Source organism: Akkermansia sp. N21116, from assembly GCF_029854705.2.
Classification (GTDB): Bacteria; Verrucomicrobiota; Verrucomicrobiia; order Verrucomicrobiales; family Akkermansiaceae; genus Akkermansia.
Genome location: NZ_CP139035.1, coordinates 807,400 through 865,070, shown reverse-complemented (window position 1 = coordinate 865,070; position 57,671 = coordinate 807,400). Strand labels below are relative to the sequence as shown.

Below are 57,671 nucleotides of genomic sequence, written 5' to 3'. Positions count from 1 at the left end.
GCATTGACTTCATCCCCTACTCCCACCCCCGGGTCAACAACCACCTCGCCGTCCAGATTGATGCCGCCATCAACCCAGGCAACAGCGGCGGCCCCGTCCTGATGGGCAACAAAGTCATCGGCGTCGCCTTCCAGGGCATCACCAACGCCAACAGTACAGGCTACGTCATACCCATCCCCGTCATCAAACGCTTCCTCCAGGATATCAAGGACGGACAATACGACGAATACACCGACCTGGGCATCACTCTGTTCCCCATTTCCAACCCGGCCATGCGCAAGGCCCTCGGTCTGCCTGACGATGAAAAAGGCGTCCTTGTCGGCAATGTCGCCAAGGGAGCATCCAGCGACGGCATCCTCCAGACGGGAGATGTCATCATGAACGTAGACGGCTACGAGGTGGACAGCTCCGGCATGATCCGCCTGGACGGTGAAAACATCAGCATGAACGAGTTGATTGAACGCTGCTTCAAGGACGACATCATCGACATCGACATCATCCGCAAGGGTAAAAAGGAATCCGTCTCCGTCAAACTCGAACCTTCCGTCGCCAATAGCATCCTCTCTGCGGAATACGACAAAAAGCCACGCTACGTCGTCTGTGCCGGACTCGTCTTCCAACCCCTGCAAAGAGACGTCATCAATGCCCAGAGCGTTTCCTACTCCGATATTGCACTTGATCTCCGCGACTTCATCGAACGAGGAGGCGTTCTCAAAAACGATGAGCTCGTCCTGCTTACCAAGGTTCTCGACGACGAGATCAATTCCCAGCTTCCGCCAATCGGCTCCCATCCGATTGTCGAAAAAGTCAATGGAGTTCCCGTCAAGAGCCTTGCCCATCTGTACTCCCTGCTCTATCCGGAACACCCTCCGGTTGACTCGCCCTATATTACCATCGAACTGAAAGGCAACACCGAAGGCAGGCCTATCATTCTTCGTCGCAAGGATATCCCCCAGGCCAATGAACGTATTGCCCGGGAATACAACATCAGCAAAACCGCCTGCCTGGACAGCAACCGGGAACCCCTCACCGACAGCAAAGGAAAGGACAAATAAGTCATGTTGATCCGCCACATCTTCATTCTGGTCATCGGCGTATCCCTCGCCATCAGCTGCAAACCCAGAGATTACGACAAAACGGGAGGGCACTCCGACAGCCAACCCCAGGAAACGGAAAAAACCGCCATCACAGCAGAAGAGCCGCCCGCTCCGGCTCCCGTTCCCGAACCGACGGCATCCATGGCCATCGTCCAGGTAACCCACCAGGCCTACAACCAGCTCCAGCCCTGGCAAAAAGAGGAGCCCTCCTACTCCCGCGGCTTTGCCATCTACTTGGGAGAAGGCCGATTCCTGACAGTCGAGCGCGTCATCCGCGACGCCACCTTCCTAGAGTTGATCTCCTCCGACGGCAGCAAGACGGTACCGGCCAGCGTGGCCTACTCCGATCCTGAATCCGGCCTGTCTCTCATCACGGTCAAAAACCCCGATGACGCATCATTCTTCTCCGACATGGTACCCGTACCCATCGGCAAGGATCTCCCCCTGAACAGTACTGTCCAGCTCTGGCAATTCTCCGATGAAGGACTTCCCCTCGTTGCCGACGGCACCATCCTGTCCGCCGAACCCTTCTCGGCTGACAACGATAGCCCGGCCTTTCTTTACAACAGGATACGGGCTGCCCTCAATCCCGTCACGGGCGGAGCTACCATCCCAGTTATTTCCGACGGCAAACTCGCCGGAATCAGTTTGAACTACAAGGAATCCAACCAGAGGGCAGTCACCGCCACCGTGCGCGTTATCAACGGGTTCCTCAACAATGCAGCAGGCAACAAGCCCGGATTCCCCGTCATGGGAATCCAGGTCGCCCCCCTGACCGACCCTGTCTTTCGGGAATACCTGAAGCTCGCACCTTCCGGCAACGGCATCTATATTACCAACGTCGTTCCCCATTCCAGCGCCGCACGCGCCGGAGTCAAAAAAGGAGACGTTCTGGAATCCATCAACGGGCATGCCGTCGACAATCGAGGACTCACGCGAGATCCCCTTCTCGGTCCCGTCCCTGCCGGTACTCTCATGCACGATTCCCAGAGCATCGGGGACACCATCCATATCACCATCCGCCGCGACGGCAAGCCCATGGAGCTCTCCCTCAAAATGGATCGGGACGCCCTCGACAAAGACATCATTTCCCTTGACCGGGCAGCCAACGCCGTCCCTCCCTACATCATCTACGGGGGATTCGTCTTCCAGAAGTTTACCGATCCCTACATCAAATCCCTCAAGGACAGAAACGACGGCAACATGCCCATGGAATTTCTGGAACTCCTGAACAACAAGGCAGACTATGCCAAAGAAGGAGCTGAGGAAATCGTTATCATCGGCCCGGTTCTCCCGACTCCCGCCACTTTGGGCTACAACAACAGCGGATTCTGCGCCGTCAAAAAAATCAATGGAGTCCCGGTCAAAAGCCTTGCCCATCTAGCCGAACTTCTCGACAAGCCGGGGGAAAGCGACATCATTGAAATCGAAACGAATAAAGTTCCTTTCAAGCTTTACGTATCCCGTTCCATGTGCGATGCTTCCAACGATGCCTTACAGCGCCGTGCCATCCCGGTTTTACGGCGCCTGCCGTCATCGCAACAATCATAACATCATTTAGAAAGGAGACTTATTTATGTCATGCAATCTCTTGACCCTCAATGTCTCATTCCCCTACCGCGTTTGTTCGACCAACAAATTGTTCTCCCCGGAGAACAGGGAACTGGCCGGCTTGCTGGAAGGCGGCAAAGGCATTCGTTGCCTCACCTTCATCGAAGAAGCCGCCAGCATAGCCATGCCCGATCTGGGGACAGCCGTCGCAGCATGGTTTTCCAAAACCATGAAGGAAGTCGACTTCCGGCAACTGATCACCCTACCCGGAGGTGAACAAACCAAGCTTTCCATGGCTGTCTGGGAAAGGGCCCTGACCGCTATCCAGGCAGAGAACATGGATCGCCATTCCTACATCCTGGCCATTGGCGGAGGGGCCTTTCTAGACGTCGTCAGCTTTGCCGCCGCTACTGCACACCGGGGTATCAGGCTCATCCGCATCCCGACCACGACACTTTCCCAGGCCGATTCCGGCGTCGGCGTAAAAAACGGCATCAACTTCCGTGGTGAAAAGAATTACCTCGGCACCTTCACCGTGCCCTGGGCTACAATCAACGACAGAGACCTCCTGATCCGCCAACCGGAGCATCTCAAAAGAGTCGGCCTCTCGGAAATCGTCAAAGTTGCCGTCATCCGCGATGCTCCGTTCTTCCAGTGGCTGGAAGAACACGCCGACGAACTGGCACGCCTCGAACCGGACACTCTGACACACGCCGTCGAACAATCCGCCCTGTTGCACGCACGGCACATCGCCGAATCCGGCGATCCGTTCGAGCAGGGAACCAGCCGCCCCCTGGACTTCGGTCATTGGTCCGCCCACGAACTCGAAGCCCTCTCGGAATACTCTATCGGCCATGCCACTGCCGTCGCCATCGGCATGCACCTGGACATTGCCTACTCCGTCGCCATGGGCTGGATGCCTGCTACCGACGGTCAAAGAGTCATCGACCTCCTCGTACGGCTGGGTCTGCCCGTCAGCAGCCCGATTCTTGGTCTCAGACGCGGTCCCCGGTATGCCGTACTCAGTGGCCTGGAACATTTCCGCCAGCACCTGGGAGGGGAATTAACCGTCCTGATGCTCAAAGAAATCGGCCAGGGGTTCGATGTCCACGAAATATCGTCCGATATCATGGCTTCCTGCATTTCCTCCATTTTGGAAGGGAAACGGCTTGCCTGACAAAACAGCCCCCCTGTCTTTCCCACCAGGACCGGAGCACATCGCCTCCGGTCCTTTTTATTTTCCGCCGGGGCGGAGTGTATCCAGTTCCATGAGCCTCGCAACCAAAGGGTTCTCCATTTCAATGCAAAATGAATGAGGTTGACGCTGGACGAATTGCTCAAGGACTGGTAGTGTACCCCGAAGTGATTTTGAGAAGATGAGCGAACCTGTCGAACCGCAAGTTATTGGATTGATCCCGTCAAGATGGGGCTCGTCCCGTTTCCCCGGCAAACCGCTCCACATGCTGGCGGGCAAGCCTCTTGTCCAGCATGTTTGGGAACGGGTTACCCGCTGTTCATCCCTGGCGGCCGTCGCCATAGCCACGGATGACGAACGCATCCGCAAAGCCGCCGAAAACTTCGGAGCACAAGTCATCATGACTTCTCCCGATCATCCGAGCGGCAGCGACCGCTTGGCGGAAGCCGTCCAGGCCTTTCCCCATGCCACCCACGTCGTCAATGTCCAGGGGGATGAACCGTTGATTGATCCTGTCCTTGTCGACTCGCTTGCCCAGTCCCTCCTGGCCGATCCCGGCCTTTCCATGGCAACCGCCGCATGCCCGATTGCCGATAAAAACGACTTCGATAACCCGAACGTCGTCAAAGTCGTCCTGGCTCGCAATGGCGATGCCCTTTACTTTTCCCGTTCTCCGTTGCCCTATCCGCGCAACGCCCCCGCCAATCCACCCCTGCGCCACCTTGGCATCTATGCCTATCGCAGGGATTTCCTGGAAAACTACGTCCGCTGGGAACCCACTCCTCTGGAAAAAACAGAGTCTCTGGAACAACTGCGCGCCTTGGAAAACGGAGCCCGCATCCGCGTTATCCTCACCGAACACGACGGAGTCGGTGTGGACACCCCCGAACAGGCCGTCCTCGTGGAACAAATCATTCTCAACAACCTTGCATAACCATCTTATGAAATACATCTTCGTTACCGGCGGCGTCGTTTCTTCGCTTGGCAAAGGCCTTGCCGCCGCATCCATCGGCACTCTTTTGGAACGTTGCGGCCTGAAGGTCACCCTGCAAAAGTTCGACCCCTATCTCAATGTCGATCCCGGCACCATGAGCCCCTACCAGCACGGGGAAGTCTATGTCCTCAACGACGGAGCCGAAACCGACCTCGACCTGGGCCACTACGAACGCTTCGTCCAATGCAACCTCTCACGCCTCAACAATCTGACCTCCGGACAGGTCTTTGAAAATGTCCTCCGCAAGGAACGCCACGGAGACTACCTCGGCAAAACCGTGCAGTACATCCCGCATGTCACCGACGAAATCAAGGCTCGCCTGTACGAGCTGACGGAAAAATCCGCCAACGTGGACGTCATCATTACGGAAATCGGCGGTACGGTCGGGGACATGGAAGGCCACATCTTCCTGGAAGCCCTTCGACAATTCGCCCTCGAAGTCGGCAAGGAAAACGTCTGCTTCATTCACGTCACCCTGCTGCCTTACATCAAGGCTGCCGGAGAAATGAAAACCAAGCCTACCCAGCAATCCGTCGCAAAACTGCGTGAAATCGGCATTCAGCCCGATGTCATCATCTGCCGTACGGAATATGACATGAGCGAGGAAGAACGCCGCAAGATTGCCATGTTCTGCAACGTGGAAGCCAAAAACGTCATCGCTTTCCGCGACGTAAAGAACACGATTTATGAATGCCCGCTGGATCTCAGCCAAGATAAGATCGACCGCATCGTCACCAAAAAGCTCGGTCTTGACGTTCCTGTTCCGGATCTCAAGAAATGGCAGGAATTCGTCGGTCGCGTAATCACGCCGAGCCACTCCGTCCGAATCGCCGTCGTGGGCAAATACATCTCCCTGCAGGATGCCTACAAGTCCATCTACGAATCTTTCACCCATGCCGGCGCCGCCAATGACGCCCGAGTGGAAATCGTCCGTCTCGATGCCGAAGACCTTGAAGAAAAAGGAGCTGAAGCCCTCATCGGCCATGTCGACGGCATCCTCGTTCCCGGCGGATTCGGGGACCGCGGCATCGAAGGCAAAATCGAAGCTGTGGAATATGCCCGCAAAAACAACATTCCCTTCCTCGGCATCTGCCTCGGCATGCAGGTCGCCGTCATCGAATACGCCCGCAACGTCTGCGGGCTGGCCAATGCCAACTCCACGGAGTTCGACAAGGAAACTCCCTACCCGGTCATCAGTCTCCAGGAAGAACAAAAGGGCATCGACGATATGGGAGCAACCATGCGCCTCGGAGCCTACAAAGCCGTTATCGCCAAAAACACGCTCGCCGAAAAGCTTTACTCCTCCAAAACGGCTTCGGAACGTCACCGCCATCGCTACGAATTCAATCCTGCCTACCGCGAAACCCTCGAAAATGCCGGGTTGAAAATCAGCGCGACCTCCGAAGGACAAGGACTCGTGGAAATCGTCGAAATCCCCGCCCATCCTTTCTTCATCGCCTGTCAGTTCCATCCGGAGTTCCAATCCAGGCCCAACCATCCGCATCCCCTGTTCGCAGGGCTTGTCGAAGCTGCCCTGGAAGCCAAGGAAGCCAAAATCAAGGCCTAAACATTTCTCATCGGCACTCAGGCCGCAGGCGTCCCCTGCGGCCTGTTTCTTCCCCTGCCTCATCCGTTTATGCTCACTGACGCACTGGTCCTCTTCTTCTACTTCATTGCAATCTTCGGAATCGGCATCTTCGCCGGACGAAAACAGAAAAGCATTGAAGACTATGCCTTGGGCGGGCGTTCCCTCCCCTGGTGGGCCATCCTTGCCTCTATCATCGCGGCGGAAGTCAGTGCAGCAACGTTTCTCGGCTCCCCGGGAGAAGGCTACACCAGCAGGAATTTCACCTACGTCCAGCTTTGTATCGGTACCATCCTGGGCCGCATTGTCGTCGGGAAATTATTCCTGAAGCCCTATTACGACTACAATGTGGTCTCTATCTACGAGTATCTGGAAAAACGCTTCGGCCTCCTTACGCGCCGCATGGGGTCGCTCGTGTTCCTCATCAGTCGCGTACTCGCCAGCGGCACGAGACTCTATTTTGCAGGTATCCTGCTTGTCATCGCCTACCAATACATCTATGGAACGGTCGCCAATAAGGACGAAATCGTTAAATACTACACGATAGCCCTTGTCGTCATTACCATTGCCACCACCATCTACACGACCATCGGCGGCCTGAAAGCCGTCGTCTGGACGGATGTCCTTCAGGCCTGTGTCCTAGCCGTCTCCATCATTTCCGCTCTGGCCGTCCTCTTCTTCAACATCCCCGGGGGCTGGGATACCATCACTTCCACGCTCAACCAACCCGGCGACTGGTCGGTATGGTCCTGGGGATTCGCCAAGGAAGGAGGCTGTGTAGATCAAATCTTCCACATTCTGGGAGAAGAATATACGATCTGGGCAGCTTTTCTCGGTTCCACCTTCGTCACGATGGCAACGCATGGTACCGACCAGGATATGGTCCAGCGCATGCTGGCCGGCAAAAACTCCTCTACCGGATCTAAAGCCGTCATCCTGTCCGGTCTGATCGATGTTCCCGTCGTCCTTGTTTTCCTGTTTACCGGTATCCTTCTTTACGTCTTCTATCAGTCCAATCCGGGACTCGACGTACCGATAAACAAGTTGGAGATCTTTCCCCACTTCATCATTTACAGCCTGCCTCCCGGAGTACGGGGTCTTCTCGTCGCCGGCCTGCTGGCCACAGCCATGGGATCGCTCTCCACGGCGTTGAACTCCCTGTCCACAACTGCCGCCAAAGACTGGTACCAAGGAGTTTTTCGCCCCCGTGCCACAGAAAAGGAACTTCTACTGGCGGCCAGGTGGGGCACCGTTTTCTTTGCAATCCTGTTGATCGTAGTCGGAGCCATTACGGCCAATTACGTCGTCCACCATGAAGAAGCCCGAATCATACCAATCGCACTGGGTATTTTCGGCTATACCTACGGTTCCCTGCTGGGGGTTTTCCTGCTGGGCATGCTGACCAAACGCCGTGGCAGCGACATGGGCAACTGTATCGCCATGATCACCGGATTCCTGGCCGTAGGAATCCTGAGCAAGCTCATCCCCATGCCGGAATCCCTGAACTCCTATATTCCGGAAATAGCCTTCCCCTGGCGCGTCACGATCGGTACGCTAGCCACCTTCTTCACTGGGATTCTGTTCAGAAAAAGCAAGTCCTAACCGGCAACATCCTTGTAGAGGGAAATTTCCTGAATCATTTGCAGTCCACCCCGTTCATCGGGAAGGAACAAAATGAGGAGACCGGAATAGCTTTCGCGGCGCAGCATCATCTTCCTCTCCATATACCATTGGGTCTTTCCCTTCTTGTCCCGGATCTCCTTCCGTATTTCCAGCGGATATCTTTCGGACGGAGCACTCTTGCCCGAGGATCCGAAAGTCCAATGACCTCCGGGCGTCAACAGCGCCAGATCCTTTTCCGTTTTCGGGACGGCCGGAGCATGCAACAGATAGGTGTTTTTCGTCAGATTCTGGAATAACGTGATGCCGGGCATGCAATCCGCTTCATCGACAAACAGAATATTGAACCCGTCCTTGCCGGGCAACAGCACACCCAGCATTCTGCTCCCATGCTTCTCGGGTAGGGGACAACTCAGCATAGGCATTCCGGAACACTCGGCCGCTTCCGTCGTATCATACAGGCGGATCACTTTGTCGTCGGGAAAAGGAACCCTCTTGGCCGGTAAACCAGTTCCGAGAGGCACAACGGAAACGATACCCGGGGACAGAGGCATCATGGCTGTCCGAACGCTATTCCCAACCATCTGGCGGGATTGAATGAATCGAATCCCCGTTTCAAGCTTGTCGGGAGGTGATACGAGCGACAACTGGGGAGAGGCGTCGTCCGGAGATGGAGTATCCGCCGCGGCTACGGCTTCTTCACCCCAAACCGGGCACATGGCAAAGGCGGCTAGAGCCGCACAGGAAATAGTTCGAGAAAACATATGAAGTAGAGAAAGTAGAAAGATTAAAAAACAATCGGGAAGAATAACCTCTGTATTCTTCCCGATTGCTTTTGCTTTCTCAATAAGAATTATGGATCTGCTATAAAAAAGTAGACGATGGCTTACACTTCCTCAGGTGAGAGCCAACGGAAGGAAACCACGTCGAACTTTCTCCCGAACGCACGGTTGATATTGCTCAACTGGGTTCTGTCCAGTGAACCCGTACTCGTATTGACTTCATACGCAGCGGTTTCGGGGGCATTCGTCGGATCGACATAGTCCACTCCGCGCTTCACGACGGCTTCACACCAGGCGCGGGAGAGGATGCTCTTGCCGGACTTGGTCGTCAGTTCCCCGTACGCCCGGATGGTGAACGTATCGTCCCGCGTCGTCAGGATGTTGCCCAGCACGGCCAGGATGTCGGACTGGATCAGGTAGCCGGGCGCTCCCGTAAACACGTTGCCGCGCGCGGCCTCCGGATTCGGATAGGGGGCGGAGGGATTCAGGACGGAGCTTTGCACCTGGTCGAAGACGGAGTTGATGCCCGTGTTGTCGATGGCCGCCTGGATGGCGCCCTTCAACCCGAGGTCTCCGGATGTGAGACGCCGGTTGACGAACTCGGCCATGTTGAGGAACGGGCCGCGCTTCTTGACTTCGGCAACGAGGTTTTCCGTCAAGCTGTCGAGCGTTCTCTCATCAAGCTTGCGAAGGTCGGACCATGCCTGGGCGACACCGTCGGTCAACCCGTTGGTAATACCAATGCTGCCGTAATCGTCCACATGGGACTGGTCGCTGCTGGCTACGCCGAAACGGGAGAAGTAGGCCGTGTTTTTATCCTGATTCATCAGCGTAATCCCGTTGGTCGAGGAGTTGAAAAGCAACTGGCGGTCCCTGAGCCCCTTGATGACAGACTTCCACGCTTTCATGGATGTAGAGTTCACATTGAAAGCGCCTTCGACGCTGACATACTTGGCCACTTTCTTGTAGCCGTCGGAATCGCTCAGTTCACTGATAACATCTTCAACTTTGTCCGCACCGGGATTCAAGGAGAAGCGGGAATTGGGCAGCACTTCCATGGAATTCGTGCTGGCGGTAGAATCCTTTCTCGCTCCAAGTACATCCTGCAATATCTTGGTGTATTCTTCCTTGCCACCATTGCCTCCGATTTGCGTGGGACGGTTGGAGATGGAAGAAGTGAACCAGGAGTCCCAGACGCCGTCGTTGGCCATCAGGGCGTGATCCCAGAAATCTCCGAGTTCCTTGTCTCCCGAGATTTCGCTGTGAATGAACACCCGGTCGCCCGGAATCATGGGGTCGGCAAACGAGTTGCCAATACCGATTCCGGGAACGCCGGACTGGTAGGCAAAACGCTTTGCAATAGTCGCCGGGGAGTCATTGCCCTGGGTGTACCAGCCGGGGGTCAGGCGGGCGCCGGCAAATCCGGCAATGGAGTAGGGCGGATGAATGGGGATTTCCGTGGCGGAGATCTTGTTGATCTGTTCGGCGCCGGGGCCTCCGAAGGTCGTGAGGCGCGTTCCGTCGTTGTTCAGGACGTTGGCAATCGTAATCGGAGCAAATCCTTCCGGATCGTTGTGGTGCTTAACTTCGAACTGGTACGGGCTGTAGGTACGGGACAAATCGCTGGCGGCCACCATTTGGCTACCCCAGAAGAGCGGTGAGGAGTGTTGCCAGATCTTGGTGCGGTAGTCCTTGTCTTCCGGATAATTACCAATCAGGGGAGTCTGGCTCCATTTGACGGACAAACCGAAATAAGCTACGAAATCATATTTTTGAGCGCCAATGCCATCTGCTCCGGTCGGTTTTTTATACCCGGACCGAACCGTCGCCGGATCCTTGCTATCGTAGGGATTTTCCGGATTGGCACGGTCACGGTACAATTCATGGGGCAATTTGATCTCCTGAATCAAAGGTTCTTCCCAGACACCCCAGTTCAGGTTGTAGAAAGCCGGGGATTTTTTGGCAAACGAATCGGGCATGTCCCCCATGGCTCCACCGCCGGCCTGGGTCAGCTTGTATTGTTTGCCGACTTTATCCTGATCGAACAAACCGGCAATGCTGACATACGAGCTCATTTCACCGGACGACTTTCCTTCATCCGTGTACACTTGAGAGAGCACGGAGTTGCGGGGTTGAACGGTTAAATCCTTGGCTTTGCTAATAAAATCGACCTTGGTTTTCCGGTACGTATGGGTAGCCGGAGAATCCGGCTGCGGGAAGGTCGGGAAAGAAGAACTGCCGTAAAGAGAGTCGAAGCGGATACCGCACCACACGAAACTCCAGCCATAAGCCGTTACCTGATACATATTCTCGGACCAGCCTTCCTTGAGAGGATAGTTGTCCACGCGAATATCGTACTCATTGTACTTGGCCATAGCCGGATGGGGCGCGACATCCTTGAAAAACTGGGCGAGGTTGTTCGTCGGAGGAACCAAGTCTCGGTCCGAGTCCGGCTGAGAATACATGATGATTTCACCGGGAGCCAGGAACGATACTTCTCCTTTATCCGGTTCGCCTTCAACGGACATTTCCACTGTTTGGCGCAGGGAGCTGCCATAGTCGGCCAGCGGACGCTGAATCCCGCCCTGATTCTCAAAGTGCCCATAGCCAAACCCGCCTAGAGCATTGGCGTAGGAGGTATACGAGTCATCGGTATAATTCGACAACAAGGAGTCATCCACGTAATTCGACTGGGATTTGTCATAGTTATTAATTTTATCCCGGTAGAAATTATAAGCGGATTTCAGTGGAAGGAAGTGTTCCGCATTAACGTAAGTACCGAACGCTTCTCCATTGGCTCCCTCGAACTTCATACTCACATTGTACGGATTCCACCACACGCTCACGGGGGTAATAAACGTACAGGGCACGATGAAACCGGCATTGCCGGCTGCCGGATAGCCCAAGGTATCGCCCCAAGTCGAATAGACGTACCCGATGAAGTTGTACTGTCGCAGCATGATGGGATTGCGCATGTACGTGTAGCGGTTGTTCATCATCGTCGATGCGGCTTCGGCATCAGCCGCAACTAGCGTATAGGGCCTTTTGCCGTCCCACTTCAGTGTCGCCGAGGCGTCCTGGCCGTTGCGCACCGTCGCCCCGTCCCAGATGTTGGACCAGTAATAGAATTGCGGCCACGACGCGATCGGACGCACGGTGACGGCCGCATTGCCGTCTTCATTGTTGTACGGGCGCAGGCCGACGTCATGGCTGGCCGTCCGGGATTCGTCGGGAACTTCCTTCTGGGACATCATGATGTTCATGTCCTTCTTCAACCCGCCGAACTTGGAGTCCGTCTGCAGGCCGGAAGCATACAGGGAAACGTCGTGGAAGAGGCTGGGAATGTCGCGGGAATTGCGGGCCTGCAGCAGGACGGTGCCGCGCGTAATCAGGCGGGATACCTGTTCATCGTAGGCATTGCCTCCGTCGGTGGAAAGGGTGCTGTTGAGCGAGGCGAGCTCCCGGATGGAGGAATTGTCCGGAGGAGGGGTGTTCCATGTAGCCCTCAGTTTGTCCACATCCTGGCGGAGCCTGTCCTTGTAGGCAGGCAGGTTGATCCGCGCCTTCTGGTTTTCCGCGCTGACCCACCAGGCGATGTTTTTGACCGTCCGGGAGTTTTTCTTGGAGACCGTGTCGAGCATGACGTTGGTGGAGTCGTCCACCTGCACGAGCCCGGCATAGATTTCGTCCTTGCGGTCGGCGCGCAGACCCAGAGTCCCTTCGCCGAGAAGAAGGATTTTGCGTCCCCGGTCGGCGCGGTCCTGTCCCAGATCCTGGGAGACGGAATTCAAGCGTGTCAGGAATTCCATGCGGCTGTCGGAAATCAGCCAGCTTCGGAACATGTTCTGGCGGCCCTTGGTGTACGTGTCTGTCAGGGAATAATTGTGGGTAGGGCTTTTGCGGTTCATCCACGTGTCCCAGGAGTTCCAGACGCCGAGGATGTGGGGAGAAGCCACGCCGTCGATGGATTCCGAATTGACCGACGTGTCCAGAATGCCGGAGTTGGCGGAGACGCGCTGGTCGGGTCCGAGTTCGCACTGGAGCTTGCCGATGGCGACTTCCAGGGCAAGGCGGGCCTGCGCCCGTGCCTCTGCGGCATACAACCCCTTCTGAGAAATACGCGTCTGCGACGCGGACATGGTCAGCAAGCCGACGCTGAGGAGGGCGAGCAGGACCATGAGCGTGATTGTCGCAATCAACGCAAACCCCGGAACAGCCAAACCAGTCCGACCGGATCGGAGAAATCTAGGTAAGTTCTTCTTTTTCATGATGGGAGTCATGCTCATACTTTGCATATACGCATTCACATTGTCAATACGAATTTACATTATCACTACATTCATGCTAAAATCTCCACCTCCGGAACTCCGGGGATAGGCGAGCAGCAATCAACCATATTTTCCGACAGTTAGCGGATTGCGAATCCGCCACAATAAACTATAATATACTTATTATAAATACAATATATCTCCTTATTCCCTTATGCCGGTTCATTTTATCGGCAAAAAACCAACCAATAATATCATTTTTTTGAAGATTATCTCAAAAAAAACATAATGACACTCACCAAAAACAACATGATATCATTTATAATAAGTTATTTATGCTATCATCAAAAAAGATCGCAGCCCAACATTCATCCCTCCCTCAACCAAGATAACGAAAAAATCTAAGGATCATTCCCCAATAGGTATACCTCTTGAAGGCTCAAGGTTTTTCCACATTTCAGGGGGTCTAAAACAAAAAAAGTCCCTATTTTTTTCTTGCTAGCGGATTCGCAATTCGTTAGCAAGAGAAGTGAAACCTCACGAAGCCCCCGGTCTTTCTCACTTATTATTCTAGTTTTATTCTGTCATGAAAATCACACACCGTTGTAATCGCGGGAAGCGCACTTCCATGCGCTTCCTAAAGAAGCACTTACAAGGGTTTGCATTGATTGCGACAATCACACTCATGGTCCTGCTCGCCCTCCTCAGCGTCGGCTTGCTAACCATGTCCGCATCGCAGACGCGTATTTCTCAAAAGGGGTTGTATGCCGCAGAGGCACGGGCGCAGGCCCGCCTTGCCCTGGAAGTCGCCATCGGCAAGCTCCAGTGCGAACTCGGACCCGACCAGCGCGTCTCCGCCAACTCCGGCATTCTGGACACGTCGGTCAATTCGGAATCCATCGACGGCGTGGCTTCTCCCCACATCCTCGGCGTCTGGAACTCCTGGGACACGTGGATGAACCGCAAAAGCCCCACCCACAATTATTCCCTGACAGACACGTACACCAAGGGCCGCCAGAACATGTTCCGAAGCTGGCTGATTTCCGACAGCCGCATGGAATTCCTGACACGCTTGAATTCCGTCTCCCAGGATCTGGGACAGGACCGCGCCGACCGGGGACGCAAAATCCTTCTTCTCGGCGAAGGGACTCTGGGTCTGCGCGCCGACCGCAAGGACGAAATCTATGCCGGGCTCGTGCAGGTGGACGACTCCACCAACGTCATGCTCGACACGGTCTCCAAGAAAAACTCCCGGACGGTCAAAAACATCGCCTGGTGGGTCAGCGCGGAAAACCAGAAGGCGCGGATCAACCTGCCTGCCTACAAGGACAGGCTCCGCCAGGATGTGGACAAACTGAGGGCGACATGGAACACCCCTCCTCCGGACAATTCCTCCATCCGGGAGCTCGCCTCGCTCAACAGCACCCTTTCCACCGACGGAGGCAATGCCTACGATGAACAGGTATCCCGCCTGATTACGCGCGGCACCGTCCTGCTGCAGGCCCGCAATTCCCGCGACATTCCCAGCCTCTTCCACGACGTTTCCCTGTATGCTTCCGGCCTGCAGACGGACTCCAAGTTCGGCGGGTTGAAGAAGGACATGAACATCATGATGTCCCAGAAGGAAGTTCCCGACGAATTCCGGACGGCCAGCCATGACGTCGGCCTGCGCCCGTACAACAATGAAGACGGCAATGCGGCCGTCACCGTGCGTCCGATCGCCTCGTGGCCGCAATTCTATTACTGGTCCAACATCTGGGACGGGGCGACGGTGCGCAACGGCCAGGACGCCTCGGCGACACTGAAGTGGGACGGCAAAAGGCCCTATACGCTAGTTGCGGCCGATGCCGAAGCGGTATCGACGATGATGAACAACCGCTACACGTACATGCGCAATCCCATCATGCTGCGGCAGTACAACTTCATCGGATATACTTATACCTGTTGGGGTAATTCATACGGAGGCATTGGTGCAAAAGATGGCGGCATGGTGATCCCCTGTACATTCATCACCCCCGTAAGCGTGTGGTGGAACCCGTACAACGTAAGCATGAAGTTCGAGGGTGCCAACGGAGAACCTTTCGGAACCTATGTCAACGCGGAACACTTCCTGCCCCTGAAGTCCGCTTATAATTTCTATACTGACTATACCCATTGCTATTCGAATGGGCAGTCTTCTTACGTTGACGACTCTCTCTTATCAAATTACTCAGATAAATCCTATACTTCCTACACCGTCGGTGATGGTGGTTTCGGCTATCAGGCAAGCGTTCAGAGACCATTGGCCGATTACGGAAGTTCGTTACGGGACAAAGTTGAGATGTCAACGGACGGTTCACCTGACAAAGGAGATGTTTCTTTCTTGTCCCCCGGGGAAATAGTCATGTATTCCCAACCGAATTCAGACCGTCCCATTTGGCCGCCCACATACGAAGGCGGCAGCAAATTCGACGCCCAGGCTCCACATCCGGCTCAAGCAAAAAACAAGAACAACGATATTCGCGTCGATAATTATCCCCTTAAGGAAGGATGGTCGGAAGAACTTTATCAAGTCACGGCTTATGGCTGGAGCTTCGTATGGGTCGGCGTCAGATTCGATTCGTTCTACGGAAGCTCCTCTTTCCCAACCTTTCCTCAACCTAATTCTCCACAAACGCATACATACCGGAAAGCAAAAGTAGATTTCATTCCTAAAGCAAGTGAATTATCGGCAGAACCCCGCAATGCAGTTCTGTCACAGGTCTACACCGATGAAGGTAAAGAATCGGGAGAACTTAGCTCTTATGTCAGCATCGGAGGCTTGATGGATCCCGATTTGATTGGAAAATCCTATCCGTTAAAAGAAGAGAGCGGTTCATCATCCTCGTCCATTCCGGATTCATTCGCTAAAAAATCTCCCGCATTTTACAATTTGAACTGGGGCGTCTGGGAAGACCCGCTCATTCAGGAAATCCGTTTTCCACATGAGTTGTATCGTGACCGAGACAATCCGGAAAGTCCGTACGATAATAAAGACCCAGGTACCATCCAAGCGAACGGCTACGGATATAAAAAACTCCATGGCGCAGGTGGAATCGGTGCAGAAAAATACGATTTCGTGGCCTATTACGGCTTGTCCGTCAAATGGAGTCAGACTCCCCTCGTCGGTACCTATCCGGAAGACAAGGACTACCGCACCAAGATCTGGCAGCACTCCTCACCGCTCTTCTGGGGCAACCAGATGGTCGCCGCCAGCGATTTGTCCCGTACCTACAGCCCGTACCAGTTCGAAGTTAAGCACCACAACGATCCGGAAGGATTTGCTCCGATTACGATTGCCAACGTCCTGAACAACGACGGAACGCGCCTCACGACCTTCGGAGGCCCCGGCGCCGAACAGATCAACAAGATCTCCGCCACGGAAATCCCCATTCATCCGCCCTACTCCATTGCCGGATTTGCCGGCGCCCGCCTGACCCCCGGCTGGTACACCCAGGGCAATGACTCCCCGGCAACTATTGCAAAGCGTTTTGCCTACCAGTCCGGCGTTCCCGGAATCGGTATTGGCAACTCGTTTGCCGACCCCATGATTCCGGGCGACCGGGTGTTCATTCACAGCGAAATCTCGGGAGACAAGGAACTCGGAGATTTCTGGGATCACGCCCTGATGGCCAACGACGGCGTCTGGGACTCCTGGTTCGCTTCTTCCATTTCCAACCGTCCTACGCAAATCGGAGGCAATGGTGGCAGGGAAGAATTTACAGAGGTGCTGAAAGACATCCTCAGTGATAAAAAAGATTCCACGGCTAACGTCAACTCTATGGAAGTCCTGCCTAATTCCCGCTTCTCCCTGAATCCCGGTGCCGACAAGGTTGAAAATGTCATTAATGAACTGAGCGATTCCGACGGCTACAAGAAAGTAGCCAAGTATGTCAACGTCGAAGGCGCTTTCAATGTGAACTCTACATCCATGAAAGCATGGAAGTCCGTCATCAAGGGACTCAAAGACCGCCAGTTGCTTTTCAATTCCTCGACCAACGGAGTTACCCCGATGAATCAGGATAAAAACACGGCCTACTTCTCCCGTTTCGGCGTAGCCAGCAGCGACCAGTCCCATGTGGACGACTACGGAAGTGTCGGTATTACCAACGGGTTGACCGATGGTGTCGCCCAGGTATGGTCCGATCTTCGTAAAATCGACGAAAATACACTGGATCGTTTCACAGAAAACCTCGTTGCCGAAGTCAAGAAGCGCGGTCCGTTCCTCAACATGGCCGAGTTCGTCAACCGGCGTCTCGCGTCCGGAGACCTCGGGTTGAAGGGCGCCATCCAGGCGGCCATCGACAACACGGGTATCAACTCCGTCTTCGACCAGGTGCAAAGCTCCGTCCTGAATCCCTCCGCCCCCTATCCGAACCCGGAGGCCGCGCGCGGCAACGTGTTTACGGGAGCGCCCGGCTATCTGATCCAGTCCGACATTCTGGCCGTGCTGGGCAACATCCTGACAACGCGGGACGATACGTTCACCATCCGGGCATACGGGGAACTGACGACCAAATCAGGCAAGAACATTCTCTCCCGCGCCTGGTGCGAAGCCGTCGTGAAGCGCGGGGTGGACTATGTCGATCCGACGGATGCCCCCGAAACCCCGGCTTATCAGCCCAACACAAGCACGGGATCGCTGGACAAAACCCAGTTGAGCAATATCAACCGTGCATTCGGAAGAAAGTTCGACGTGATTTCCTTCCGTTGGCTCTCACCTGAGGAAGTATAAATAATGCGGCCGCCCAGGTAAATAATCAGCATTCCGACATATACAGAAATATTCTTCACAATCTAGATGGGAATATTTGAAAAAATCTGCATATCTGTATCTACTCATCGTGTAAAAACGGCATTTTTATGCGATGGGTAAATTTCCATTAAGCAACGCATAGCATTGAATTTATGGTGTTTTTATTATTTTAATAATGACTCCAACATGCTGCAAAATCATATGAATCTACAGTTATCGGGAATGTATCGTTATCCATTTATCTAACGAATTCTCGCAAGTGGGAGATTATATGAAATACTTGGAGAACCTGTATAGTTGAGGCTATCTATCAAGTAAAAAACAGAATTTTTTACTTGATATACAAGCTTCAGTTAGCTAACACATGACTGTTAATTTACGGAGTCCCTCTGTCTTTCTTTTTCTCATTCTAGTTTCTATTCTGTCATGAAAATCACATACCGTTGTAACCGCGGGAAGCGCACTTCTATATACTTCCTAAAGAATCAGTTACAAGGATTTGCATTGATTGCGACAATCACGCTCATGGTCCTGCTCGCCCTCCTCAGCGTCGGCTTGCTGACCATGTCCGCGTCGCAGACGCGTATTTCTCAGAAGGGGTTGTATGCCGCAGAGGCACGGGCGCAGGCCCGCCTTGCCCTGGAAGTCGCCATCGGCAAGCTCCAGTGCGAACTCGGACCCGACCAGCGCGTCTCCGCCAACTCCGGCATTCTGGACACGTCGGTCAATTCGGAATCCATCGACGGCGTGGCTTCTCCCCACATCCTCGGCGTCTGGAACTCCTGGGACACGTGGATGAACCGCAAAAGCCCCACCCACAATTATTCCCTGACGGACACGTACACCAAGGGCCGCCAGAACATGTTCCGAAGCTGGCTGATTTCCGACAGCCGCATGGAATTCCTGACACGCTTGAATTCCGTCTCCCAGGACCTGGGGCAGGACCGTGCCGACCGGGGACGCAAAATCCTTCTTCTCGGCGAAGGGACTCTGGGACTGCGCGCCGACCGCAAGGACGAAATCTATGCCGGGCTCGTGCAGGTGGACGACTCCACCAACGTCATGCTCGACACGGTTTCCAAGAAAAACTCCCGTACGATCAAAAACATCGCCTGGTGGGTCAGCGCGGAAAACCAGAAGGCGCGGATCAACCTGCCTGCCTACAAGGACAGGCTCCGCCAGGATGTGGACAAATTGAGGGCTACATGGAACACCCCTCCTCCGGACAATTCCTCCATCCGGGAACTTGCCTCTCTCAACAGCACCCTGCCCTCCGACGGAGGCAATGCGTACGATGAACAGGTATCCCGCCTGATTACGCGCGGCACCGTCCTGCTGCAGGCCCGCAATTCCCGCGACATACCCAGCCTCTTCCACGATGTGTCCCTGTATGCTTCCGGCCTGCAGACGGACTCCAAGTTCGGCGGGTTGAAGAAGGACATGAACATCATGATGTCCCAGAAGGAAGTCCCCGACGAATTCCGGACAAACAGTCATGACGTCGGCCTGCGCCCGTACAACAATGAAGACGGCAATGCGGCCGTCACCGTGCGTCCGATCGCGTCGTGGCCGCAATTCTATTACTGGTCCAACATCTGGGACGGAGCGACGGTGCGCAACGGCCAGGACGCCTCGGCGACACTGAAGTGGGACGGCAAAAGGCCCTATACGCTAGTTGCGGCCGATGCCGAAGCGGTATCGACGATGATGAACAACCGCTACACGTACATGCGCAATCCCATCATGCTGCGACAGTACAACTTCATCGGCTATACCTTTACCCAGTGGGGTGATGCTACAGGCGGGGTTGGCTCCAGCGACGCGGGATTCGTTATTCCCTGTGCTTTCATTACCCCCGTAAGCGTGTGGTGGAACCCATACAACGTGAGCATGAAGTTCGAAGGTGCCAACGGAGAACCTTTCGGAACCTATGTCAATGCGGAACACTTCCTGCCTCTGAAGTCCGCTTATAATTTCTATACCGACTTCGACCACTGCTATTCAAAAGGCCAGTCCTCCTACGTGGACGATTCTCTTCTGTCAAACTATTACGACAGTTCCTACACATCCTATTTCAAAGGTCCCGGAGGTTTCGGTTATCAGGGTTCCGTCCAAAGGCCTCTGGCCGACTATGGCAGTTCCCTGCGCCAGAAAGTCGACATGTCCGTCTCCGGGGATCCGGACAAAGGGGATGTATCATTTCTGGAACCAGGGGAAATCATTATGTATTCCCAACCCGGCTCGGAACGGGGTATTTGGCCTCCGACTTACAACGGCGGCGAAGTCTTCGATAGCCGGGCTCCCCATCCCGCCCAGGCTAAAGCCAAGAATAAAGACATCCGAGTTGACAACTATCCACTCAAGGAAGGATGGTCCGAAGACCTCTATCAGGTAACGGCCTATGGCTGGAGTTTCGTGTGGTGCGGTATCCGTTTCGACTCACTCTATGGCAGCACTTCCTTCCCGACTTTCCCGCAGCCGAATTCTCCTCAATCACATACCTATCGCAAAGCCAAAGTGGACTTTGTGCCCAAGGCCAAGGATTTAACCGTCCAACCTCGCAACTCCGTGCTCTCCCAAGTGTACACGGACGAAGGAAAGGCTTCCGGTGAAATGAATGCCTATGTCAGTATTGCCGGTCTCTTCGATCAGGATGAAATAGGCAAGGAATACGAACTAACTCAGCAAAGCGGTGGAGCCATGGGCGACATGCCCGATTCTTTCGCCAAAAAAATGCCGGCCTTCTACAACTTGAACTGGGGTGTCTGGGAAGAACCCCTGATTCAGGAGATCAAATTCCCGCACGAACTATACAGGGACAGGGATAACCCGGAAAATCCCTACGACAACAAAGACGCCTCCACTATTGTCAATCGTCCCGGCTACGGTTATCGCAAATATCACGGATGCTGTGGCGTCGGAGCTGAAAAATATGATTTCGTGGCCTATTACGGCATTTCCGTCAAATGGAGCCAGACTCCCCTCGTCGGTACCTATCCGGAAAACAAGGACTACCGCACCAAAATCTGGCAACACTCCTCGCCTCTCTTCTGGGGTAACCAGATGGTCGCCGCCAGCGATTTGTCCCGTACCTACAGCCCGTACCAGTTCGAAGTCAAGCACCACAACGACCCGGAAGGATTTGCTCCGATTTCCATTTCCAACGTTCTGAACAACGACGGAACGCGCCTCACGACCTTCGGAGGCCCCGGTGCCGAACAGATCAACAAGATCTCCGCCACGGAAATCCCCATTCATCCGCCCTACTCCATTGCCGGATTTGCCGGCGCCCGCCTGACCCCCGGCTGGTACACCCAGGGCAATGATTCCCCGGCGACTATTGCAAAACGGTTCTCCTACCAGTCCGGCGTTCCCGGAATCGGTATTGGCAACTCGTTTGCCGACCCCATGATTCCAGGCAACCGGGTATTTGTTCACAGCGAAATCTCGGGAGACAAGGAACTCGGAGATTTCTGGGATCACGCCCTGATGGCCAACGACGGCGTCTGGGACTCCTGGTTCGCTTCTTCCATCTCCAACCGTCCCTCTCAGATTGGCAATGGCGGAGGCAAAGAAGAATTCACCGACGTCCTCCAAAACGTGCTCAGCGATAAAAAAGACACCACCGCCAACGTCAACTCTCTGGAAGTCCTGCCCAATTCACGGTTCTCCCTGAACCCCGGTGCTTCCAAGGTTGAAGACGTCATCAGTGAACTGAGCGATTCCGACGGCTACAAGAAAGTGGCCAAGTATGTCAGCGTCGAAGGCGCTTTCAATGTGAACTCTACATCCATGAAAGCGTGGAAGTCCGTCATCAAGGGACTCAGGGACCGCCAGTTGCTCTTCAACTCCTCGACCAATGGAATCACTCCACTCAGCCAGGATAAAAACACGGCCTACTTCTCCCGTTTCGGCGTAGCCAGCAGCGATCAGTCCCATGTGGACGATTACGGCAGCATTGGCATTACCAACGGGTTGACCGACGGTGTCGCCCAGGCATGGTCCGACCTTCGCAAGCTTGATGAGAGAACGCTCGACAGCTTGACGGAAAACCTCGTTGCCGAAGTCAAGAAGCGCGGCCCGTTCCTCAACATGGCCGAGTTCGTCAACCGGCGTCTCACATCCGGAGACCTCGGGTTGAAGGGCGCCATCCAGGCGGCCATCGACAACACGGGCATCAACTCCGTCTTCGACCAGGTGCAAAGCTCCGTCCTGAATCCCTCCGCCCCCTATCCGAATCCGGAGGCCGCGCGCGGCAACGTGTTTACGGGAGCGCCCGGCTACCTGATCCAGTCCGACATCCTGGCCGTGCTGGGCAACATCCTGACGACGCGGGACGATACGTTCACCATCCGGGCGTACGGGGAACTGACGACCAAATCCGGCAAGAGCATCCTCTCCCGCGCCTGGTGTGAAGCCGTCGTCAAACGCGGAGTGGACTATGTCGATCCGACGGATGCCCCCGAAACCCCGGCCTATCAGCCCAACACAAGCACGGGTTCACTGGAAAAAACACAGTTAAGCAATATAAATCGTGCATTCGGACGGAAATTCGATATTATATCGTTCCGTTGGCTCTCCCCGGAAGAAGTCTGATGCATTTGAAGGGATGGCCCAACGCACATATATACAATCGACTAGATTCCATGAAAAAGATTGTCACAGCCATCCTTTTAGCTTTTACGGTTCCCTGTATCACCTTGGCTCAGACTCCGGCACCGGCTTCATCAAGAAGCACCGGCGGTACCCCGGCAGCTCAACCGGCAGCCGGGAATTCCCAAAATCCCAAACAGAATCCGAATGCCAAACAAGAAGGTCCAACCATCATCAAACCTCCTGCAGGTCTGACAACGGGTATCCGTTTCGTCTTCGGCATGCCCAATAGCAACCTGAACAAGGCTCTCATGCCAATCAACAAAGACGTCTTCGTCGAAGTTCCTATGCGCTTCGGCCTACCGGCAGCGCGCGTTCCTTTCCCCGAAGACAGGGTCATCCGTTTCTACGAGGACATTCCGACCAAGGAAAACAAGCTTCAACCATTTTTCAAGGCGGAAATTCCGGCCAATATTTCCGGAAAGATTCTGGGAGTTTTCTGTTTCTCGGGCAAGCAAATGCTTCTGAGCTATATTGAAGAAAAAGATTGTCAGCCGGGCATGACGATCATCAAGAACATGACCTCAACGCCTTACCTGCTCATCGTTCCGCAGGCTCCTTCCGGGGAAAAAGACAGAATGCTGATGGCCGGCAACCAGGAATGGAAGTTCGGGCAAAGCCTCCCCAAGGCCAACCGCACTCTGCCCATGGAAATCCGCAAGGAACTTACTCTCAAGAATGGCCAAAAACAGTGGTTTATCGAACGTAAAATGATCCTGAAAACGGACAAAATCTGCGGCAATCTCATTTTGATCCTTCCCAATCCTGCCGGCAACAGCATTTTGATGCAGTCCATTACCATCTACAAAGACTGACCAGTCCCTTCCAGTTTCGTCACAAAACCCGGTCCGGTTTGTCCGGCCCGGGTTTTTTTGTTATTCTGGAACCGAAAATAATGCATCCCGATCACGAACGGGAACAAAGGATTGCCAACAGATTGGAAATTTGAGAAGCTCAACGCGGCTTCCTGCCATTTCATACCGGTTCAAGCCACATTCCGCCATGATGCATGCAACGACAACAGGCAAAGATGGACTGCGGGTTTTGATTACAGCCGCCAGCACAGTCATCATCATTGCCGGCCTCCAGGCAGGACAGGATATTATCCTTCCCATTATTCTGGCGTCTTTCCTGGCCGTCATCAGTTACCCCGTTACCCAGTTCCTGCGTGACAAATGCCGCCTTCCCCACTGGCTGTCCGTCCTCCTGACCGTCGTCATCGATTTTGGATTCCTCACCGGCATCGGATTCCTCGTCAATTATCTGGCCAAGGATCTCACCACCATCGTCATCACCAAGTACAATGTCGTCCTCCAGGAAAAGTTCGCGGAGATCATCGATTTCCTGCGCCGTCATGATCTGGACACCCAGGCATCCAAAGTGATGGAAGTCCTCACGGAAATGCTGGACGGCAAGCGCATCGTGGACTGGAGTACCATGCTGATGAGCAAAGCCGCCACTATTCTCACCGTCACCACGCTTGTCCTGATCCTGATGACCTTTTTCCTGGGAGAAGCTCCGCGTTTCCGTTCCAACATCCGCAAAATGGCCCAGGCAAACAGCCCGGGTGTCATCCAATTCACCAAAACCCTCGCCGGTATCCAGAAATACCTGGTTATTAAGACGTTCATCAGCATTCTGACAGGTATCTGCGCATGGATTCTCTGTGCCTCGGTCGGGGTAGATCTTCCCTTGCTCTGGGCAATTGTCGCCTTTGCTCTCAATTACATCCCGACATTCGGATCCATTGTCGCAGCCGTACCTCCCATCATGCTGGCAGCCCTGACGCTCGGCACCACCGATACGTTCATCGTCGCCGGAGGCTATCTTGGCATGAACATGCTACTGGGCCAGGTTCTTGAACCGATGCTCCTCGGCAAACAATTCGGCATAGCCACAAGCGTTGTCCTGCTTTCCGTCGTCTTCTGGGGTTGGATGTGGGGACCTCTCGGCATGCTTCTGGCCGTTCCCATCTCCATGCTCCTCAAGCTGGGGCTGGAAAGTTCCGACGACCTCCGATGGATCGCCCATATCATCGACAATCCTCCTAAAGCCCGCAAGCTGCCCCGCCTGCAGGATCTGCCGCCAACCATCAAAAAAAGAACCTAAGACACATTCGAATATGCACGCATTCGCCTACCGAAACGGAACCCTGTGTTGCGAGGGAGTCAACCTCGAAACACTCGCCGCACAAACAGGGACCCCTCTCTACGTGTACAGCAAGCAGACCATTCTGGATCACTTCACACGGCTCAAAGAAGCCCTCGCACCGCTGAATGCCGAAATCGAATTTGCAGTCAAGGCCTGTTCGAACATAGCCATCCTGAATCTGATGGCCCAACATGGCGCCGGTTTCGACATCGTCTCCGGCGGAGAACTCTTCCGTATCATCAAAGCCGGAGGAGATCCCAAAAAGTGTACCTACGCAGGAATCGGTAAAACCGAACAGGAAATCCGTTACGCGCTGGAACAGAAAATCTACTGCTTCAACATCGAATCGGAAGCCGAAATGCGCGCAATTGACGAAATCGCACGCGGCATGGGCACCATCGCCCCCGTTTCCATCCGCGTCAACCCGAACGTAGAAGCCGGCACGCACAAATACATCACCACCGGCAAATCGGAAAACAAATTCGGCATCGACTTCGAACGGATTGAAGAGCTCTACGAACGCGCCTCCCGCGAGTTACCCAACATCCGCCTCAAAGGCCTGCAAATGCACATCGGCTCCCAGCTGACCCAGGCAGCCCCTTTCGTGGAAGCCGTCGCTAAAGTAGCCCCCCTTGCAGCCCGGCTGAAGGAACGCCACGGTATCGAATTCCTGTCCATCGGAGGCGGGGTTGGCATCGTCTACCAGGACTCTCTGGAATCCGGAGGAAAAGAATGGTGGGACGAATCCCCCGAGCAGCTCACGATCAAGACATATGCGGATTCCATCATCCCCCTGCTCCAGCCTCTCGGACTGCACATCATCGTCGAACCCGGCCGCGTCATCGTCGGAAATGCAGGAGCCCTCATCACCCGATGCCTGTACGAAAAAAACGGGAAAGCCAAGACATTCAAGGTCATTGATGTCGGCATGAACGACCTCATTCGTCCCGCTCTCTATCAAGGGTATCACCAGATCGTTCCCGTTACGGAACACGCCGGAAACGACACCATTGTTGCCGACGTCGTCGGCCCCATCTGCGAATCCGGCGATTTCATGGCTCAAAACCGTGAAGTAGCCAATATCCATCAGGGAGAACTCCTGGCCATCCTGTCCGCCGGAGCCTACGGTTTTTCCATGGCTTCCAATTACAACTCACGTCCGATGCCTGAGGAAGTCCTCGTCGACGGCGATTCATGGCATACCATACGCCGCCGGCAAAGCTGGGACGACCTCATTGCCGGAGAATCCATCCCCCAGGTATAAATCTCACTTCTACGGCAGGACTGACCGACTTCAGCCTTGCCGTTGCCCATATAAACACTAACATCCACAATACTATGCCAATCGCCACTCCTGCGCAATACAGCAAGATCCTCGAAACGGCCAAAAAGGAAGGCTATGCCCTCCCCGCCGTTAACGTTACGACCATCGAAGTCATCAATGGCGCCCTCCGCGCCTTCTCCGAAGCCAAGTCCGACGGTATCATCCAGGTTTCCATCGGCGGCGGCAAGTTCGCTTCCGGTTCCGCCGTCGGCAACTCCGCCCTCGGTGCCATCGTCCTGGCGGAAGCCACCTACCGCCTCGCCGAAAAGTACGACGTTTTCGTCGGTCTTCACACCGACCACTGCCAGCCCGAACACGTCGACACCTTCCTGCGTCCCCTCATTGCAGAATCCCGCCGCCGCGTTTCCGCCGGTCTTCCTCCGCTTTTCACGTCCCACATGCTGGATGCCTCCACCCTGCCCATGGCAGAGAACCTGGAGCTTTCCAAGAGCCTTCTCAAGGAATGCGCCGAACTCGGCATTATTCTTGAAATCGAAATCGGCGTCGTCGGCGGCGAAGAAGACGGAGTGGACAATTCCGGCCACCCTGCCGACAAGCTGTACACCTCTCCCGAAGACATGCTGCAAACCTATGAAGCCCTTGCCCCCATCGGCAAGTTCATGCTCGCCGCCACCTTCGGCAATGTTCACGGCGTGTACAAGCCCGGTCACGTCAAATTGAAGCCCAGCATCCTTCGCGACGGACAAGACGTCGTTGCCGCCAAACACGGCGAGGACGCACGCATGCTGCTCGTTTTCCACGGCGGTTCCGGTTCCGAGCTTAAGGACATCCGCGAAGCCATTTCCTACGGCGTGGTCAAGATGAACATCGACACCGACACCCAATACGCCTTCTCCAAGCCTATCGTCTTCCACATGTGCGAAAAGATCGAAGGCATGCTCAAGATCGATGGCGAAGTCGGCAACAAGAAAGATTACGATCCCCGTTCCTACCTCAAGAAGGGAGAAATGGGCATTTGCGATCGCCTCAAGAGTGCTTGCGAAGACCTGCTCTCCACAGGTAAAACCCTCTGCGGCAAGATCTAATCCGCCAAACGGAGATCCCCGTTTTTCATCCCCAACCGGTTCGCTGAAAGGCGGACCGGTTTTTTATGATTCTCCTTCGTCGAAACGATACGTTTTCCCGTAGCGCTTGTGGTGGCTGGTCCGCCCGCCCCGGACTTGTCTGAACGGATTAAACAAATCGTCCAAGCCATTGGCACGCAGAAACCAGCATTGTTCCATCAACAACCCCAGTTTCCCTTTGGGAAACCCCTTGGCCTTGAACCACGTCAGATATTCGATGGGGACATCCATCAGCGGACACCCCTTCGGCGGGTATTTCGCCGGACCATACATCCCGAAAGGCATATGCATGGCTGCAATTTCTTCCACCAGCTTTCTCAGATCCTCGCCATTGGGAATATTGTCATTCATCGCCTAGTTTCTTGTAAAACTCACACAGGATATCCGCAAGCAAAATCGGTTGCTCGGCAGGCACCCGATGCCCCGAACCGGGCACGAGAACAAGCCCGTCTCCGGCAACCTCTCTCCCCAGCCCGGAAAACTTGGGATCCTTCTCCCCGCACACCCACAACCAGGGAATTTCCAATTGCCGGAGATTTTGCCGGAAATCTTCCTGCATCCCCAATGACCAATCTACAAACCCCCGGGCAATACTCCTCTTCCATGACGAAAGAGCCGGTTGTTCCTCCCTCTTATTTCCCCGCAAAACTCCCTGCTCATGCCAGGAGGTCATCACATCATTCCAGGGTATCTCCAGGCATTTGACAGCCCATTCCGCATCGGAGGCACGACGGATGGAACGCTCATCGTCGCTCTGGAGCCCGGGATGGGTACTGACAAACACTGCGCCCGCCCACAACTCCGGATGACGACACACGGCATGTAACCCCAAACGCCCTCCCAGAGAATATCCGCATAAAACTGGTCTGTGATCCTGAGACGAAATCTCCGCGGCTATGAGATCTCCCGCCTCTGTCAAAGTTTTGGGACAACACGCCAGCAACTTCCACAAATTCAAAGAACGCGAGGCCACCCCCATGCCTTGCAACGCCTTGGAGACTGGTCCCCAGTCGCCCGGAAGCCCCATATTGCCATGAAGAAACCAGATCATAACCGGACAATTCATAAGGCAATTCATCACAAAATCCAAGCAAGAAGCGATGCGGACAAAATTGACACTTGAAAACCTACGATTATCTCCTTACTTTTTTAACCTATTCAAGAGTTTTCAGTTATGAAACATTTCCTGAATCAAAGCCCTATCATCAATGTACTCTTCGTTTGCATGGGAAATATCTGCCGTTCCCCCGCAGCGGAAATCATTTTCCGCAACATGGTGGATAAAAACCAGATGAACGAACAGATTCATACCGATTCCGCAGGAACTATCGGTTACCACGAAGGCTCCCCTCCCGACTCACGCATGCTCAAAACCCTCGCGAACCACGGTTACAGCATTTTTCCCCACCGCGCACGCAAGATCAATCCTGAAGATCTGGAACAATTCGACCTCATCCTAACCATGGACGGAGACAATTTTACCGATGTCCGGGCCATGGACAAATTGAAGCGCTTCCGGGATAAAATCATTCCCATGTGTAAATTTGTCAGTAATAAGTTCCGCGACACCGAAGTCCCCGACCCCTATTACGGCGGACAGTCAGGTTTCGATCATGTTGTTGAACTCTTGGAAGATGCTTGTTCCAATCTCCTTAAATCGGTCAAGGGTACCATCGCCAAACACAACACGGCCATCTCGGAATAAAATACTCCTCTCTGGGACATTCCCTCCTTGGCAGCATCCCCGGAAGCGTTCTTATGCCCTCCGGGGATTTTCATACCAACAGTCGGAGGAGCCGGGGCATAATTCCCATGCCGTGTGCCTATGGCTCTCTCGCCCACTACGCTGGTAAACAACAAAGCCATCTCCCTTGATTATCAAGGAAGATGACTTTGGAAAAAATGAATCGGAATCCGATTATTTGCCGAGCTTGGGCTTGCCGCCCTGGCGACGGATCGAAGCGCCGAAACGCTTCTGGAACTTGTCGATGCGGCCTTCGGTATCGACAAACTGGTTCTTACCCGTGAAGAAAGGGTGGGAATCGGAGGTAATACCGCAGGTGATCACGAAGTGTTCCACACCATCAATCACTTCCGTTTTGGAGGAACGGGCAGTGGAACGGGTGATAAAACGGCGGCCGGTAGAGATGTCAACGAAAACGACCGGATTATATTTGGGATGAATATCTGCTTTCATGATGAATAGGATATGTATTGCGTTTCCAACGCAATGAGGTGGAGATGGAAATATGGTGATTTTTCGTTCATTGTCAAGGGTGCATTCATCAATTCGCAGATTGGATAATACGAACAGCTCGCACTACATACCGACTTTACAAAAAACCATGACAGTGCACCTCCTTGCATGCAGCCCCGATCGTCCGGACGATAGAGGGCATACTATCTATGTTCCTTCAATCGGCAACCCTCACCCGTTTTTCTGCAAGGCTCGCTCTTTCAGGATTGATCATCCCGATTATAGCCGTTGCCTGGAGCGCCGCATTCAAGACGATTTACGGTGCATTTCTGATCACCGGCGATGAATACGGTTTCATTTTTGCCGTTTCATGGGGGGCTGCCCTGTTGCGCAACAAACTGAGTCCGGCAACACCAACACTTGCCGTCGATGCGGAACTCACCCCCAGGGCATATCGTCTCCTGTGCCAACTGTTCCCGGTCGGAAGCATCCTCGCATTCGGCACTTCCGGCTTCCTGCTCCTGTTTCGGCTAGGTGTCGGCATATTCCCATTTCTTTTTCCTTCCGGCCTTTTTGGTCTGGTGCTCCTGGCACGATACCTCTTCTCAATCGCCAAACGGGATTTCCGTCCATCTATTTTGGGAGAATCCATCTACGCAGGCATCGTCCTTGCTTTTGCCACAGCAACTCCTGCCTACTTCGAGAAAATGAGCGGCTACGCCAATGATTTCATGATCAGTGCGCCAGTCTGGTACACAGGTATCTACTTCAGCCTCATCCTGACTCTCTCCTTGCCACCCCGGCTTTCCTCTGGTCTGAAGGAACTCGCTCGCGGAACTTTAATGATTATTCCCGCTCTGGTTCTGATCCTCTACGGAAAGCCCTGGATATTTTAGATCCTCATTCCACCCCTTTCAGAGCCTGGGAAATAGCCGGAAAGAGTTGTTTTTTGCGGCTCACCACGCCTTTGGCAGAAAAGAGATTGTCGTCTAAACGTTTGAATTCCAGATTATCCAACACATCGGGATCTCCTACTGCCAGCAAAAGGGAATCGTGCGTACTGATGTCCGTCACCAGAAGGCAGGCAAGCCTGTACTTTTCTTTTACCTGCAATTCCTCCAAAGCTTTTTGAAGTTGATGTCGTACGGCATCAAATCCGTATACTCCAACTTCCTCTACCTGGGAAATACTGATGCGGAACCCGAATTCTACGAATTCCTTGCGGTCCGCCTGGATGATGTCGACCGCCGAGGAATCCCTTGATCTCAACAAGGAACCGGTCGAGAAGAATTCCTCCGTAAATTTCTGCGGATCAATCCCGGAAATCGGCATTAGCCATTCCATCATCAGACGATCGACGCTCGTCGTCGTCGGAGACGTCAGATTGATCGTATCCGACAAAATCCCCGCACACAGGCACAAGGCGACATTCGGCTCCGGCTCCTCGTCCCGATGGAAAAACCGGCGAGCCACCAGCGTCGATGTCGAACCGACAGGCTCATTCAGGAACCTGATGGGATCGCGTGTCGATACCTGGGAACCGAGGCGGTGATGATCCATCACTTCGACGATTTCCGCCTCTTCTACTCCATCTACCGCCTGGCTGAATTCGTTGTGATCCACCAAAGCCAAACGCATGCGGGGAGGATCAACCAAATCCGTCTTGGAAACAACTCCGACCACCTTGTTGCTGATCTTATCAAGCACAGGAAACAGAGGCTGGCGACTCTGCACGGCTAGCTGGCGCATTTGAGACAGGGGAAGGCCGGAGGTGAACGTTACAAAGTCACGGTGCACGACATCGTGGACACGCCGCGAACAGCGAATCAACTGGCCGACACTCGCCGTATCCCACGGCGTGCTGAGAATGCATGTACCGGAATCCTGGGCTTCCTCCCGAATATCGGCCGTTGGGTGGGCATCCGCCGTAATAACGAGTGCTCTCACTCCGTTCTCCACAGCAAAAAGCTGCACGTTCGGACGGTCGCCGCAAATCACGCACAACTTGTGAATCAGCCCCTTCCTCTTGTAGTTGGCAAGTCGGGAACGCACGCTGGGTTCACTGGATGCACCGACCAGAAGGAAGAGTTCCTCATCTTCCGTACTCAGTGTTTCGCCGGTCAGGCAGCGGGCATTGATCGTCTTGGCGATGTTGTCCAGGCTGGCAACGACGGAGCGCACGCTGTCATCACTCAACTGTTTGGGGAGCAGTAGATTCAACAGATCCAGATACCGGATCAACCCGTGCAGTTTACCCTGTTCATCAATAACGGGGATGGAACTCAGGTTGTTCTCCGTCATCCTCTTGTAAGTCGTCAGGAACGTATCGCCGGGCAGGACGGAAATAATGTTTCTGTGGCAAATGGATTCTGCCGTCGGCGTTGCATCCCGAATCAAAACGGGCTGGGGAAGTTGTGCCTGCTCCAGTACCCAGGCCGTACGCTGGGTCACTTCCCCGCATCGGGCGGCAACGGCATCGGGATAACCATGGCGTCGCAAAAAGGAAGCATTCCCAATTGCAGAACAGATGGAGTCCGTATCGGGGTTCTTATGGCCAATGACGTATAAAGGGCCGATGTTTCGTTCATTCATCATGCACGTATCAATCCAGTTTAAATCTGATGGGAGCTATAATTTGTGAAGCAATGGGAATACCGCCACGGACTGCGGGCCGAAACGACCAGTTGTTTTTCACCCATTCCAGAGCAGCACGATCCAACGAAGCATATCCGCTGGACTCCGAAAGGGAAACCCCCGATACGGAACCGCATTCATCCACGGAAATCAACACCTTGACAACTCCCACTTGCCCCGCACTACGGGCCGAAGCCGGATAGGGAGGCAACGAGGCTTCCAGAGCCTGCGGCGCGGATGTAGAAGCTTCTGGATTTCCCGGAGCTCCGCCCAAAACCGTTTTCGGACGGACACGGGGACGGAGATTGCTCCGTTTCACCACCTGAGGATTACTCATCAGCGTTCCCGTATCCGCATCGTCGAACACATCATGGGAAGCCGCCAGCTCTCCGGCAGTCCAGGCCAGATCGGGCATGTCAGGCGACAAATTCAGCACTTGTCTGGGCGCCTCCGTCCTGATAATCGGAGGCAATGCCGGCAAGGCCCGTGAAATCACTGTCTTTTGGGCAATGTTCTCTTCCTGCGAAACGGGATCCGGGTCTACCATACTGACGGAAAACGGCCCATGCATCCCCAGAAGTCCCGATTCATGGTACCGGTACAACGCCAACACGCACCCGAGAGCTACCGGTACGCCTAAAGCGACCAGAGCCGCGTAAACCAGTGCGGATTTTGCCGGTTTATGGGGTTTCAGCTTCTGCCTGGGGAGGCGATATGGCTCCAAATTCAACTTCACGGTATTCCAACAGGAGTGTAACATCGAATTCCACAATGGCAAATTTTACCATTACCTGCTGACATTCACTCACCTTGTAATCCGCGAAAAAGCCCTTGCGCGAATTCTTTTCTCGTTTATTGTCCATAAACGTGCCACGCACCTACCAAGACATACTTGCCAGCCGCATCGCCGGACTTCCGGAGAATACCGATTCTTTTCGCGTCATAGACGGAGAAGCAGACGGTTACCCGAAGCTGTTCATTGATCGGTTCGGGGACAGGACTCTCATCTCCACTCGTGACCGCGACATTCCGCACCAGCTTCTCCAGCAGATTGTTTCCGAAGCAGGGCCGGTTTATCACAAACGCCTAGACCAGGACGATAAACAACCGCCCGTTCCCATCGCCCACGCCGGAGATTCCACTCCTCTCCAATTCCATATCGTCGAACAAGGCGTCCGATTCCTCATCGACATGGGAGCCGGCTATTCCCAGGGTATCTTCCTCGATCAACGAGACAACCGACGACGTGTCCGCCAGGCATGCCGTCCCGGTATGCGCATCCTCAACACATTCGCCTACACGGGAGCATTTTCCGTGTATGCCGCCCTTGGCGGAGCCATCACGACGACGCTGGATCTCGCCCAACCCTGTCTCGACTGGGCCCGGCAAAACTTTCTCCTTAATGCTCTAGAACCCGACGAACATTATTTCTGCAAGGGAGACGCGCTCCACTGGCTTGACCGTTTCGCCAAACAGCAGCGTACTTTCCACGGCATCATCCTGGACCCTCCTACTTTTTCCCGCGACAAAAACGGAAAAGTCTTCCGTGTCGAGCGCCACTACGGAGACCTCGTTTCCAAAGCCATAGCCTGTCTGGAACCCGGCGGATGGCTCCTCTGTTCCACCAATTGCCGCAAACTCAGCCACCGGGACTTCCGGATTATGGTAGCCTCCGCCGCTCCCGGTGCCGACTTGAGGCATGACCCCATGCCCTTCGATTTTCCCGGAGAAGACTACCTCAAATGCCTCTTCGTCCAATTCTAACACCATTCCGATCCTCCTTCGCCATCATGAAACATCACCTTCGCATCGCCCGGAGCCTCTCAACCGGCCTTCTCGTCGCCACAATCCTTTGCTGTTCCACTGCTTTCGGAAAAATATGGGGACCGCTCTCACTAGGTATGGATCGCAACACCCTTGATGCTACTCTCCGCTCGGATCCCGCCTTCGAACCACCCGGAGAAATGACCGTCATGGGCTCTTCCTCGGAAAACGATCGATTCGTCACAAGAAAAACGTTCTACGGAGACCTGTGCGAACTCTCTTTCCGCTTCGGCAGCGATGATCTCCTCAATGCCGTTTCCTTCTACTCAAAAACGGGTTTCGAACCCAGCCTGTACAACAGCCGCTTCAAAGCCCGGTACAAAAACCTTTTCATGTCTGTTTCCGACCGATACGGGCTACCGCTCAACTGCCCCGACTGGCCCTCTCCGGAGCGCATGAAACCCAATCGCGTCCTCTTTCTCCACACCTGGCACATCGGTACCAAGGAATCCATCATGACCGGCATCATGCGAGATACCGAAAACAAGTGTTACGTCGTAACGACCTTCGTCTCCGGTAAAATCCGTCCCCCCCAGAATAACCCGAAAGCCATCAAAGCCTGGGACGCCGTCCCCGAATTCTTCGATCTTATCAAAGCCGATGCCCTGAACGCCAAGGGCATGGCTGCCCTCGCCGCAAAAAACGGCAAAGCAGCCATTCCGCTCTTCGAGGAAGCCGCCCAATTCGGCTCATCCCGTGCCTTATGGGCTCTCGGCCAAATCTATGCCGGAGGCAAAGGCATCCCCGCCGACAAGGAAAAATCCCAACAATACTACCGCCAGGCTGCCGAAAAAGGATTTGCTCTCGCTGCAGTCCTGATTGACAAAAATTTCGATGCTGCCATGAAGGAACTGGAAGTTTTCCCGGAAGATGCCAAAGCCCTGCTCTCCACTTGCCAACGTGCTGCCTCCGAAGGGTGCGTAGCCGAGCAATTCAACATCGGCATCATGTACAAAAACGGATACGGCCTCACCAAAGACCCCAAGAAAGCGACCCGATGGCTCTCGGCTGCTGCTGCAAAAGGGGATGGACAAGCTGCTGCAGCCCTCAAAACCATCAAATAGCCCCCTGTGACATTCACCTCTGCACACGCCCTTCGTGCTTGCAGACATTCGCTTTCATTTTATCCTGATTTCACTCATGAGCACTTATTCCGACCAACTCGTGCGTTACAATGACCTTGGAATCTCTCTCGACTTCTCCAAGCTGCCTCTGACGCCAGATTTCCTCTCTTCCATGGGCGACAAAATCACCCGTGCTTTCAATGCCATCGACGACCTCGAAGCCGGCAAGATCGCCAATCCGGACGAAAACCGCATGGTCGGTCACTACTGGCTGCGAAACTCCGACCTCGCTCCCACCCCCGAGATCAAAACTCAGATCGACGATGTGTACACCGACGTCCTCGAATTCGCCCACGACATCCTCGACGGTACCATCCGTCCCCCGCAGGGAGGTTTCTACACAACCGCCCTCGTCATCGGTATCGGTGGTTCCGCTCTCGGGCCGGAACTGATCGCCGACGCCCTCCCCGGAGTTGGACTGGATATGTACTTCCTCGACAACACTGATCCCGACGGTATGTACGCCGTCCTGGAAAGACTTCCGTTGGAAGAAACCCTCGTCGTCGTCATCTCCAAATCCGGCGGCACACCTGAAACACGCAACGGCATGCTTGTGACCCAGGACTTCTTCCGCATTTGCGAACTCGACTTCGCACAACAGGCCGTCGCCGTCACCGGCACCGGTTCCAAGCTCGACAAGACAGCCGAAGCCGAAGGCTGGCTCCGGCGTTTTCCGATGGAAGACTGGGTCGGAGGCCGTACTTCCGTCACTTCCGTTGTCGGACTCGTTCCCGCCGCCCTTCAGGGTATCGATGTCGAAGAACTGCTCGAAGGAGCCGCGCTCATGGACAGCCGCACACGCATCCACAATGTTGCAGACAACGCCGCCATGAAGCTTGCCCTCGCCTGGTACAAAGCTACCAACGGCAAGGGAGAAAAAGATATGGTCGTCCTTCCCTATAAGGATTCCCTCGTCCTTTTTTCCAAATACCTCCAGCAGCTCATCATGGAGTCCATCGGCAAGAAGGAAGACCTCGACGGCAATGTCGTCCATCAGGGACTGACCGTATACGGCAACAAGGGCTCCACCGACCAGCACGCCTACGTCCAACAACTCCGCGACGGCATCGCCAACTTCTTCGTCACCTTCATCGAAGTGCGCCAAGCCATGACTGATTTCGTGGAAGTCGATCCCGGAGTCACTGCCGGAGACTATCTCCAGGGCTTCCTGCGCGGTTCCCGCCAGGCCCTTGCAGAATCCGGACGCGCTTCCATCACGATCTCCATTCCCACCGTCTCTCCGCTGACGATCGGCATGCTCATTGCCCTCTTCGAACGAGCCGTCTCTTTCTACGCCTCTCTCGTCAACATCAACGCCTACCATCAGCCCGGCGTCGAAGCAGGCAAGAAAGCCGCCACAACCTTCCTCAACCTTCTCACCAAGGTGCGCCAATCCCTCTCGGAAACACCGGAAACCGCCGCTGCCATCGCAGCCCGCATTGGTGAAGACGAAGAAGCCGTTTACCATTGCCTCATCCATATCGGCGAATCCGACGACAATGCAGAAATGAACTGGGGTGCTACTGCCGATCAAGATACCTTCCGTAAACTTTCCGACGAAGAACTCGAAGAGGAAGACGACGAGATCACCATCATCGAAGACTGACCTGTCTTCTCCCGATCGATTGATCATTCCCAACCGAAAAGAGGCACCCGGCGAGGGTGCCTCTTTTCATGCCTGGAAATAACCATAGGATCAATCTTTCATAGCCACCTTAACAACCATACTATCGCTCAATCGACTTCATCACGGCTTCCACAATGGGAGAATATCCGAATTTCATACTGGCCTGATGCAGAAAACCAGCGGCAATCATCCGTTCAGCCTCGGCTTTGGGAATACCGCGGGAAAGGAGGTAGAATACTTCTTCCGGGTCTATGGAGGAAGTAGCCGTACCATGGGAACAACGGACGCCGTCAGCAAGAATCTCAAGCCCCGGCAGAGAATCGGATTCCGCCGCATCACTCAGCAAAAGATTGCGGTTACTTTGGTAGGCATCCGTACCATGGGCTCCCTCTTCGACGCGAATCATGCCGGCAAAAACATTACGGGAAGCCCCCCGGAGAACGGTCTTGTACATCAAATTACTACCGGAACCGGGAGTCAGATGAGCTTGGTGGGTACGCTGATCCAACACGCAATGGCCGTCCAGGGAAGCCACAGACATGAGTTCCGCCCAGGCATCGCTGCCTAACATGCGGCTGGTAAGTTCCTGGCGCGTCCAGAGAGCGCCGGAATGAGCAGAAAGATGTTCCACACGTGCATTGTCTCGCAAATCGGCCTGTCCCACTTCCAAAGCCGAACCCAGCGTTGTCATCTGTTGCAGCAAGGCATAGCGGACGAAGGATGACGGCGCAGTTTCGATGCGTTGCACGCCGACGGCAAGCTGAGGGACATAGCCGGAACCGACATGGCGCTCCAAAAGATTGATCGAGGAAGCTTCCCCGGCCAGGACGAGAGTATACGGGAAGATAGCGGCGGATTCGCCCTCAACGCGCCAGATGATTTCCACGGGCGTTTCGACGCATACGCCGGGACGCACCTTCACCACGACGGCCTCCGTCATCATCGCACGATTCCAGGCAACGCAGGGAGCAGAGCCAAGAGCCGCAACTTCCCTGCCCAGCCAGTCACGGGCTTCGGCTTCATCAGAGGCAATCCAGCGCTCCAGGGAAAGAATCTCCAAGCCGTCGGGAAGTACACCTTCAACCCCTGACCAGATGCCATTGAGAATTTCCACGGTAACAGCATCTTCTAGCAACCGGCCAGAACTTCCGTAGTTCTCCCTCGGCACAGCCGGGACAAAAGCGGAAAAATCGGCTCCCTTGCGAGCACCAAAGCGCCACTGTTCATCAAGGCGGATGGGAACAGGCAAGGCTTCATAGGCAGCCTGGGCAGCCAGGACCTGTTCTGAAAACCATTGAGGACGGATAGCGGTCTGTGTTGTTGCGGGATCGGTCATTTTGCTTCCTTATCCAATGCTGTCTTCCATTTCCATATCGATCAGGCGACGAAGCTCCACGGAATATTCCATGGGAAATTCCTGCACCAGATCATTAATGAATCCATTAACGGCCAGCGACATGGCGGCCGCACGCGGAATACCGCGCTGTTCCATGTAAAAGAGCATCTCCTCCGACACCTGGGACACGGAGGCCTCATGCTGGACAGCATGGCTGTCCCCATGAACGGTAATGGCCGGATAGGTATCCGTACGACTGTTGGCATGGAGCAGGAGAGCATCGCACTCCGTACTGTTCCGGCATCCCTTCAACCCCTTGGCAACGCTGACAAGGCCACGGTAGCTGGCCCGCCCTTCGCCGATGCTGATGGATTTGGCAACGATGTTGGATGTCGTTTCATCCGCGACGTGGATCATCTTCGCTCCGGTATCCTGATGCTGCCCGGTGTTGGCGAGGGAAATGGAGATCACTTCCCCTCTGGCCTTGCGCCCCTTGAGGATGACGCAGGGGTACTTCATCGTCAGGCCAGCCCCAATATTGCAGTCAATCCAGCGGATTTCAGCCCCTTCATGGGCAATGCCGCGCTGGGTGACGAGGTTGAAAATGTTGGATGCCCAGTTTTGGACGGTCACGTACTGGATTTTGGCGTGAGGCATGGCGACGAGTTCGACGACACCCGAGTGCAGGGTAGAAGTATCGAACTGAGGCGCCGTACAGCCCTCCATATACATCAGCTCGGCACCTTCGTCGGCGATGATCAGCGTACGTTCGAATTGACCGAAATCGCGAGAATTAATGCGGAAGTAGGCCTGTAAGGGGTGTTTCAGCTTCACACCCTTGGGGATGTAAATGAAGGAGCCGCCAGAGAAAGCCGCGCTGTTGAGGGCGGAGTATTTGCTGTCCCCCGTCGGAATCACCTTGCCAAACCAGGGACGGAAGATGTGTTCATACTCCGTCAAACCCTCCGTCGGATTCACGAAAATGACGCCCTGCTCGCGCAATTCCTCGCGCATGCTGGAATAGGCGGACTCGGAATCGTACTGGGCATCGACACCAGCCAAAAATTTACGCTCCTGTTCCGGGACGCCGAGGCGCTCGAAAGTCCGCTTCACATCGTCGGGCACTTCATCCCAGCTTCGCTTGGATTCCGAGCCGTGGGAAAGATAATAGCGTATCTTGTCGAAATCGAGTTCCTCAAGCTGGTGGGTGGCCCAGTGCGTCGGCAGGGGTTTGCTTTCAAAGACCTCCAACGCCTTCAGCCGGAACTCGCGGATCCAGTCCGGTTCCCCTTTGACATCGGAAATGTAATTGACCACATCGCGCGTCAGGCCGAAACCAGCATCGAATTTGTGGCTTTCCGGGAAGTGGAAATCTCCCTTGTTCCTGTCGATGTCCTGCAGAATTCCGTTGTCAGAAACGGATGATGATGTTGAATCGCTCATTTCGTATGGCCCCCCTCTTCTTACGCTTCCTCAGTTACCCAGGCCTTGTTCCTTGAGGAATTCGTAGCCCTTGGCCTCAAGTTCATCGACCAGTTCGTAACCGCCCGTGCGGACAATACGACCGTAGGCCAGAACATGAACAACGTCCGGTTTGATGTACTCCAGCAGGCGTTTGTAGTGAGTAATCACCATGAAGCTGCGGAAGGGAGAACGCATAGAGTTGACTCCTTCGGAAACGATACGCAAGGCATCAATATCAAGACCAGAGTCCGTTTCATCCAAAATAGCATACAATGGTTCCAGAAGCATCATCTGCAACACTTCATTCCGCTTCTTCTCTCCTCCGGAAAAACCTTCATTGACAGCACGCGACGTAAATTTTCGATCCATCCCGAGAGCCGCCATTTTCGCATATAAAATTTTATAGAAATCGACTGCTCCCAGTTCTTCTCCTTCTGGCATGCGAGCCTGCAGAGCCGCCCGGAGAAAATTGGCGTTGGAAACCCCCGGTACTTCCATCGGGTATTGGAAAGCCAGGAAAATACCGGCGCGGCTACGTTCGTCCACGCTCATGTCGAGGACGTTCTGACCGTCCAACAGGATCTCTCCACGAGTGACTTCGTAATCCTTATGACCGCAAATAACTTTGGACAAAGTACTCTTCCCGGAACCATTAGGCCCCATGATTGCATGGACTTCACCTTTGGGAATTTCCAGGTTGATCCCCTTCAAAATTTCAACCCCCTGCACGCTGGCATGAAGGTCATTAATAATCAGACTCATTTTTCCTATGAAAACAATCAGGATTTGGGACGGTTGAGAATGACGCCTTTAATGGTGATATCCACCTCGTCAATACAAACGCCTTCGGGCATATTCAGAATTTGCTCCAGCTTAGCCCCGAGCTTCAAGGTCACGTCGTAGATTTTCCCGGTCTGGGTATCCTGAAAATGACCATGATCGACAAGATTGGGACAAAAACGTGAAGGCTCCCGTTCAAAGTTGACTTGATTGACCAGCCTGTGAGCAACCAAAGCATCCAAACAATTATAAACAGTCGCCAGGGAAATGGAGGGCATCCGTTCCCGAACGCGGGCAAACACTTCTCCGGCCGTCGGATGATCCCGTTTCTCCATCAACACATGATAAACCTCTTGACGCTGGCGAGTCAGACGCAATCCGGCGACTGTCGGCAGAGTCGAATGAGACTTGGGAGAGGGTGTCGGATGTTTTTTAGGATTAATCATCTGTTCATAAAAGGTTGTGGTACGACATTAATTCACAATCAGCCTCACAGAATCAAGAACAATTCTCAAAATTCGAAACTAAAAAAGGCGGCCATCACTGATGACCGCCTTTCGGAAATTGGAATAGATACCAACTTAGTTGGCGGATTCTTCCGGAGCCACATTGACGCGGCGACCATCGCGGTCAAAAAACACACGACCATCCACAAGGGAGAAAATCGTGTAGTCACGCCCCATGCCAACACCGCGGCCGGGATGCCACTTGGTACCACGCTGACGGATAATGATGTTGCCGGCGATAACGGCCTGACCACCGAACTTCTTCACGCCGAGGCGCTTGCTGCGGGAGTCACGACCGTTCCTTACAGAACCTTGACCTTTCTTATGTGCCATAACTTGAAATGATTGGGTAGAGGATTAAGCCTTGATGTCGGTGATTTCGAGCTTCGTCAGGGCGCGACGGAAACCTTTCTTCTTGTGGAAGCCCTTGCGGCGCTTGAACTTGAAAGCCACGCCATGCTTGCCACGGCACTGGCTGACGACTTTAGCGGAAACGGAAGCGCCAGCCACAATGGGAGCACCCACTTTGACGGAACCTTCATTTTCCACCATCAGTACTTGGTCGAACACGGTATCAGAGCCTTCTTCAAGCTCGCTGATGCGTTCCACAACGATAAAATCTCCCTTTTGCACGCGATATTGCTTGCCACCGGTTTTGAAAACTGCGTATGCCATTGCTGTCACTTCTTAAGTTGATGAATCCACAAAAACTGCGGGTGACGGAGTTCATCACGCCATCGATTAAAACGCAAGCAAAATTTCACACGATTATGAAAAAATGGTATAAAATTTTTAATGAAGGCCCGGTATCGGTTCATTCCCCCGAGGAAATGACCGCACTGGGCGAACAGATCGGTGCCCTGCTGGAGGGAGGAGAAATCCTGGCATTAGTAGGTAATCTGGGTGCCGGCAAGACGCATCTGACCCAAGGAATCATGAAAGGGCTCGGCTCTTCCCACGGAGCGGTAAGTCCAACGTTTTCTCTCGTCCACGAGCACCGGGACGGACGTCATCCGGCCAGCCATTTCGATTTTTACAGACTAAAACACGAGGAAGAACTCAGTCAAATCGACTGGGAGGATTACCTTTCCCGGGGCGATATCCTCATCGTGGAATGGGCGGACATGTTCCCGGATGCCTTGCCGCACACGACGGAATGGTTGTTGATTGAACACAAAGGTCCGGAAGATCGCCTCGTCACCCTGCACCAGGCAAACTGACCTTTTCCCTTATTTTACGGACGAAATACCATAACCGGCCCCGTTTTCGAGGACTGGACGCTACGCACTTTCCTCACGGCTTCAATCACAAGACCGGACGCATGTTCCATTTCATCTTCCGTCGTCATAGATGAAATGGAAAAACGAAGACAACTCCTCGCCTCCGCATCGGAAAGTCCCATAGCCGTCAACACATGCGATGCATGAGGATTGGCCGTACTGCAAGCCGAACCGGCAGAACAAAGCATGCCAAGCGGTTCCAGCAACAACATCAGAGCCTGGGCCGTACAACCCGCAAAAGAGATATTGGAGGTATTCGAGACACGTTCACTCCCGGCAGACTGAATCTCCACCCCGTCGAGGGCAGCCTGTAATCTGCCTTCAAACGCATCTCTGAGACGCCTCATGCGACAGGCAGCCTCATCCAACTGACGGGCCGCCAGCTCGGCTGCCGCCCCAAAGCCGACAATGCCGGCCACATTTTCCGTTCCGGATCTCCGACCATCTTCCTGTCCGCCACCGAACAACAACACCGGCATACGACACCCAGACTTTACATACAAGGCGCCGACCCCCTTGGGGCCATGCATCTTATGTGCGGAAAACGAAGCATAATCGACCCCGACCCCATGCAAATCCACCGGGATCTTGCCTAGAGCCTGCACCCCGTCCACATGCACGGGCACCCCGGCTTCATGGGCACAAGCGCACAACGAGGCTACATCCTGAACGACTCCCGTTTCATTATTGACCCAGGTCAGAGATACTCCAGCCACATCTTCCTCACGAACAAAACGCGCCCATGCATCACAATCGACGACACCTTGGCGATCCACCGGACATTCCGCGGGCAGCACCACCCCTTCCCTGCCCAACTGGTGCAATGTATGCAAAGATGCATCATGATCGGTTGCCACGCACATCATATGGGATGCCGACCCGGCAGTTCCCATCCGGGCCATACCCCGCAACACCGTATTGATCGCCTCTGTAGCACCGGACGTAAATACGATTTCGCACGCGCTTGCTCCGGCCAGGCGTGCCACATGTTCCCGAGCCTCCTCAATGGCACGTCTCACCGCACGCGCTGAGACATAGTCGGCAGAGGGATTCATGAAACAATCCCGCAGGTAGGGTTCCATTGCGGCAAAGACTTCATCCGCAATGGGCGTCGTAGCATTGTTATCCCAGTAGATCACCCCGATATTGGAACCAGCCCCGCCATGACGAGTCAAGCGCACATCCCGGCTTCCCCTCCGGAAAAAACGTGCCATAATGCAGCCAGCTATGCGATTTCTCATTACAGCCGGCCCCACGAGGGAAGCCATCGATCCTGCCCGCTTCATCAGCAACCGTTCCTCCGGCAGAATGGGGTACTGCCTTGCGGAAGCTGCCGTCCACCACGGCCACCAAGTTATCCTCATCTCGGGCCCCACATCTCTGGATATTCCGCATGGGGTCGACTTCCTCCCTGTGGAATCCTGCCAGGAAATGTACGATGCCGTAGCCAATTACTGCAACAAGGCCGACATCGCCATTCTCTGTGCCGCCGTTGCGGATTACCGTCCCGTCTCCGTCGCAGCGCAGAAAATCAAAAAAACGGCCGACCGCATGGTGTTGGAACTGGAACGTACGCCGGACATTCTCGGTTCCATGCGCAATGTTTTCGGATTCCGGGGAACTCTCGTCGGGTTCGCTGCGGAAACCAACGATGTGGAAACCTATGCCCGGGGTAAACTGGAACGAAAAAAGTGCGATATGATCGTCGCCAACGATGTCTCCCGCCGCGACATCGGCTTCGATAGTTCGTGCAACGAAGTCACACTCATTGAACCGGAAGCTTCCCATTTTCTGGAAAAAGCCCCGAAAGAGACCATTGCCGTGGAAATCATCCACCGCGCCTGCAACATCCATGAACGGACTCATCCGTAAATACGGAGCCATCCTCCCCGTCCTGCTCTCAGCAATCGCTCTGCTCGCCTTCCGGCAAGCCACGGGAGCTCCCATGACCTACACCCCCGTTCCCTCTTGGACTACCCCTGCTTCCACGCCGCCAAACTCCATCGTCCTCCGGCAAGATCCCGCCTCCGGCCTTTTGCTAGTCAGCGCATGGATCAACGGTAAGCCCTGTACTCTCATCGTTGATACGGGCACGACGCATACCGTGTTCGACACGCAGTTCATCCAGCGCAACTTCCCCGGCTCTCCCCGGAGTCCCATCTGTCTGCAACCGGGCAGCAACGTCATCTCATCTCCGGAAGCCTTTGCCGTCGGCACACTTCGCTTGGGAGAATCCGTCCAGCGTTCGTTCTTTGCCGTCGTCATGGACATATCTTCCCTTCGATCCGCACTGGGCACTCCCGTTGACGGCATCCTCGGCATGAACAGCCTTGGCATTGCTCCCTTCGTAATTTCCGCCTCACAGGGCCGTCTCCAGTGGTTTCCCGGCTCCACCCCCCATCCTGACGGTTTCCTCCCCATCCCTTGCCGCAAAAATTCCTTGGGAGGCATCACTATTTCCGGAAACACGGGAACCCGGGAATTGGATTTTCTGATCGACAGCGGAGCCACTTTCACTTCCGTTCCCGCTTCCTGCTGGCCGAACGGACCGACATCCCTCGTAATTCAGGAAACCGCCGATATCAACTCCCGGATATCCAGAACGGAGACAAGACGCCGCGGCACGCCCCTCAATATCTGCTTCGGGAATGCCTTGACCCTGCCCGGAGTAGAACCCGTACTGACGGAAAACGCTATTCCCTGTATCTTGGGGCTGGATATGTTACGCCAATTCGATATGCTGATCGACATGAGAAGGGGCACCATCCGCATACGCCCTGCCCCATACGCACAGCAAGACCATCCCTGACATCTCCCCCGCATGCCCCTGACGCTCTCCGATATCGGTTGGAATGACCACTTCGAACAAGCTTTCCGCGCTATCGCCAAGGAAGGCTGGCTTCCTGGTCGCCTGATCAGGGAAACCAAAATAAACTTTTCCGTCCTTCTGGACGGAGGTGAAGAACTCGATGCCGTCGTCAGCGGCAAACTCTGGCACGATGCCGCCACAGATGCTGAACTGCCTGCGGTCGGAGACTGGGTCGCCATCGACCCCGGCAAGCCGGGCGACGAACCCGTCATCCGCGCTATTCTGCCTCGCCTCACTCAATTCTCACGCAAAGAACCCGGTAAAAGCAGCGCCGAGCAAGTCATCGGGACCAATGTCGACATCGTCATCGTGGTAACCGATCCCGGCCCGGACTTTAACCCGCGGCGCATGGAACGCTACCTCACGCTCATCCGCAAAAGCGGAGCCTCCCCCGTAATCCTGCTCAACAAGATCGACTGCTACGATAAAAGCGACCTCGACAATGCCATCTCCTGCCTCCGCGAACTCCCGCCGGAAGCGACTGTCATCCCCGTGAGCGCACTCACAGGAAAAGGAATCAAGGAACTCCTCAAACTCGTCAAACCGGGCGTTACCCTCACCGTTGTCGGTTCGTCGGGCGTCGGTAAATCCACTCTTGTCAATAGTCTCCTCGGAGAAGAATGGCTCTGGACCGGCGACGTCAACAAAACTACCGGCAAAGGACGCCACACAACCGTGGCTCGCGAACTCGTCATCCTCCCCAAGGGAGGGATTCTCATCGACAACCCGGGAATGCGCGAAATCCAAATGTGGACGGATGAACACACCCTCCGGGAAAGCTTTGCCGACCTCACCGAATTAGCCGGACTCTGCAAATTTGCCGATTGCAGCCATGGCAATGACGCCGGATGTGCTATCCGGGACGCCGTGCACCGGGGAGAACTTTCCGAAGAGCGCTACCTCCACTTCCTCAATTTGGAGGAAGAAATACGCAAACTCATTCAGCGTCAAAAAAAACGCCAGATGAATATAGAACGTGCCCAAAAGCGAGAAAAGAAGGTTCAAGCCCGCAATTACGAAGACAGGCTGGATCTCGAGAGGCGCCAAAATCCTAATCGGCGCTCAGGGCATTAAGTGTCTCTCTCCCATCGTCACGCGAAGGAAGCAAGGATTGCATCATGGCGATTGTGCGGCGAGTCGCTCCCGAATGGGCTTTCAACGCTACCATGGCTCGCGAAGCCTGGGCATGTGCAATGAGAGGATTGCCCACAAAGTTGTCCAGAACCGATGCCAATTGTTCAGGGAGACACTGAGTTACACCGTCCACCCCGATCAGAAGATTCATCAAAGCGGAGAAATTCTCCATGTGAGGTCCCGTTACTACAGGAACGGAACAGGCAACAGCCTCGGCAGGGTTCTGTCCGCCTTCAGCCAGAAAACTCTTGCCGATCACAGCAACCTGGGCCAGAGCTGTCCAGTCTCGAAGTTCTCCCGTCGTATCAGCCACATAGCAAACATTTTCTCGCAAAGTCTTGGGTATCGCTTTTTCCGATCTCAACACGCACTGCCAGCCGTCTTCTTCCAAGGCAAGAGCTACTTCCTGACGGCGTTCCGCATGGCGTGGGACAATCAGGGGGAATCCTCCGGCCTGGCGGATAGCACGTGCAATCAAAACTTCCTCTCCGGCATGAGTACTGGCAGCCAGCACCACGGATTTACCACGCGAAAGCACGCGCAGGATTTCCTCAAACTCAGAGCGGAGTTTCGGCTGCATCGCCGACTCCTGGTCAAATTTAATACTGCCCGTCACATGGATAATCGAAGGGTTTACTCCAATCCCGGCGAAACGCTTGGCATCCTCCTTATCCTGAACTCCCATCGCAGAAAGAGCGGAAAAGAACAATCTCGTCAGCGGACGCACCATCCGATAGCGCTTCTCGGACCGGAAGGAAAGACGCGCATTAATCATGCACATCGGAATCCCGCGACAAGAAGCCGCATATGAAAAATTAGGCCAAAGCTCGGCCTCCACCAAAGCGATCAAATCCGGACGGAATCGATCCAGACATCTGCCGGGCAAACCGGGAATATCCAAGGGGCCATAGAGAACGCGTACACCTTCCAGACCGGTCTCACGGGCAGTAGCATGCCCTGTGGATGTTGTCGTAGAAAGAACGACAGGGCCTTTTTCCGTCTGCTTCCAGGCACGGATCAATTTCAAGGCAATCATGACTTCCCCTACACTGACTGCATGAATGAACAAACCGCCTGTAGGCTCCTCTTCCGCCGGGATGCGATACCAGCCGAAACGTTCCAAAAGCCCTGTCCCGAATCCGCCGCGGCGCTTCATTTTAAGCAAGTAACCCGGCAACGCAAAAACCAGGAAAAACAGGTAGATGACATCATAAACAATCCGGATCATCCACTTCAACGCATTCATGGCAATTCTCCCTTTCCGCTTCTCTCGTAAATCATAATGACATTCTTGCCGTAACGCCGCGCATCCAGCAACTTCAACCCTTTCAATTCCATCGAGTCCTGTCCCGCCACGCCCCAGCCCTCCTGGGCTTCAGCAATAAACAATCCATCCGGCTTCACAAGGCGAAAGACCTCGGCTTGTGCCAGTTCGGCGATGAAATCCCTGTCTGCCGGCCCCTTGCAATAGGGAGGATCGGCAAACACGATATCATACTGCTTCAGGCCGGATGCGGCATCTCGCCTCACACAGGATACGGCATCCGCACACAGGACGGAACCTCCGGAGAGCCCAGCCTTCTTCATATTCGCCCGGATAACCTCGCAGGACGCACGGGATACATCTACCATAACGGATGACGAAGCCCCGCGACTCAACGCTTCCAAGGCAAAAGCCCCGGAACCGGAAAACAAATCCAATACGGAAGCCCCCTCGACGCGTTCCCCCAGAATGGAGAAAAGCGCTTCCCTCACCCTGTCGGTAGTCGGACGAACCTCGCCCTTGGGAACCTGCAGGGTAATACCGCCGGCTTTTCCGCTAATAATGCGCATGGATGGGAAATCGGAGCGGAGAATAAACGGAAAATCCGGCAATCAACAATTCTTACTTGCCGACGCTCTGCTTGGCCTTTTCAAGAAGAGGATCTTTCTTGGCTGCTCCGACGGGAATACGGATAATGAAACTGTCATTCCAGGTCGGACGGCCTTCGTTCGTCAATTCGAGAATATTATAGATGATATACACAAACTTGCCGTCGTCCGTCTTGCCGATAATAATGTTTTCCGCAAACTGGGAGATGGAATCCTTTTTCTCAAGAAGCCATTCCTGGCCTTTCCAGGCACCCAACTGATAATCCGCCGTATGGACGACATTGCCCTTGAAGGTCAAGTCGCCATTCGGAGAAATCCACATGTTCTTGGCGGAATTGTATTCCAGAGTGCTTAAGGGAAGAGGGGTCGTTTGCGTGCTGGAAAGCATTTTCCATACGTTTTTGTCGGGCGTAGCCGAAATGCCGACAACGACCGGAGCGACATCGACAATCTTCTTTTTGTTCCAAACTTCAATATACTTGGCGTATTCTTCCTTACTCAGCCCGAAACGCTCGTCGAAAGGCAAAGGATAACCGGGTTTGACCAGCTTGGCGAGTTCCTGCTGTTCTTCCTGGGGACGACTGTTGCTGATATTCTGAATTTTCTGCAAGAAAGCAGGAAGTTCCTGATCCACTTCTACCCTCACCAAGGCACCTTGGACAAGACCGTTTTCAGGAAGATAACCACCAATAACAGGCGTTTCTGCCGAATCGGCTGCGGCAAAAGAAGGGGCAACCATGGCGGCGGCCATAAAAATGGAGGCAAAATGTTTGAATGTTTTCATCTGTGTGACGTCATATTAATCAGCGAAAGCATCTTGGCAAGAGTCAAAATGAATGATATGAAACCACTAATGTCACGCATCCTTCCTATTTTGGCCCTAGCGACAGCAAGTATCCTTCTTGTTGCCTGTTCCGCGACGCCCCAATCTCGCATCCAGGCAAATCCGTCCGTCTTTAACGAATTGCCTCCTCAGTACAAAAACGCGGTTCAGCAAGGACGCCTGGAAGAAGGCATGCCGCCTTCTGCCGTTTTTCTGGCATGGGGGCACCCGACTTCCGTCAGCGAAGGCAAAATCAATGGGAAAAATACCGTCCGCTGGCTTTACTCCAGCCTCCAACCGGTCGCCACACCTTCTCCTTTTCTCTGGGGAGGCGGTTACTGGGGGCCATACCCTTATTATTATAACCGCTTTGGCTACATGAATAACGTCACCTACGTCCCCGTCAACACGGGCTTCGTCCAGTTCGTCAACGGGAAAGCTACGTCATGGGAAAAAAGATTAGACTAAAATCACAATCGGCAACGTTTCCATTCATGTATCCAAACGGGAGAACCTCGTCACCTATCCTGTCATAGGAGATCTTCTCCTTGATTCCACAACAAAATAACCCCATATATTAAGAGATATGAAACCTCATTCCATCATTGCAATATCGGCCATGGCCCTCGCGGTTTCCCTGACTTCCTGCTCGGATCCATACGGCGCCACCAATACCTACAAGGAAAACCAGATCGGCGCCACGCAAGAAGCAGTCGAAGGCGTTGTCACCAACATTGAAAAGGTCGCCATCCAGGCCAATAATGCCAACACCGGTACCGCTATTGGAGCAGTTACAGGCGGCCTCGGCGGAGCCATGCTCGGCGGAGGCAATGCCAAGTACGCCACTTCCGCCGGCGGAGTCATCCTTGGAGGTTTGATCGGCAACCAGATCGACAAGGCTGTTTCCGAAAAGAACGGCGTGCGTATCACCGTCCGTCTTGACGGCAGCAAGCGCTCTGTCTCCGTTGTTCAGGAATATGACTCCCGCCGTCCGATTACAGTCGGCCAGCGCGTCCAGGTTCTGATGGGTTCCACCGGTTCCCGCATCGTTCCTCTCTATTAACAGCACACGGTATTCCCGAATCACATGGCATCATTTGGCACACTTCCCGATGGTCGCAGCGTGGATATTCATGAATTGAAGTCCGATTTGCTGTCAGTCCGCATTACCAATTACGGAGGACGTATCATTTCCGTCTGCAAAGACGGGATTGATATGACCTGCGGGCCCAAAACCTTTGATGCCATGCTCCGGGATACCTGTTACTGCGGCGCTATCTGCGGACGCGTCGCCAATCGAATCGAGAAGGGAAAGTTCTCTCTTGATGGAAATTCCCACCAGCTCGCCGTCAACAATGCCCCTAACCATTTGCACGGAGGGCTGGAAGGATTCGACTCTAAAATCTGGGATATCCAGGAGGCGACAGACAAGAAACTAGTGTTGACTCTCCACTCCTCCGACGGAGAAGAAAACTACCCCGGTAATCTTGAAATCGTAGCAACCTATCGGCTGGAAGAAACCACTCTTGAGCTCAAACTGGAAGCCTACACCACCGACATCCCAACCATCGTCAACCTGACGAACCACGTCTATTGGAACCTCAACGGTAACGGCACCATTGACAACCACACCCTGGAAGTTCGGGCAACGGCCTACACCCCCAAAGACGATACCGGCATCCCTGATGGCCGTATTCTGCCGGTAGTCCATACGCCATTCGACCTCCGCAAACCCGGCCTTCTCGGAGAATGCAATTCCCCCGCCAACCCGGAAATAGCCGGAGGATACGACCACAATTACGTCCTTCCCAGCGAAGGGGGAGAACAAGTAGCAGCCATCCTCCGATGTCCTGCTTCAGGCAGAAAAATGGTTATCGCTACCGATGCCCCAGGTCTGCAGGTTTACACCGGCGATTACCTCCCCCAACCTCGCCACGGGATTGCTCTGGAAGCGCAGGGATTCCCGAATGCCATCAACATTCCCCACTTTCCAAGTATCGTTCTGAGACCGGGACAATCCGCCCTCCGTACCATCACCTGGACTTTGGTCTGACCCTCCCGCTCACACCATTCCCCATTTTCCAAAGCCGTTTCCTCCACCAGCAGGAAACGGCTTTTTCATTTCGCTGAACCAGAGGACATCGTCCTCCTTCCTTCGAAATACTCACCATTCTCTTAAGCGGCATTTCGTCACGCCAGTTTCTTTCCCCCGGAGAGAAAACAAAAAACGCGCCCGGAAAACCGGACGCGTGAAAAATATCAGTGATAAATAAAGAAGGCAGAAGAACCTCGCTAGAAGCCAGCCCTTCTGCAATCAGAATTTACTTGCCCTTCTGGACAACGACGGGAGCGGGAGCCGGCGTAGGAGCAGGCTGTTGCTGCTGCTGGCTGCAGGAGGCGACCACGAGGGCGGCGCCAGCGAAAGCGAGGATAGCGATGTTCTTCATAATTCGAATTGATTATCAGTTTATGTTACTGGAACCCAACGCCACGCGCTGGATCACTGCCGCGGAGTATAAACACGCCCAATATGAAATCAAGTGTATTTTCAATACTAGTGACATAAATAAAAAACGCGCCCGGCATCACCGAACGCGTCGAATTGTAAAAAATGAGAACGAGGAGGGCATTCGTTTCCGACTCCGCCCGCATCAGAATTTACTTGCCCTTGACGACTTGCACCTGAGGAATGGGATTAACGGGAGGAGTAACCTGCTGCTGCTGGCTGCAGGAAGCAACCACGAGGGCCGCACCGGCGAAAGCAAGGATAGCGATGTTTTTCATAATTCGAATTAATTATTATCAGTTAATACTAAAGATCCTGACGTCGACCGCAGGATCTAGTGTAAAGAATAAGATCCTCATGGCGTGAAATCAAGCGCATTTTACATGTTCTTAACTGTTATTCATAAAAAAGGAGAGGTGCCCGTCCGACACCTCTCCCTCCGTAATTTTTATTTTCGTTTCAATTAGGCCTGGATGCTTTCACCCAGCTCGACAATGGCATAGTCGCCGTCGGGACGACGGTACACGATCTGAAGCACGTTGCGGCGCGCATTGCGGTACAACACGAATGGTTTATCGTTGAGTTCCATATCCATAATAGCCTCTTCCTTGAAGAGTGTACGCAGGGTGTACCCTTCGCGATGGATAAGCATGGGTTCCGGTTCTTCCTTGGGTTCTTCCGGAGTCTCTTCCAAGACATCAGCTTCGTAGATGCCTTCCGGAAGATGGCGGATGCTTTCCTGGTGATGAGGACGGAATCCCTTCATAATGCGTGTCTTATGCTTACGCATACGGCGCATGACCTTGGTGACTGTCTCATCAATGGCGGCATACATATCCGTACCTTCCGTGGAAGCGTCAATCGTGATATGATTGGAACAAAACAGGATAATTTGAGCAATTTGCCTGTCGCGCTGAATATCCAGCACAACTTTGACTTCTAAAATCTTCGGCGAATCGATGCGTATCCCCTCAATCTTCTTCACGACGAACTCACGGATAGCATCAGTTACTTCTACATGGCGCCCAGTGACGGTAATGGGTATATTGACGTTTACCTTTTGCATGGCGTTTACCTCTTTCTATATTGGTTAAAATGCGGGTCCACCCGCAACTCATAGGATATACAGTAAAAAATTCCTTTTGCAAGATTTCCTTTGGCATACGGTAAGAAAATACCGCCATACGAACACATTTTTTTCGGGACGAGATTGACAATCCGCCTGAGAAATCCATGCTCATATCCATCATGAAATACCAGCCCATCCCAGCAGCATTTTTTCAGGAAAACAGAGATGAACTCGCCTCCAAACTTCCGGCAGGGAGCTTGTTGATTATCCACTCCAACGATGTATATCCCACCAATGCCGATGGGACCATGGCTTTGCATCAGAATGCCAACCTGTTCTATCTCTGCGGAATCGACCAGGAAGAAACGGTTCTCGTCATGGCTATCGGCGCCAATGGTTCCCATCAAGACACTCTTTTCCTTCGTGAAACAAACGACCAGATTGCCATCTGGGAAGGAGCCCGACTCAAACGGGAACAAGGCTCGGAACTCAGCGGCATTCGGGATGTCCGCTGGACCACGGAATATGACGCGCTGATCGAACAACTCGTACCCGCCGCCTCTACCGTCTATCTGGAAGAAAACCAGCACCCGCGCTGCACCAGCCCCGTCCAGACCCGCAATGTCCGCCTCGCTTCGGAACTCAAATCCAAATTCCCTGAAGCCGAATACGCCAATATCTATCCCATTCTCGGCGACATGCGCCTCATCAAGAAGCCTGTCGAGATCGAATACATTAAAATGGCATGCGATATCACGGGAGAAGGCTTCAAATCCCTCCTCAAAGCCCTCAAACCGGGCATGGGAGAATGGGAAATAGAAGCAATCCTTTCCTACGAATACCTTCGCCGCGGCGCCCGCAAATTCTCCTTCCTGCCAATTATCGCTTCCGGGGACAACTCCTGCGTCCTTCACTACATTGTCAACGACCAGATTTGTCGGGACGGGGACCTTGTCCTTCTCGACATCGGTGCCGAATACGGCAACTACAATGGAGATATGACCCGAACCGTCCCTGTCAACGGACGTTTCACCCCTCGTCAGAAAGCCGTCTACAATGCCGTACACAATGCCATGAAGTATGCCATGCAGATCTTGCGCCCGGGCATTGATAAAAAAGAATACGAACGTCTCGTCCGTGTCTTCGTCGGCAACGAACTCGTCACCCTGGGGCTGCTGACCCCCGAAGACCTGGCTGAAAAGCCGGAAGATCCGCCCGCCGTCCGCCGTTATTTCATGCATGGGGTTTCCCACTCGCTGGGCCTTGATGTCCACGACGTTGGAGACCCTCAGCCCGTACTTCAGGCAAACATGGTCTTCACCATCGAACCCGGCATCTACATCCGGGAGGAAGGCATCGGCATCCGTCTGGAAACAGATGTCCTCATCGGCGAAGAATCCAATACCGATTTACTCGCCCAGGTCCCCCTTGATGCGGACGAAATCGAAAAATGGATGGCGGAATAAATCCGGACATGAACCGTTCTTCCCTTGACAGATAGGACTCTTCGGAGTTCCATCTGTCTTCCTGTCATGTCAAAAAAGATCAAATTCGCTCTCCCCAAGGGTAGCCTTCAGGATGCCACGGTAGAATTGTTCCGCAAAGCCGGATACAATATCTACGTGTCCAGCCGAGGTTATCGCCCCACATCCGACGATGACTCCCTTGACATTTTTCTGATCCGCGCCCAGGAAATCGGCCGTTACGTCAATGACGGATTCATTGACTGCGGTATTACCGGAAAAGACTGGATCTACGAAAACAAGGCCGATATCGAAGTCTTGACTGACCTCCAATATTCCAAAGCCACCTCCAAGCCTACGCGCTGGGTGCTCGTCGTCCCTGAAGATTCCCCGATCCGTTGCGCAGAAGACCTCCAGGGTAAGCGCATCGCGACGGAAGGAGTCGGCATCACGGAACGCTGGCTGGAAGAAAAAGGAATCAAGGCTCACGTCGAATTCTCCTGGGGAGCCACCGAAGTCAAAGTCCCCGAACTTGTGGACGCCATCGTGGATATCACGGAGACCGGCAGTTCCCTCAAGGCCAACAAGCTTCGCATCGTCGACACCTTGATGCACTCCTACCCCCAGTTCATCGCCAACAAGGAAACCATGCAGGATCCCGAAAAGCGCGAGAAACTGGAAAATATGGTCATGCTTCTCAAGGGTGCTCTGGAAGCCCGCAACAAGGTCGGTCTCAAAATGAACCTGCCCAGCGCCTCCCTGGCTCAATTGACCGAGTGCCTCCCGTCCCTTCGCCGCCCCACCGTCTCCCCTCTGACGGAAGAAGGTTGGGTCGCCGTGGAAACGGTCATTGACGAAGCCGTCGTTCGCGATATTATTCCGCAGCTGAAATCTCTCGGTGCGGAAGGCATCATTGAATACCCGCTCAGCAAGCTGGTGTACTAAAGGACCTTTTCTCATCATAAGAAACAAACATAACGAACCACCATCATGGGATCGCTGAAAAAACGCCGTAAAGCAAAGATCAATAAGCACAAGCGCAGCAAGCGCATGCGCCAGAACCGTCACAAGAAGCGTTTGCGTTACAAGTCCTAAGCACGCGTTTCATACGCTGTTTCAAGGGCTGCAAACTGCCTTCCGTCATCATTTATCTCGGAAAAACTTCCGGCGTCCATTTTCATGGGCGCCGTTTTCGTTTTCCTCAACCACAACCGAGCCCCAAGGAAATCAATCCATTCAAATCACGGCATATCGAATAGCTCTCACGCAAAGGCAAGAGCCACCGCAGCAGCAGCCGTCCGGGAATGGGTCAGACTCAACGACCAGCCGGCAATGCCTAATCCCTCAGCCGTTTGACGAGCCGCACCATGCAAGACAATCTCCGGCCTCCCTGCCGGAGACATCACAACTTCTACATCCCGCAAACCGCAGGCAACGCCAATCCCTGTACCCAAAGCTTTAGAAACAGCCTCTTTGGCCGCAAAACGGGCGGCCAGGGATGGTACGGGGTTCTCCCTGGCAAAACAGTATTCAAGCTCGCCTGGCGTACACAAACGAGCGGCAAATGCCTTTCCGGAGCGGGAGAAAGCTTTGTCAATCCGTTCGAGATCGACAAGATCAAGGCCGATAGCGACAACGTTTCTTCCCATAATCTTTCCAGAAGCAAAAAAGGAGAGGGAAAAAGCCCCCTCCCGTAATATTAAAACAGACGAGTCATTTCACTCTTCATCTCGCACACGGCTTGTTCCATGCCAACGGAAAGAGCCCGGCTCACAATCGTGTGTCCGATATTCAATTCATGCAAATGGGGAACAGCCACCAGATCGGCGAGATTGGAGTAATTAATGCCGTGTCCGGCATTGACAAGGATTCCGGCACTGCGGGCCGCCTCCGCTGACTCGCACAACCGGGCAATCTCCGACCCCCGTTCGTCACCGAAGTGATTGGCAAAACATCCCGTATGCAACTCCACCATGGGAACACCAAGGCGGGCAGCAGCTTCAATCTGGGCTATTTCGGGATCAATAAACAGGCTGACCTGAATGCCCGCATCCGCCATCTTGCGGATGGAGGGAGCCAGTTCGTTGAAATGGAGGACGGCATCCAAACCGCCTTCCGTCGTAATTTCCTCGCGCGACTCCGGCACCATGCAAACATAATCCGGCTTGAGTCTCAAGGCCAGATCTACCATTTCCGGAGTATTGCCCATTTCCAGATTCAGGGGAAGAGAGACTTCCCTACGAACGAGGAAGGCATCGGCATCCTGCATATGGCGGCGATCACCGCGCACATGCAGAGTGATGGAATCCGCCCCTCCCCTCTGGGCTGCAAAAGCAGCTTCCAGCACGCTGGGTTCCGCATTGAAGGAATCCAGCATCGTTGCGTAACGCGCTTGTCTCAGCGTGGCGATATGGTCGATATTGACACCAAGAAGAATCATTGCAGTCAGAGGGGATAGGAATTGATCGTTAAATCGGGTTGATTAATGAAGGAAATGGCGAACGCCCGTGAACACCATGGCAATGCCGGCGGCATCTGCAGCGGCAATCACCTCTTCGTCACGGATGGAGCCTCCCGGTTGAATGCAAGCGGTCACGCCGGCGTCAATGGCGGCCTGGAGACCATCTGCAAACGGGAACATGGCATCCGAGGCAATGACACTGCCCTTGAGATTGAGACCCGCCTGCTGAGCTTTCCAGATAGCAATGCGGACAGAATCCACGCGGCTCATTTGTCCGGCGCCGATGCCAAGCGTACGGTCGGACGAACCGAACACAATAGCGTTGGAATGTACCTGCTTGACAACCTTCCAGCTGAAACGCATGGCTTTAAGCTCTTCTTCCGTAGGAGGACGTTTTGTCACGACCTTGGCTTCCAGATTATCCAGTCCCCGCACGTCATAGTCGCGGTCCATTACCATCAGTCCGCCGGGAGCAGAACGGATGATCGGTTCCTTACTGGCCTTCTGCCAGGCTTCGACATTAAGGCGGATAATGCGGCAGTTTTTCTTTTTCTGCAGGATAGCCCGGGCCTCAGCATCATAGTCTGGAGCAATAATCACGTCCGTGAAGATGGCTCCTACCACGCGGGCAAGACTTTCCGTCATCGGGCGATTCATCACAATCACGCCGCCGAAGGGAGCCTGAGTGTCTGTTTCATAAGCTTTCTGCCAGGCAGTACGGAGATCTTCGTCATCCTGGCCGACGCCGCAAGGATTCATGTGCTTGAGAATACCGACCGTCGGCCGGTTAAACTGGGAAATCAGCGTTGCCGCGCCTTCGATATCGAGTACATTCGTATAGGACAACTCCTTGCCTTGCAACTGGTTGAAAATATCGCCGAAGTTACCATACAGGCTGGCAGACTGGTGGGGATTGTCGCCGTAGCGAAGTTTCTGGTAGAGAGGCAGGCAAATGGAGAAATTGCCGCCCGTGCATTCCTCATTCTTGTGACCGAGAAAATTGGAGATCGCATTGTCGTACTTGGACGTACGCATGAACACCTTGATGGCAAGACTCTCACGCGTCTTGAGGGTCGTCTCTCCCTTATGCGTCTGCATTTCATCCAGAATCCGGTCATAATCGGCAGGATCGGATACAACCGTCACGGCCGAATAATTCTTGGCAGCAGAACGGAGCATCGATGGACCGCCGATGTCGATCTTCTCAATGGCTTCCTCAAGCGTCACATCGGGCTTGGCCACCGTCTGTTCGAACGGATACAGATTCACACAGACAAGATCAATAGGCTTGATGCCATGTTCCTGAGCCTGCCGCTGGTGTTCTTCGCTGTCACGACGCTGCAAAAGCCCGCCATGAACCATCGGATGCAACGTCTTCAAACGGCCTTCGAATAATTCGGGTTCCCCCGTATAGTCCGAAATTTCTATCACGGGAAGTCCCAGATCCTTCAGGAACTTGCAAGTCCCTCCCGTGGAAATAAGTTCGACTCCCATCTCGTGGAGTCCCTTGGCGAATACATCCAGACCCGTCTTGTCGGACACGGAAATTAGTGCGCGTTGAATAGCCATAGGTATTAAATCTCTATTGCCGGACTCCCGCCGCACGACTTCATGCAAATGCGC

Annotated in this window: 51 protein-coding genes (1 of these 51 running past the window's edge); 27 read left to right on the top strand and 24 right to left on the bottom strand. The window is 54.0% G+C overall.

Annotated elements, in window-relative coordinates; translation table 11 throughout:
• The 6 genes from QET93_RS03300 to QET93_RS03275 all read left to right on the top strand — a co-directional run.
• Nucleotides 1-1,055 carry the 3' portion of a S1C family serine protease gene (locus QET93_RS03300; RefSeq protein ID WP_280125143.1) on the top strand. The gene continues 532 nt to the left of window position 1, outside the view, so 1,055 of the gene's 1,587 nt are visible here — the last part of the coding sequence; its start codon lies off the left edge, out of view; the stop codon is at nucleotides 1,053-1,055.
• Nucleotides 1,056-1,058: 3 nt separating this feature from the next.
• Nucleotides 1,059-2,648, top strand: coding sequence for a PDZ domain-containing protein (locus QET93_RS03295; RefSeq protein ID WP_280131305.1), 1,590 nt, complete (start codon nucleotides 1,059-1,061; stop codon nucleotides 2,646-2,648).
• A 25-nt stretch (nucleotides 2,649-2,673) separates the two neighbouring features.
• Complete coding sequence (locus QET93_RS03290) at nucleotides 2,674-3,825, top strand: 3-dehydroquinate synthase (protein WP_280131306.1); 1,152 nt, start codon at nucleotides 2,674-2,676, stop codon at nucleotides 3,823-3,825.
• Between the two features lie 199 nt (nucleotides 3,826-4,024).
• Nucleotides 4,025-4,777 carry a 3-deoxy-manno-octulosonate cytidylyltransferase gene (kdsB, locus tag QET93_RS03285; protein WP_280131307.1) on the top strand — a complete coding sequence of 251 codons (753 nt, stop codon included), beginning with the start codon at nucleotides 4,025-4,027 and terminating at the stop codon, nucleotides 4,775-4,777.
• A 7-nt stretch (nucleotides 4,778-4,784) separates the two neighbouring features.
• Complete coding sequence (locus QET93_RS03280) at nucleotides 4,785-6,404, top strand: CTP synthase (RefSeq protein WP_280125139.1); 1,620 nt, start codon at nucleotides 4,785-4,787, stop codon at nucleotides 6,402-6,404.
• Nucleotides 6,405-6,473: 69 nt separating this feature from the next.
• On the top strand, nucleotides 6,474-8,024 hold the full coding sequence (locus QET93_RS03275) for a sodium:solute symporter (RefSeq protein WP_280131308.1): 1,551 nt from the start codon (nucleotides 6,474-6,476) through the stop codon (nucleotides 8,022-8,024).
• Here the strand turns inward: QET93_RS03275 and QET93_RS03270 are convergent.
• Both QET93_RS03270 and QET93_RS03265 read right to left on the bottom strand, forming a co-directional pair.
• Nucleotides 8,021-8,806, bottom strand: coding sequence for a hypothetical protein (locus tag QET93_RS03270; RefSeq protein WP_280125137.1), 786 nt, complete (start codon nucleotides 8,804-8,806; stop codon nucleotides 8,021-8,023). The two genes, QET93_RS03275 and QET93_RS03270, sit on opposite strands and share 4 nt — an antisense overlap.
• A gap of 122 nt (nucleotides 8,807-8,928) precedes the next feature.
• The gene (locus QET93_RS03265) at nucleotides 8,929-13,092 is read right to left on the bottom strand and encodes a hypothetical protein (protein ID WP_322190098.1); all 4,164 of its coding nucleotides are present in this window, start codon (nucleotides 13,090-13,092) and stop codon (nucleotides 8,929-8,931) included.
• Nucleotides 13,093-13,720: 628 nt separating this feature from the next.
• On the opposite strand from QET93_RS03265, the gene QET93_RS03260 reads away from it, so the two are divergent.
• The 6 genes from QET93_RS03260 to fbaA all read left to right on the top strand — a co-directional run bounded on the left by QET93_RS03260 (nucleotide 13,721) and on the right by fbaA (nucleotide 27,040).
• Nucleotides 13,721-17,845, top strand: coding sequence for a hypothetical protein (locus QET93_RS03260; RefSeq protein ID WP_322190097.1), 4,125 nt, complete (start codon nucleotides 13,721-13,723; stop codon nucleotides 17,843-17,845).
• 525 nt (nucleotides 17,846-18,370) lie between these two features.
• A complete protein-coding gene (locus tag QET93_RS03255) occupies nucleotides 18,371-22,462 on the top strand; it encodes a hypothetical protein (protein ID WP_322190096.1) in 4,092 nt (1,363 codons plus the stop codon).
• Nucleotides 22,463-22,512: 50 nt separating this feature from the next.
• Nucleotides 22,513-23,334: a hypothetical protein gene (locus QET93_RS03250; protein WP_280125453.1), complete on the top strand. Its 822-nt coding sequence runs from the start codon at nucleotides 22,513-22,515 to the stop codon at nucleotides 23,332-23,334.
• 187 nt (nucleotides 23,335-23,521) lie between these two features.
• Complete coding sequence (locus QET93_RS03245) at nucleotides 23,522-24,628, top strand: AI-2E family transporter (protein ID WP_280125452.1); 1,107 nt, start codon at nucleotides 23,522-23,524, stop codon at nucleotides 24,626-24,628.
• Nucleotides 24,629-24,641: 13 nt separating this feature from the next.
• Nucleotides 24,642-25,934, top strand: coding sequence for a diaminopimelate decarboxylase (gene lysA, locus QET93_RS03240; RefSeq protein WP_280131376.1), 1,293 nt, complete (start codon nucleotides 24,642-24,644; stop codon nucleotides 25,932-25,934).
• 74 nt (nucleotides 25,935-26,008) lie between these two features.
• On the top strand, nucleotides 26,009-27,040 hold the full coding sequence (gene fbaA, locus QET93_RS03235; RefSeq protein ID WP_280125450.1) for a class II fructose-bisphosphate aldolase: 1,032 nt from the start codon (nucleotides 26,009-26,011) through the stop codon (nucleotides 27,038-27,040).
• Between the two features lie 63 nt (nucleotides 27,041-27,103).
• Here fbaA and QET93_RS03230 read toward each other — a convergent pair whose 3' ends face one another.
• Together QET93_RS03230 and QET93_RS03225 are read right to left on the bottom strand one after the other, a co-directional pair.
• Entirely contained in the window at nucleotides 27,104-27,430 is a 327-nt protein-coding gene (locus QET93_RS03230; RefSeq protein ID WP_280125449.1) for a DUF3820 family protein, read from the bottom strand.
• The gene (locus tag QET93_RS03225) at nucleotides 27,423-28,130 is read right to left on the bottom strand and encodes an alpha/beta fold hydrolase (RefSeq protein WP_280131377.1); all 708 of its coding nucleotides are present in this window, start codon (nucleotides 28,128-28,130) and stop codon (nucleotides 27,423-27,425) included. The genes QET93_RS03230 and QET93_RS03225 overlap by 8 nt, the downstream gene beginning before the upstream one ends.
• Nucleotides 28,131-28,283: 153 nt before the next feature.
• On the opposite strand from QET93_RS03225, the gene QET93_RS03220 reads away from it, so the two are divergent.
• Nucleotides 28,284-28,784 (top strand): low molecular weight protein-tyrosine-phosphatase, encoded by a 501-nt coding sequence (locus QET93_RS03220; protein ID WP_345786067.1) that lies wholly within the window; start codon nucleotides 28,284-28,286, stop codon nucleotides 28,782-28,784.
• A gap of 213 nt (nucleotides 28,785-28,997) precedes the next feature.
• Here QET93_RS03220 and QET93_RS03215 read toward each other — a convergent pair whose 3' ends face one another.
• A complete protein-coding gene (locus QET93_RS03215; RefSeq protein WP_280125446.1) occupies nucleotides 28,998-29,276 on the bottom strand; it encodes a type B 50S ribosomal protein L31 in 279 nt (92 codons plus the stop codon).
• A 209-nt stretch (nucleotides 29,277-29,485) separates the two neighbouring features.
• Here QET93_RS03215 and QET93_RS03210 point away from each other — a divergent pair, with 209 nt between their 5' ends.
• Nucleotides 29,486-30,172 carry a hypothetical protein gene (locus tag QET93_RS03210; protein ID WP_280131379.1) on the top strand — a complete coding sequence of 229 codons (687 nt, stop codon included), beginning with the start codon at nucleotides 29,486-29,488 and terminating at the stop codon, nucleotides 30,170-30,172.
• 4 nt (nucleotides 30,173-30,176) lie between these two features.
• Here QET93_RS03210 and QET93_RS03205 read toward each other — a convergent pair whose 3' ends face one another.
• The 3 genes from QET93_RS03205 to QET93_RS03195 are packed head-to-tail and all read right to left on the bottom strand — an operon-like array spanning nucleotide 30,177 to nucleotide 32,773.
• Nucleotides 30,177-31,871: a putative manganese-dependent inorganic diphosphatase gene (locus QET93_RS03205; RefSeq protein WP_280131380.1), complete on the bottom strand. Its 1,695-nt coding sequence runs from the start codon at nucleotides 31,869-31,871 to the stop codon at nucleotides 30,177-30,179.
• A 7-nt stretch (nucleotides 31,872-31,878) separates the two neighbouring features.
• Nucleotides 31,879-32,640, bottom strand: a complete 762-nt coding sequence (locus QET93_RS03200) for an energy transducer TonB (RefSeq protein ID WP_322190095.1) — start codon at nucleotides 32,638-32,640, stop codon at nucleotides 31,879-31,881.
• Nucleotides 32,591-32,773 (bottom strand): hypothetical protein, encoded by a 183-nt coding sequence (locus QET93_RS03195; RefSeq protein ID WP_280131382.1) that lies wholly within the window; start codon nucleotides 32,771-32,773, stop codon nucleotides 32,591-32,593. The genes QET93_RS03200 and QET93_RS03195 overlap by 50 nt, the downstream gene beginning before the upstream one ends.
• A gap of 4 nt (nucleotides 32,774-32,777) precedes the next feature.
• On the opposite strand from QET93_RS03195, the gene QET93_RS03190 reads away from it, so the two are divergent.
• From QET93_RS03190 to QET93_RS03180, 3 genes are all read left to right on the top strand, one after another.
• Nucleotides 32,778-33,674 (top strand): class I SAM-dependent methyltransferase, encoded by an 897-nt coding sequence (locus QET93_RS03190; RefSeq protein WP_280131383.1) that lies wholly within the window; start codon nucleotides 32,778-32,780, stop codon nucleotides 33,672-33,674.
• Between the two features lie 26 nt (nucleotides 33,675-33,700).
• A complete protein-coding gene (locus QET93_RS03185; RefSeq protein WP_280131384.1) occupies nucleotides 33,701-34,798 on the top strand; it encodes a tetratricopeptide repeat protein in 1,098 nt (365 codons plus the stop codon).
• 76 nt (nucleotides 34,799-34,874) lie between these two features.
• Nucleotides 34,875-36,464, top strand: coding sequence for a glucose-6-phosphate isomerase (locus tag QET93_RS03180; RefSeq protein ID WP_280131385.1), 1,590 nt, complete (start codon nucleotides 34,875-34,877; stop codon nucleotides 36,462-36,464).
• A 121-nt stretch (nucleotides 36,465-36,585) separates the two neighbouring features.
• Here the strand turns inward: QET93_RS03180 and QET93_RS03175 are convergent, their stop codons facing one another.
• The 6 genes from QET93_RS03175 to rplU all read right to left on the bottom strand — a co-directional run bounded on the left by QET93_RS03175 (nucleotide 36,586) and on the right by rplU (nucleotide 41,246).
• On the bottom strand, nucleotides 36,586-37,821 hold the full coding sequence (locus QET93_RS03175) for a SufD family Fe-S cluster assembly protein (protein WP_280131386.1): 1,236 nt from the start codon (nucleotides 37,819-37,821) through the stop codon (nucleotides 36,586-36,588).
• Nucleotides 37,822-37,830: 9 nt separating this feature from the next.
• Complete coding sequence (gene sufB, locus QET93_RS03170; protein ID WP_280131387.1) at nucleotides 37,831-39,264, bottom strand: Fe-S cluster assembly protein SufB; 1,434 nt, start codon at nucleotides 39,262-39,264, stop codon at nucleotides 37,831-37,833.
• A gap of 30 nt (nucleotides 39,265-39,294) precedes the next feature.
• The gene (sufC, locus tag QET93_RS03165) at nucleotides 39,295-40,047 is read right to left on the bottom strand and encodes a Fe-S cluster assembly ATPase SufC (protein WP_280125436.1); all 753 of its coding nucleotides are present in this window, start codon (nucleotides 40,045-40,047) and stop codon (nucleotides 39,295-39,297) included.
• Between the two features lie 17 nt (nucleotides 40,048-40,064).
• Nucleotides 40,065-40,511 carry a transcriptional repressor gene (locus QET93_RS03160; RefSeq protein WP_280125435.1) on the bottom strand — a complete coding sequence of 149 codons (447 nt, stop codon included), beginning with the start codon at nucleotides 40,509-40,511 and terminating at the stop codon, nucleotides 40,065-40,067.
• Nucleotides 40,512-40,646: 135 nt separating this feature from the next.
• A complete protein-coding gene (gene rpmA / locus QET93_RS03155) occupies nucleotides 40,647-40,904 on the bottom strand; it encodes a 50S ribosomal protein L27 (protein ID WP_280125434.1) in 258 nt (85 codons plus the stop codon).
• Nucleotides 40,905-40,928: 24 nt separating this feature from the next.
• Nucleotides 40,929-41,246, bottom strand: a complete 318-nt coding sequence (gene rplU / locus QET93_RS03150; RefSeq protein WP_280125433.1) for a 50S ribosomal protein L21 — start codon at nucleotides 41,244-41,246, stop codon at nucleotides 40,929-40,931.
• Between the two features lie 95 nt (nucleotides 41,247-41,341).
• Here rplU and tsaE point away from each other — a divergent pair, with 95 nt between their 5' ends.
• A complete protein-coding gene (gene tsaE, locus QET93_RS03145) occupies nucleotides 41,342-41,791 on the top strand; it encodes a tRNA (adenosine(37)-N6)-threonylcarbamoyltransferase complex ATPase subunit type 1 TsaE (RefSeq protein ID WP_280125432.1) in 450 nt (149 codons plus the stop codon).
• A gap of 14 nt (nucleotides 41,792-41,805) precedes the next feature.
• On the opposite strand, the gene QET93_RS03140 is transcribed toward tsaE, so the two are convergent.
• Nucleotides 41,806-43,065, bottom strand: coding sequence for a cysteine desulfurase family protein (locus tag QET93_RS03140; RefSeq protein ID WP_280131388.1), 1,260 nt, complete (start codon nucleotides 43,063-43,065; stop codon nucleotides 41,806-41,808).
• A 13-nt stretch (nucleotides 43,066-43,078) separates the two neighbouring features.
• Between QET93_RS03140 and QET93_RS03135 the strand changes: the two genes are divergently transcribed.
• Genes QET93_RS03135 through rsgA form a run of 3 tightly spaced genes read left to right on the top strand, consistent with a single transcriptional unit; the run spans nucleotide 43,079 to nucleotide 45,794 of the window.
• A complete protein-coding gene (locus QET93_RS03135; protein WP_280125430.1) occupies nucleotides 43,079-43,723 on the top strand; it encodes a phosphopantothenoylcysteine decarboxylase in 645 nt (214 codons plus the stop codon).
• A complete protein-coding gene (locus tag QET93_RS03130) occupies nucleotides 43,704-44,660 on the top strand; it encodes a pepsin/retropepsin-like aspartic protease family protein (protein WP_280131389.1) in 957 nt (318 codons plus the stop codon). The genes QET93_RS03135 and QET93_RS03130 overlap by 20 nt, the downstream gene beginning before the upstream one ends.
• 12 nt (nucleotides 44,661-44,672) lie before the next feature.
• Nucleotides 44,673-45,794 carry a ribosome small subunit-dependent GTPase A gene (gene rsgA, locus QET93_RS03125; RefSeq protein ID WP_280131390.1) on the top strand — a complete coding sequence of 374 codons (1,122 nt, stop codon included), beginning with the start codon at nucleotides 44,673-44,675 and terminating at the stop codon, nucleotides 45,792-45,794.
• On the opposite strand, the gene QET93_RS03120 is transcribed toward rsgA, so the two are convergent.
• Genes QET93_RS03120 through QET93_RS03110 form a run of 3 tightly spaced genes read right to left on the bottom strand, consistent with a single transcriptional unit; the run spans nucleotide 45,772 to nucleotide 48,510 of the window.
• Nucleotides 45,772-47,100, bottom strand: coding sequence for a glycosyltransferase N-terminal domain-containing protein (locus QET93_RS03120; protein ID WP_280131391.1), 1,329 nt, complete (start codon nucleotides 47,098-47,100; stop codon nucleotides 45,772-45,774). The two genes, rsgA and QET93_RS03120, sit on opposite strands and share 23 nt — an antisense overlap.
• Entirely contained in the window at nucleotides 47,097-47,687 is a 591-nt protein-coding gene (gene rsmD, locus QET93_RS03115) for a 16S rRNA (guanine(966)-N(2))-methyltransferase RsmD (protein ID WP_280125426.1), read from the bottom strand. The genes QET93_RS03120 and rsmD overlap by 4 nt, the downstream gene beginning before the upstream one ends.
• A gap of 52 nt (nucleotides 47,688-47,739) precedes the next feature.
• On the bottom strand, nucleotides 47,740-48,510 hold the full coding sequence (locus QET93_RS03110; RefSeq protein ID WP_280125425.1) for a hypothetical protein: 771 nt from the start codon (nucleotides 48,508-48,510) through the stop codon (nucleotides 47,740-47,742).
• Between the two features lie 57 nt (nucleotides 48,511-48,567).
• Here QET93_RS03110 and QET93_RS03105 point away from each other — a divergent pair, with 57 nt between their 5' ends.
• From QET93_RS03105 to QET93_RS03095, 3 genes are all read left to right on the top strand, one after another.
• A complete protein-coding gene (locus tag QET93_RS03105; RefSeq protein ID WP_280125424.1) occupies nucleotides 48,568-49,017 on the top strand; it encodes a hypothetical protein in 450 nt (149 codons plus the stop codon).
• Between the two features lie 118 nt (nucleotides 49,018-49,135).
• Nucleotides 49,136-49,612, top strand: a complete 477-nt coding sequence (locus QET93_RS03100; protein ID WP_280131392.1) for a hypothetical protein — start codon at nucleotides 49,136-49,138, stop codon at nucleotides 49,610-49,612.
• A 24-nt stretch (nucleotides 49,613-49,636) separates the two neighbouring features.
• Complete coding sequence (locus QET93_RS03095; protein WP_280131393.1) at nucleotides 49,637-50,602, top strand: aldose epimerase family protein; 966 nt, start codon at nucleotides 49,637-49,639, stop codon at nucleotides 50,600-50,602.
• Between the two features lie 268 nt (nucleotides 50,603-50,870).
• Here QET93_RS03095 and QET93_RS03090 read toward each other — a convergent pair whose 3' ends face one another.
• The 3 genes from QET93_RS03090 to raiA form a co-directional block, all read right to left on the bottom strand.
• A complete protein-coding gene (locus QET93_RS03090; protein WP_280125421.1) occupies nucleotides 50,871-50,996 on the bottom strand; it encodes a hypothetical protein in 126 nt (41 codons plus the stop codon).
• A gap of 211 nt (nucleotides 50,997-51,207) precedes the next feature.
• Nucleotides 51,208-51,333 (bottom strand): hypothetical protein, encoded by a 126-nt coding sequence (locus QET93_RS03085; RefSeq protein ID WP_280125420.1) that lies wholly within the window; start codon nucleotides 51,331-51,333, stop codon nucleotides 51,208-51,210.
• Between the two features lie 185 nt (nucleotides 51,334-51,518).
• On the bottom strand, nucleotides 51,519-52,121 hold the full coding sequence (raiA, locus tag QET93_RS03080; RefSeq protein ID WP_280125419.1) for a ribosome-associated translation inhibitor RaiA: 603 nt from the start codon (nucleotides 52,119-52,121) through the stop codon (nucleotides 51,519-51,521).
• Between the two features lie 167 nt (nucleotides 52,122-52,288).
• On the opposite strand from raiA, the gene QET93_RS03075 reads away from it, so the two are divergent.
• From QET93_RS03075 to QET93_RS03065, 3 genes are all read left to right on the top strand, one after another.
• On the top strand, nucleotides 52,289-53,590 hold the full coding sequence (locus QET93_RS03075) for an aminopeptidase P N-terminal domain-containing protein (protein WP_280125418.1): 1,302 nt from the start codon (nucleotides 52,289-52,291) through the stop codon (nucleotides 53,588-53,590).
• A 66-nt stretch (nucleotides 53,591-53,656) separates the two neighbouring features.
• Nucleotides 53,657-54,532 carry an ATP phosphoribosyltransferase gene (hisG, locus tag QET93_RS03070; RefSeq protein ID WP_280131395.1) on the top strand — a complete coding sequence of 292 codons (876 nt, stop codon included), beginning with the start codon at nucleotides 53,657-53,659 and terminating at the stop codon, nucleotides 54,530-54,532.
• Nucleotides 54,533-54,577: 45 nt separating this feature from the next.
• Complete coding sequence (locus QET93_RS03065) at nucleotides 54,578-54,682, top strand: hypothetical protein (RefSeq protein WP_012420149.1); 105 nt, start codon at nucleotides 54,578-54,580, stop codon at nucleotides 54,680-54,682.
• A 167-nt stretch (nucleotides 54,683-54,849) separates the two neighbouring features.
• Here the strand turns inward: QET93_RS03065 and acpS are convergent, their stop codons facing one another.
• From acpS to purH, 3 genes are read right to left on the bottom strand one after another with little or no spacing between them, the layout of a single operon-like run.
• Nucleotides 54,850-55,236, bottom strand: coding sequence for a holo-ACP synthase (gene acpS, locus QET93_RS03060; RefSeq protein ID WP_280125416.1), 387 nt, complete (start codon nucleotides 55,234-55,236; stop codon nucleotides 54,850-54,852).
• Nucleotides 55,237-55,286: 50 nt separating this feature from the next.
• Nucleotides 55,287-56,027 carry a pyridoxine 5'-phosphate synthase gene (locus QET93_RS03055; RefSeq protein ID WP_280131396.1) on the bottom strand — a complete coding sequence of 247 codons (741 nt, stop codon included), beginning with the start codon at nucleotides 56,025-56,027 and terminating at the stop codon, nucleotides 55,287-55,289.
• 42 nt (nucleotides 56,028-56,069) lie between these two features.
• On the bottom strand, nucleotides 56,070-57,617 hold the full coding sequence (purH, locus tag QET93_RS03050; RefSeq protein ID WP_280131397.1) for a bifunctional phosphoribosylaminoimidazolecarboxamide formyltransferase/IMP cyclohydrolase: 1,548 nt from the start codon (nucleotides 57,615-57,617) through the stop codon (nucleotides 56,070-56,072).
• Nucleotides 57,618-57,671: the final 54 nt, after the last annotated feature.

Bases quoted from the DNA above. Each gene is read 5' to 3' on its own strand.
- raiA (WP_280125419.1), bottom strand. From the start codon at position 52,121: ATGCAAAAGGTAAACGTCAATATACCCATTACCGTCACTGGGCGCCAT.
- QET93_RS03280 (WP_280125139.1), top strand. From the start codon at position 4,785: ATGAAATACATCTTCGTTACCGGCGGCGTCGTTTCTTCGCTTGGCAAA.
- sufC (WP_280125436.1), bottom strand. From the start codon at position 40,047: ATGAGTCTGATTATTAATGACCTTCATGCCAGCGTGCAGGGGGTTGAA.
- lysA (WP_280131376.1), top strand. From the start codon at position 24,642: ATGCACGCATTCGCCTACCGAAACGGAACCCTGTGTTGCGAGGGAGTC.
- QET93_RS03110 (WP_280125425.1), bottom strand. From the start codon at position 48,510: ATGAAAACATTCAAACATTTTGCCTCCATTTTTATGGCCGCCGCCATG.
- QET93_RS03185 (WP_280131384.1), top strand. From the start codon at position 33,701: ATGAAACATCACCTTCGCATCGCCCGGAGCCTCTCAACCGGCCTTCTC.
- QET93_RS03055 (WP_280131396.1), bottom strand. From the start codon at position 56,027: ATGATTCTTCTTGGTGTCAATATCGACCATATCGCCACGCTGAGACAA.
- tsaE (WP_280125432.1), top strand. From the start codon at position 41,342: ATGAAAAAATGGTATAAAATTTTTAATGAAGGCCCGGTATCGGTTCAT.
- sufB (WP_280131387.1), bottom strand. From the start codon at position 39,264: ATGAGCGATTCAACATCATCATCCGTTTCTGACAACGGAATTCTGCAG.
- QET93_RS03140 (WP_280131388.1), bottom strand. From the start codon at position 43,065: ATGGCACGTTTTTTCCGGAGGGGAAGCCGGGATGTGCGCTTGACTCGT.
- QET93_RS03245 (WP_280125452.1), top strand. From the start codon at position 23,522: ATGATGCATGCAACGACAACAGGCAAAGATGGACTGCGGGTTTTGATT.
- QET93_RS03160 (WP_280125435.1), bottom strand. From the start codon at position 40,511: ATGATTAATCCTAAAAAACATCCGACACCCTCTCCCAAGTCTCATTCG.
- hisG (WP_280131395.1), top strand. From the start codon at position 53,657: ATGTCAAAAAAGATCAAATTCGCTCTCCCCAAGGGTAGCCTTCAGGAT.
- acpS (WP_280125416.1), bottom strand. From the start codon at position 55,236: ATGGGAAGAAACGTTGTCGCTATCGGCCTTGATCTTGTCGATCTCGAA.
- QET93_RS03135 (WP_280125430.1), top strand. From the start codon at position 43,079: ATGCGATTTCTCATTACAGCCGGCCCCACGAGGGAAGCCATCGATCCT.
- QET93_RS03270 (WP_280125137.1), bottom strand. From the start codon at position 8,806: ATGTTTTCTCGAACTATTTCCTGTGCGGCTCTAGCCGCCTTTGCCATG.
- QET93_RS03085 (WP_280125420.1), bottom strand. From the start codon at position 51,333: ATGAAAAACATCGCTATCCTTGCTTTCGCCGGTGCGGCCCTCGTGGTT.
- QET93_RS03075 (WP_280125418.1), top strand. From the start codon at position 52,289: ATGCTCATATCCATCATGAAATACCAGCCCATCCCAGCAGCATTTTTT.
- QET93_RS03205 (WP_280131380.1), bottom strand. From the start codon at position 31,871: ATGATGAATGAACGAAACATCGGCCCTTTATACGTCATTGGCCATAAG.
- QET93_RS03210 (WP_280131379.1), top strand. From the start codon at position 29,486: ATGTTCCTTCAATCGGCAACCCTCACCCGTTTTTCTGCAAGGCTCGCT.
- QET93_RS03180 (WP_280131385.1), top strand. From the start codon at position 34,875: ATGAGCACTTATTCCGACCAACTCGTGCGTTACAATGACCTTGGAATC.
- QET93_RS03120 (WP_280131391.1), bottom strand. From the start codon at position 47,100: ATGAATGCGTTGAAGTGGATGATCCGGATTGTTTATGATGTCATCTAC.
- rsgA (WP_280131390.1), top strand. From the start codon at position 44,673: ATGCCCCTGACGCTCTCCGATATCGGTTGGAATGACCACTTCGAACAA.
- rsmD (WP_280125426.1), bottom strand. From the start codon at position 47,687: ATGCGCATTATTAGCGGAAAAGCCGGCGGTATTACCCTGCAGGTTCCC.
- QET93_RS03130 (WP_280131389.1), top strand. From the start codon at position 43,704: ATGAACGGACTCATCCGTAAATACGGAGCCATCCTCCCCGTCCTGCTC.
- QET93_RS03065 (WP_012420149.1), top strand. From the start codon at position 54,578: ATGGGATCGCTGAAAAAACGCCGTAAAGCAAAGATCAATAAGCACAAG.
- QET93_RS03230 (WP_280125449.1), bottom strand. From the start codon at position 27,430: ATGAATGACAATATTCCCAATGGCGAGGATCTGAGAAAGCTGGTGGAA.
- QET93_RS03275 (WP_280131308.1), top strand. From the start codon at position 6,474: ATGCTCACTGACGCACTGGTCCTCTTCTTCTACTTCATTGCAATCTTC.
- QET93_RS03250 (WP_280125453.1), top strand. From the start codon at position 22,513: ATGAAAAAGATTGTCACAGCCATCCTTTTAGCTTTTACGGTTCCCTGT.
- QET93_RS03090 (WP_280125421.1), bottom strand. From the start codon at position 50,996: ATGAAGAACATCGCTATCCTCGCTTTCGCTGGCGCCGCCCTCGTGGTC.
- kdsB (WP_280131307.1), top strand. From the start codon at position 4,025: ATGAGCGAACCTGTCGAACCGCAAGTTATTGGATTGATCCCGTCAAGA.
- purH (WP_280131397.1), bottom strand. From the start codon at position 57,617: ATGGCTATTCAACGCGCACTAATTTCCGTGTCCGACAAGACGGGTCTG.
- QET93_RS03095 (WP_280131393.1), top strand. From the start codon at position 49,637: ATGGCATCATTTGGCACACTTCCCGATGGTCGCAGCGTGGATATTCAT.
- QET93_RS03215 (WP_280125446.1), bottom strand. From the start codon at position 29,276: ATGAAAGCAGATATTCATCCCAAATATAATCCGGTCGTTTTCGTTGAC.
- QET93_RS03265 (WP_322190098.1), bottom strand. From the start codon at position 13,092: ATGAAAAAGAAGAACTTACCTAGATTTCTCCGATCCGGTCGGACTGGT.
- QET93_RS03175 (WP_280131386.1), bottom strand. From the start codon at position 37,821: ATGACCGATCCCGCAACAACACAGACCGCTATCCGTCCTCAATGGTTT.
- rplU (WP_280125433.1), bottom strand. From the start codon at position 41,246: ATGGCATACGCAGTTTTCAAAACCGGTGGCAAGCAATATCGCGTGCAA.
- rpmA (WP_280125434.1), bottom strand. From the start codon at position 40,904: ATGGCACATAAGAAAGGTCAAGGTTCTGTAAGGAACGGTCGTGACTCC.
- QET93_RS03105 (WP_280125424.1), top strand. From the start codon at position 48,568: ATGAAACCACTAATGTCACGCATCCTTCCTATTTTGGCCCTAGCGACA.
- QET93_RS03100 (WP_280131392.1), top strand. From the start codon at position 49,136: ATGAAACCTCATTCCATCATTGCAATATCGGCCATGGCCCTCGCGGTT.
- QET93_RS03260 (WP_322190097.1), top strand. From the start codon at position 13,721: ATGCGCTTCCTAAAGAAGCACTTACAAGGGTTTGCATTGATTGCGACA.
- QET93_RS03295 (WP_280131305.1), top strand. From the start codon at position 1,059: ATGTTGATCCGCCACATCTTCATTCTGGTCATCGGCGTATCCCTCGCC.
- QET93_RS03225 (WP_280131377.1), bottom strand. From the start codon at position 28,130: ATGATCTGGTTTCTTCATGGCAATATGGGGCTTCCGGGCGACTGGGGA.
- QET93_RS03290 (WP_280131306.1), top strand. From the start codon at position 2,674: ATGTCATGCAATCTCTTGACCCTCAATGTCTCATTCCCCTACCGCGTT.
- QET93_RS03195 (WP_280131382.1), bottom strand. From the start codon at position 32,773: ATGGACAATAAACGAGAAAAGAATTCGCGCAAGGGCTTTTTCGCGGAT.
- fbaA (WP_280125450.1), top strand. From the start codon at position 26,009: ATGCCAATCGCCACTCCTGCGCAATACAGCAAGATCCTCGAAACGGCC.